Raw genomic sequence first — 57,671 nt, forward strand, 5'->3', positions numbered from 1 at the left:
AAGGTGAGGACGGCCAAGAGCGGATCAGTTACACTGCCGAACCCAGTCCCGACCACTACCTCGGGACGAACAACATCGGCCAGGACGTCTACTCCCGACTGCTCTACGGTGCGCGGACGTCGCTACTCGTCGGGCTCATCGGAACCGGGCTCGCGGCGGCGTTCGGCGTTCCGTTCGGGCTGGTCTCCGGGTACTACGGCGGGCGTGTCGACGACTCGATGATGCGGGTTGCCGACGTCATGCTGGCGTTTCCGTCGCTCGTGCTCGCGATCGCACTGATCGGGGTCTTCGGCCGGAGCGAGCAGTTCATTCCCGATCCGATCGTGATGGCCGGATTCGGCGAGGGAATGCCCGAGTACGCCGTTTTGCCGGGAACTGTCACGCTCGTCGTCGCCCTGGTCAACTGGGTCTGGTTCGCCCGCGTCGCCCGCGGCGAGGCGATCTCGGTTCGCAGTGAGGAGTACGTCAAAGCCGCCAGAAGTCTCGGAGCGGGCAACCCGACGATCCTCTTCAAACACGTCCTGCCGAACAGCCTGACGCCGATCATCGTCCTCGCAACCATTCAGGTCGCCGCGATCATCATCTTAGAGAGCGCGCTGTCGTACCTCGGCTTCTCCGGGACGACGCTCTCGTGGGGCTACGAGATCCAGCAGGGTCAGGACTACCTCGCGACGGCGTGGTGGATCGCGACCGTGCCTGGGATCGGCATCGTCCTCGCCGTGATCAGCATCAACTTACTCGGCGACTGGTTACGGGACTCGCTCGATCCGAACATCGGGGGTGAAGGCGGTGTCTGAGACGACCGAGGATCTGCTCCGGGTGGAAGGGCTCTCGACGCGGTTTTTCACCGAGAACGGCCAGGTCAACGCCGTCTCCGACCTCGATCTGCGGATCGAACGCGGCGAGGTGTACGGCGTCGTCGGCGAGAGCGGAAGCGGCAAGAGCGTCACCGCCCGATCGATCATGGACCTAATCGAGTCTCCCGGTCGGATCACCGGCGGTGAGATCCGGTACCGAAATCCCGACCTCGCGAGCGCCGTCGCCGACGACTACCCCGACGCCGTCGACGGCGAGTTCGTAGACCTCCTCGCGGTTCCCGAACGGATCCGTCGGTCGCTTCGGGGGACGTCGTTCAGCATGATCTTCCAGGACCCCGAGAGCAGTTTCAACCCGAGTATCACGGTCGGCGAACAGCTCGCAGAAGCCGTCGAAGTTCAGCGGCGAGCCAGCGCGAATCCCCGTTCCACGCGGGCTCGAACCCGCTCCTCGGAGTACTCGCTCGGCTCGTACGTGCTCTCGACGATGCTCCCCTCGAAACGGTACGTCACCGAGGAGAGCCGCGAACGCGCGATCGAACTGCTCGAGCTGGTCGGCATCCCCGATCCGATCGAACGGGCCGACGAGTACCCCCACGAGTACTCCGGCGGGATGCTCCAGCGGGCGATGATCGCGCAGGCGCTGGCGGGCGAACCGGACCTGTTGATCGCCGACGAGCCGACGACCGCACTGGACGTCACCATCCAGGCCCAGATTCTCGATCTCCTCTCCGACCTCCAGGCGGAGACGGGAATGACGATCCTGTTGATCACGCACAACCTCGGGGTTATCGCGCGAATGTGCGACCGCGTCGGCGTCATGTACGCCGGCGAGATCGTCGAACGCGGCACGCTCTCCGACGTCTTCGACGACCACGTCCACCCCTACACCGAGGGGTTGCTCGGCTCGAGCCCGGACGTCGACCGCGCCGGCGGTCGACTCGAGCCGATCCCCGGCAACGTCCCGAGCCTGCTCGACCACGAGATGGGTGACCGGTGTCAGTTCGCCGATCGTTGTCCGAAGGCCATGGAGGACTGTCTCGAGCATCCACCGGAGTTCGACGCGGCCGGGAGCGCTCATCACGAAGTCCGTTGTGTCCTGGCACAGACCGAGTACGACGAGTCACGCGCACTCCCGCCCGAGTACTTCGGGGAGGTGGATCGACCAGCCGCGGACCTCCACGCGGGATCCGAATCCGATCTCGACGACGCGTCCGGTTCCGGAGAGCCCCCACAGCCGACGGTCGACGAGGGCGGGGGTGAGCGCTCGTGAGCACCGACGAATCACCGACGGACGCCGCCGGTCCGCTCGTACGCGTCGAGGACCTCCAGAAGTACTTCTGGGAGAACGATTCCGTTTTCGACCGACTACTTGGGGACGAACCGGTCGCCGTCCGTGCGGTCGACGGCGTTAGCTTCGACGTCGATCGGGGGGAGACCCTCGGACTGGTCGGCGAGTCAGGGTGTGGCAAATCGACGACAGGCGAAACGCTCTTGAGACTGCAGGAACCGACGGACGGCCGCGTCGAGTTCGCGGGGCGTGACGTCTACGACCTCGAGTCGGACGATCTCGACGAGTTTCGTCGGGAGGCACAGGTCGTCTTCCAGGACCCCTTCTCGAGTCTCGATCCGCGGATGACGATCGGCGACATCGTTCGACAGCCACTCGATGTCCACGACGTCGGAACCGGCGCCGACAGGCGCGAGCGCGTCCGCGACCTGCTCGAGCGCGTCGGGCTCTCGGCCGACCAACTCGATCGCTATCCACACGAGTTCTCCGGCGGCCAGCGCCAGCGCATCGGGATCGCCCGTGCACTCGCCCTCGAGCCGGAATTTCTCGTTTTAGACGAGCCGACGTCGGCGCTCGACGTCTCCGTGCAAGCACAGGTACTGAACCTGCTCGAGGATCTCCAGACCGAGTTCGACCTGACGTACCTCTTGATCAGCCACGACCTTTCGGTCATCCGCCACATCTGCGACCGGGTTGCCGTCATGTATCTCGGCGAGATCGTCGAGATCGGTCCCGTCGAATCGATCTTCGAGGATCCGAAACATCCCTACACGCAGGCACTCCTCGAGAGCGTGCCGCGGGCGACGACGGACGAGCGCGAGCGCGACCGCGAGACGATTTCGGGGGACGTTCCCTCGCCCCGTGACCCTCCCAGCGGCTGTCGGTTCCGGACCCGGTGTCCGAAGGTGATCCCGCCCGGGGACCTCGAGATCGATCAGGAGGAGTACCGCGCGATTATGGATCTTCGTGAGCGTCTCGAGCGTCACGACGTCTCGCTCGCGTCGGTCGACGGCGCCGATCTCGAGTCCGACGAGGGACCGGTTCCGCCTGAGGAGGTTTCAGCGTTCGTTGCGGAGCTGAAATCTCGATTGCTCGAGACCGAACTGTCCGATCGACACGACGAAAACGTCGAGGCGGCACTTTCGAACCTGGCGTCGTCGGACTGGGAAGCGGCCACGGAACGGCTCGCGTCGGAGTACGAGAGCGTCTGTGAACGACGGAATCCGAAACTCGGCGACGCACACCACCCCGTCGCGTGTCACCTGTTCACCGACGTCGATGCCGCCGACGGCGAACGGAGACGTGGTGGTGGGGGTGAATCTAACTGAGATGGCCGACGCGAGATCCGCCGAGGCACCGGAATCAGTCCACTTACTCGTTCGTTCGAACCACGTGACATGGCGGGTACACCGGTCAACGGCGACGAAAATCGCCACCACCCGACCTATTCATGTTGGCAGTAGGTGTAATACCCCGACGTGCCTGGTGTCTGTATGGACCGGACGAGTGCAACCCGAATGGAAGCCGCCTGTTCCCTGTTAGCCGAGTCCGAGCGCCGATACTTGTTGTATCTCCTCGCCGAAGACCGCGGTGCGAACATCGAGGAGTTCATCTCGCAGGTTGCCGCCTGGGAACTCGACGAGCCGACGGCGGCCATCGGTAAGGAGACCAGACAGCGAATCTACGTGTCCCTGGTCCACAACCACCTCCCACGTCTCGCGGACTACGACATCATCGAGTACGACCTTCGGAGCGGTGACATCGTCCTCGACGAAGGATTCGACGACATCAAACCGTTGCTCGAGCAGTTCCGCCAGACCGAGGAGGTTTCCGAGATCCGCCAGCGACCAGCGCTTTGAACGGCCGCCCGCGCTCGCGCGACAGCCCCAGGGGACCGACCTGTACTCCGTTCTCGAGTAACGTCGTTTCATACCGTTTACTGTCGGTCAGTTCCGGTGAGGCCGCGACCCGAGCGGCGGTCTCACCGGCACATCGCGACAGTAATCCGTATCACGCGTTTCGCGTCAGATGAGGACCGCCGCGAGTCGTGTGTAGTTTCGAATCGAAATATATAGGGCACGACCGAAGCGACCACCGGTGTGAACCGGTTCCGTAATTTCGGGTTATTCGTAGCTCTCGCCGCCCTTTGGGGCACCGCTTTCGTCGCGATCAGCGCGGGGCTTCGACACTTTCCACCGGTCCTCTTCGCCGCCCTTCGGTACGACGTCGCCGGCGTGATCATGCTCGTCTACGCGGTCTACGCCGTCGACCGATGGCGACCGCGCGGACGCGACGAGTGGGCGGTCGTGACCGTCGGAGCGGTCTTGCTCATCGCCGCCTACCACGCGTTCTTGTTCGTTGGCCAGCAAAACACGACCGCGGCCGCCGCGGCGATTCTGGTGAGTCTGTCGCCGGTGTTAACCACCGGCTTTGCCAGGGCATTGATGCCCTCCGATGCGCTCTCCGCGGTCGGCGTCGTAGGCGTCCTCCTGGGTCTCGTCGGCGTCGTCGTCATCGCTCAGCCGGATCCGTCGAACCTGTTTTCGGAGGACGTGATCGCGAAACTGCTGATCTTCTGTGCCGCCGCGTCGTTCGCGCTCGGTGGCGTTCTGACCAGACGGTTCGACTCGGACCTCCCGATCGAGACGATGGAAGCGTGGTCGATGATCGGCGGGGCGCTCCTCATGCACGTCGTCAGCCTCGCGATTCGAGAGCCAATCGATCCATCGGCCTGGACTCACCCCGAAGCCCTCGGCGCGCTGGCGTATCTGGCGATCGTCGCGAGTGCGATCGGATTCTTGCTCTACTTCGACTTGCTCGAGCGCCTCGGTGCGGTCGAGATCAACATGGTTTCTTACGTCGCGCCGGTGTTCGCCGCGGTCGTGGGCTGGCTCTACCTCGGCGAGGTCGTCGACGCGACGACGTTCGTCGGCTTCGGGCTCATCGCAGTCGGGTTCGTCATCGTCAAGCGACGCGCGCTCCGCGAGGAACTCGTTCACCTCGGGCGATGGAGAGAGTAGCGGTCCGCTCTTTGGCCCCGATCACCGGCGGTACGCGTGGCCAACGTAAAGTGCCACCACGTTCACCGAAATCAAGAGGAGAAACGCAAGTGCCTCGAGCCACGTCCCCAGCCCGTTGAACAACACGGGAAGATACAGAAACGGAGCCACGATGGCGGCCCAAAATCCCGTGCGTCGAATCGGTTCGGCCAGCGTCGGGACGGTCCGCTCGAGCGTTCCTCGTCGGTCCTCACTTCCGCTTTCTGCCGGCGGTTCACTCATCGAGGACGATCGCTGGTCGCGTGCCGCCGAGGAATCCGACATCGATACACGCGTTCTCGTGTACAGCCGCATATACGGGTACGACCGTTTACGATCTATTGCGCTCGATTCACTCGAGTCCGATCGTTCAGTTCGCTACGTTTCGTTCCCTCGATTTCTCGAGTCGATCGTACCCCTGGAATTTTCGGTGCCTGCCGGCGAGTACGACGGTACTAGACTGTGAGTATAGCGAGATTACGGAAGAAAGGAGTCGTTACTGGAAGCCGATTCGACTGCCACGACGGCCGGTCGGGTCCGGTCCGCTGGAGCCGCCTTTGAACTCCTCTTCGATGCGCTCGTAGTAGTCCAAGATGTCGTCGGTGATCGTCGGTCGGACGTTCTCCATCGCCTGACGGAAGTGGCGCATTTCGACGATATCGGCCTCGTGATCCTCACGAAGCGCTTCGATCGCCGACTCGCGTGCGATCGACTCGAGGTCGGAGCCGACGTAGCCGTCCGTGATCTCGGCGACCTCGCGGAGGGTAACGTCCGCCGCAAGCGGCGTCTCCTCGGTGTGGATCTCGAGGATGCGTTCGCGTCCGTCGACGTCGGGTTCGCCGATCATGACGAGTCGGTCGAACCGACCCGATCGGAGGAGGGCGGGATCGATCATGTCGGGGCGGTTGGTCGCGCCGATGACCATCACGTTCTCCATCTCCTCTAATCCGTCGAGTTCCGTCAGTAGCTGGTTGACGACTCGTTCGGAGACGTTCGAGCCGACCTCGCCGCCCCGGCCAGGTGCGAGGGCGTCGAGTTCGTCGAAGAAGATGACTGTCGGCGAGACCTGGCGGGCCTTGCGGAACGTCTGGCGGATCGCCTTCTCGGACTCGCCGACCCACTTGCTGAGCAGTTGTGGGCCGCGCACGGAGATGAAGTTCGCGTTGGTTTCGTTGGCGACGGCTTTCGCCATGAGCGTCTTCCCGGTGCCGGGCGGACCGTACAGCAACACGCCCGCCGGCGGGTCGATGCCGAGACGGTCGAACCGCTCCGGATTATTGAGGGGCCACTCGACCGACTCCTTGACCTGGTCTTTGGCGTCGTGGAGTCCGCCGACGTCGTCCCAAGATATCTTCGGCAGTTCGACGAGCACCTCGCGCATCGCCGAGGGCTCGACCTCGTTCAAGGCACCGCGGAAGTCCTCTCGCTTGACGATCATCCGGTCGATGAGACTCGGCGGGATGTCCTCTTCGTCCAGGTCGATCTCCGGGAGGTATCGCCGGAGAGCTTTCATCGCCGCTTCCTTGGTCAGGCTCTCGATGTCCGCGCCGACGAAGCCGTGGGTCTCGTCGGCGAGGTGTGGGAGGTTGACGTCGTCCGAAAGCGGCATGCCCCGCGTGTGGATCTGGAGGATCTCCTCGCGGCCGACCTCGTCCGGAACGCCGATCTCGATCTCGCGATCGAACCGGCCGGGCCGGCGGAGCGCGGGGTCGACGCTGTCGACGCGGTTCGTCGCCGCGATGACGATGACCTGTCCGCGGGCCTCCAGACCGTCCATCATCGTCAACAACTGGGCGACGACGCGTCGCTCGACTTCGCCCGTAACGTCCTCGCGTTTGGGCGCGATCGAGTCGAGCTCGTCGATGAAGATGATCGCCGGCGACTCCTCGCTTGCGTCCTCGAAGATTTCCCGGAGCTGTTGTTCGGATTCGCCGTAGTACTTCGAGATGATCTCCGGGCCGGCGATCGAGAAGAACGAAGCGGAGGTCTCGTTGGCGACCGCTTTCGCGAGCAGGGTCTTCCCGGTACCGGGCGGACCGTGGAGTAAGACGCCCTGTGGCGGCTCGATTCCCAGTTTCTTGAAGATCTGGGGGTGTTTCATCGGGAGTTCGACCATCTCCCGGACTCGCTGAATCTCGCTTTGGAGTCCCCCGATGTCCTCGTAGGTAATTCCGCCGCCGGTCTTCTCGAAGCCGCTAATCGGTTCCTCGCGGAGTTCGACGTCGGTGTCTTCGGTAATGAGTACCACTCCCTCGGGATCCGTTTCGACCGCGATGAGCGGGATCGCCTGACCAGGCGACCGCATAAACGGATGGTTCGTCGAACTCATCACGGGGACGATATCGCGGCCGACGACAGGGCGTTTGAGGATCTGGCGTTTGACCATGCCGGCCGCGTCTGAGCCGAACTGGACCGACGCTTCTTCCGGCGGTGCGAGGACGAGCGTATCAGCTTTGGTCGCTTCCGCCTTTCGGATCGTCACCCGCTCGCCGATTCCCACGTCCGCGTTCTGTCTGGTGAATCCGTCGATCCGAACGGTATCCGTGTTCCAGTCCTGCCGGTCTGCACGCCACACCTTCGCCGCGGTCGTATCCGCACCTTCGATCTCGATGATGTCGCCCGGACTCAGCTTCAGATGCAACAGCGTGTCCGGGTCGAGTCGGGCGATACCACGACCCGAGTCGTTCGGGTACGCCTTCGCAACCTCCAATTGAACTTCGTTCATGATTCGGATTAGACGGGGATGTCAGTCACTCCGATACGTGATCGGATAGGTTTTTTGCTCGCTCAACTTATGCTAGATGCTACCACATCAGAGTTCGACTGGACGATACATAGGAGTGTCGGCTTCGGTGGGTTTCGCAGGCTTTTCACGCCTCGAGTGGATGGCTTTTTGCCCGTTCCCAACGCCTACGTAGTCATGAGAGTTCTCGCCTTCGACGGTCGGATGGGCGCCAGCGGTGACATGGTCCTGGCCGCGTTGCTCGATGCCGGCGCCGATCCCGACGCGCTCGAACCGGTCACGGACGCCCTCGAAGTCGAGTACCGGATCGACGAGACGGTCAAGTGTGGGATCGCGTCGACGTCCGTCGACGTGTTCTTGACCGGCGAAGCGGCGGCCCGAGACGCGTCTGGGGCCGACAACGGCGATGGAACTGGAGGCGGTCACGCCGGTACAGACGGCCACGATCACGGCCCCGATAGCCCACACGGCCACAGCCACGATCACGGCGACTCCTGCCACGAGCACACTCACGCGGATTCCGGTGACCACCACGTCCACGCCGAAGGCCACGGTCCACACCGGAGCTACCTCGAGGTTCGCGAGATCGTCGAGGGAATGGATCTCCCGTCCGCGGTCGAACGGAACGCTCTGGCGACGTTCGAACTCCTCGGGGAGGCCGAAGCGAGCGTCCACGGGACCGATATCACAGAAATTCACTTCCACGAGGTCGGTGCCGACGACGCCATCGCGGACGTCGTCGGGGCGTCGTTGTTGCTCGCTGATCTCGAGGCGGATCGAATCGTCACGACGCCGCTTTCGACCGGGGGCGCCTCGGTGTCGATGAGCCACGGCGAGTACCCCGTGCCGACGCCCGCCGTCGTCGAGATTGCCGAACGGGCGGACTGGTCGCTCCGGGGCGGGCCGGTCGATGCAGAGTTGTTGACGCCGACGGGTGCGGCGATCCTCGGTCACGTCGCCGACGGCGTCGACTCGTTGCCGTCACTGTCCCTCGAGGAGTCGGGATACGGCGCCGGTGGCTACGACCTCGACCCGCACCCGAACGTCCTCCGGGTGTTACTCGGCGACGGGAGCGGCGGGTTGCTCAGAGACGAGATCACGGTCCTCGAGACGAACGTCGACGACGTCACACCCGAGGTTCTCGGCGGACTTCAGGGGACACTCTCGGACGCGGGCGCGAGAGACGTCACGGTGGTACCCACCACGATGAAGAAGTCTCGACCAGGACACCTCGTGAAAGTGATCTGCAAACCCGAGGATAGTAGCCGGGTCGCTCGAGCACTCGCAGCGGAAACGGGAACGCTCGGGATCCGAGAGACGGGGACATCCCACCGCTGGATCGCCCACCGATCGTTCGAGACGGCCACCCTCGAGGTCGACGGAGAGACGTACGACGTTTCGGTGAAGATCGCGAGCGACGATCACGGAATGGTCTACGACGTGAGCGCGGAGTACGACGACGCGGCGGCCGTCGCTGAGGAATGTGGTCTTTCGACACGTGAAGTGATTCGCCGAGCGGAATCGAACCTACGGATGTCGATCGATACCGAATCGATCACTGGTCGTCATAGTCCCAACTGAAACGAGTCACACACTGATCGCACAGCCCCTGTGCGATCGGGGGTGCATCGAATTTCAGTGGTTATAGAGTCGGCGTCGAAGCCGTCGCTACGAAGTATCGAAGAGGCTAACTCGCAAAAATAGATGTCAATTTGACGGATTTGCGCTAGTTATGGGTCGAAGTCGTCGAGGTTGACTTCGATAGCAGCCTGCACGTTGTCGCCGGATTCGGCGGTCGTCGTGACGTTCTCTACGTTCGCTTGGTTAGACTGAGAGACGCTCTGAGACTGGGTCACGTCAGCGGTCGCACCAGCCGCGGCTAACGCGTCAGCGGCGCCACCGTGTTTGGTGTGACCGGAGCCAGCTGCAATCGCATTAGCGTTCGCGTCCGCATCAGCTACCCCGATCTGTGCGTTGTTGTTCTGTTGATTGACGTTGACGTTCGTCGTGGCAGTGGCGTCACCAGTCGTCTGATCGCCGAAGTTGATCTGGTCGCCGTCGTTAATGTTTACGTCCTGTGCCGCCGCTGTTCCTGCGAACCCCATGAACATGAGGCCGCCGAACAACGCTACCGTCAGTGTAATCGCAAGGGTACGCTGCAGTTTCATGGTTTAGTACTCTGATGGCGTCTATCAGGCCACGCATCACACGTCTCCCTGAGCGACAGTTCGTCGCGATCGACCCTAACACAGGGTGAAGACCGCGAACGACCTCAACCAGGGCGCTGACGCTGTGATGCGTTGCCTAGCCCAGCCAGAACACAGTCTCTCACTTATACCCGAAGAACGGTTTCGGGGTAATCAGTAGATTAGCGGGAAAAAACGGCCCACTTGTCCGCATTCCGTGAGTCTCTGGCCATCAATCATACAAAAGTAATAGTATTACGCTGAGAGTACTCCGTGTCCGTTGACCGTTTCGTCGGGACCGCCAAGGCGCTTCCATCCCGGAAATCTTTCGCAACTCGGCACCGTCGAACGGTGACAACTGCCAAGGTCGGTCGAACGATATAGTAACAACTGCAACGGTTTACACTGATCGCCGGTCCGTCTGGCGCTCAGGTGTACAACGACGTTCAGTGGCTACTATAGTACCAACTGTAACGATTGGCACACGGATCCACGATCAATCTGGCGACCCGGTGTACAATGACGTGTAGTGGCTACTATACTCTCGTCTCCTCGTGATTTACGATTGATCGGGCTGTACGACAGCGTCTCGTCCAGACTAAGCTCGCCGATATCCGTGCCCGTGGCACGAGACGGTCTGGCCGGACGGTCCGTTATCAGTCAGTTCCCGATCGACTGCGGAACAACACCCGGTCGCTCCGGGACACGACGGAAACCCGTCTCATACGGTTTACTGTACGTCATTTCCGGCGCAACCGCCGCCCGAGTCGCGGTGACGCCGGTGAATCGGTACAGTAATCCGTATCAGTCATTTGCGAACGGGTCGGACACGCCAGCCTTCGCGACGGTGATGGCCACGAACCCGCCGGTCGTAAACTCTCAGGTACTGCATTCCGACGCCGTCGACTACGCCCTCTCGAGCGTGACAGTCTCACCGTGTTCGACCGCCGCAGGAGAGATGTCCACCGACTGATCGTCGACGGTGTACTCGTTGGCGTACGGAACCGTTATTTCAACCGATCCATCCTCGTCGACGAATTCCGACCGCTCGTAGCGAACCGTCTCACCCGAGACCGTGGTTTCCGTGGTAGCGGTCACAACCGTCCCCGGTTCGCCGGTCGTTTCGATCGTCGCTCCTGGCACGACTGCGAACGCGGTCACATCGTCACTGACGTAGATCGCCTGGTAGTGACTCGGGGACTTTTCACCGTCATCACCACTGCCAAGCTCACTGTGAAGCCGTTCCTGCGTGCTCGAGTCCGGAACCTGCCCATCTACGTCGGACATCACGACGTATCCGACATCGTGCTCTTCGAAGAACTCGTACCAGCCATCCGGATCGTCTCCAGATCGAAACTCGCCGAACTGGTTTTCGGCGAACACGTAGCTATCGGACTCCCCGCTGACGAAGTAGTTGTACATCCGATTGTCACCCCACCAACTCAACACGTAGTTTTCCGGGTGTTCCCGATCGGTCGTCGTGGCGTGTTCGTCGATCGCCATCGCGGCGTCGAACTGCGTCTCAGTGTGGGCGGCCTGCGATTGCATCGTCGGAACGAAAAACAGACTCATACCACAGATCAACAGCAGGATCCAGACGACCGCGACGAACACCTTCGGATTGCGGGGAACGCGGATGCTCGGGGATCGATCACCCCCGTCGACAACGGCTCTGTCGGTGGACGTTCCGTCCTCCTGCCCGCGCTTAGCGCGGCCGCGAATCACCTCCGGAGCCGTAGCGAGGTCGAGCCAGGCGAGAAGCCAAACGAGCCCGAGCCCACCGAGGATCGAGAGTGGGATCGCTAACTGCGCGGCGAACCGCCCCTGTAGGGTAGCCATGGCGAGCCAGAAAACGGCGTAAACGGAGAGGAGTAACCACCCCGGCTCGTACCGACGGGCCGCGATCCAGGACGACCAACAGAGGACGAGAACTGCGAGGTAGAACCCGAGACCGAACTGGGCGAGCGGTCCGAAGACGACCGCGTTCTCGAGTGCGAACAACGATGTCGATTCGGCGACCCCATCCCTGAAAAAGAGATTTCCAATACGGGTTTGGATCCGCATCCAAACCGCTGGCTGAACGTACCACAACCCGACGAGACCGAGACCTACCACCACGATCTCGAGTCCGAGGAGCTCCCAGATCGGCCTCTCGAGGCGTCGCCAGACCCACCCGAATCCGGTGACGACGACGGCTCCACCGACCACGAGAAGGGAGACGAGCGGGGTAAACGTCTGGTGCCAGCCCAGACCAACGTGCAACGACGTACAGAGCGCTCCACCGATTCCCAGTCCGACCAGTACCGGAAGATTGGCGCGTGCTGGTGAGAGGCCGGCGCGGACGTCGATCGCTACTTTCAGTCCGAAATACGCCGCGACAGGGGCGAGAAGCAGAATCGAGCCACCCCACGTGTGTGGCGAGACTCCGAGTGCGATTCCCAGTACCGCGGTGCTCGTCCACGTCCACGGTGACCGGAGGTGACCACGGATTGCCGTTTCCGCCATCCGACTCCTTTCACACCGTTTCCGTAAATCGACGGCGAGCCACGCGAGCGCCAGCAACGTTAGGCCGAGCCAGAAGTACTGGTGAGGTCGATGTTCGAGAAATCCAACCCCCGTGTAGACGGCGTGGACCGGCGTGAGTGCGAGGATCGCGACAGACGCGATACCGACGCGAACGTCGTCGGTAACGACGATCGCGAGCCAGTAGACGACGACCCCGAGGAGGACGGCGGCGACGACGGGTAACCACGCGGCGACGATCTCGGTCGCCCACTGGTCCCCGCCCAACAGCTCGGCGACGAACCAGTTCGTCGCGTGGCTCATCGGGCGTCGCTCGGCCGCCCGTTCCGGAAGGTTCGCGACGACGGCTGGATCCGTCACGCCATCGGATCTCGAGACCAGTTCCTCCATCCAGTACCGGTAGTAGTACGGATCGTTCGCCGGCGAGACGACGTAATCGCCGCGAAAGACCGAACGAAACGCCGTCGTTCGCATCGCAACGACCAGCGCCAGCGCACCGATCAACCCCGCCGCGGCGCGTCCGTCGAACGCGATCGGACTCGAGATGCCAGCGGTCGACTTCGACTCACGTTTTGGAACTGGTTTCCCCTCGAGTCCCGCCCGGACGCCCCGTCGGCTGGCGACGCGATACTCGCCGTCCGCTTTCGTGACGATCCCTCGCGAGACGAGTTCGCCGAACGTCCCCGAGTCGAAGGGAACGTCGTCGAACGTCCACGTCTCGTGGTCGGCGTCGACGGTGAGAACGGTCTCGAGCACTCCCTCGCCGTCGTCGTGGTCCTCGCGGAAGGACGCGGTCGCGTCGGCGACCGCTTCGGGGGTGCCGTCGTCGGCCATTGGGGGGTACGTCCATACTGGTGCTGATAAAGACTCGGTGTGACCCTTCTTTCGAACCCGCCAAAACGTGGAGTTATGGCGTTCTTACTCCCGTGTGGCGGTCCGTGCGGCGTCCGGTAAACGCGGCATGTCAACAGTCACAGTCTGTTTCGGAGGGATCGTCGCACCGAGTGGCCCCCCTCGTACGGACTGCTGTCCGTCATTTCCGGTGCAATCGCGCCTCGTCTCGCGGTCACACCGGTAGATCGGGACAGCAATCCGTCTCAGTCAGCCGTCCGTCGTCGCCTGGTCGCTGGCCTCCGCGGGCGATGCATCCGTCGACTCGGAGAGTTGTAACACCACGACGACCTGCCCGTGTGAGCCGTCGGGCTCGTACGTCCAGGCACCTCCGGTCGCCTCGTAGGGTTCGGCGTCGGCGATCGGATCGACGTCGGTGTCCCACGTCTCGTGAGTCTGCTGGACGTAGCCGACGAGTTCGACGTCGTCCGCGCCGTCGCCGTCGATCCGGGCTTCGCCGTACTCGACCGTCTCGTCTTCCGGCAGGCCGTGCCACTCGAGACAGTGGGAATCGAAGTAGCCGTCCCCCTGTGGGAAGTCGGGGTTCGTCCCGAACTGATCCCCGTCGAACGGGCGGGTGTAGTGGTCGGTCAGGGGATACTCGACGACGAACGGATCGGCGTTCGTATGCCAGGCGATCGACTCGCCCGTCGGGATCGTGACGGTCGTCTCGGGGACGCTTTCGCCGACGATCGGCTCACCCGCTTCGTTGAGGAGGGCGACGCATATCTTGCCCGAGCCCTCGCCGAGATACGGATCGCGATACTCGTCACGCGGGTTCAGGTAGCTGACCCAACTTCCGTCGTCCGCGCGGTCTTCGAAGTACGGATCTCCGGGCTCCGGTACCGGATGTTCGGCCGCCGATTCCGTTACGTCCGTCTCCGCGGTCGCATCTTCCTCGAGCATCGTTCCCGCGGGACCGACGCCGAATGCCACGACGAGTATCGCCGCCGCGAGGAGAACGACTCCCCCAATCGCTCCGATCCAGACCGTAACCGAACGTCCGTTCGGCCCGGTCCCCGACAAACCCGACTCGGACATGGCTACGCCCTCCCGACGGTTTCGGTGGCCCGGACTCCAACCGTCGGCCGGAAGTCAGTACGACGTCGATCGAGAATGGGCGCCCGCTCCCGCCGGCGAGGTCCGGGCTCGAGCGCTCGATCCTCGCCTCGTTTCCTCGGGCAGTACAACTGGCATCGACGTCGGCCGCGTCGGTGATCGGTTGACGAGCGAGTTCGATCCACGGAATTCGCGCCGCCGCCGCCATACTCGGCGCGTGTGAGGTCAGTTCTGGCACCCGTCTGACCGACTGGCGTCGTACGGATCGACATCGATCCAGAATAACTGGCCACGCCACCGTAGCTATGGACCGCGTACAGCTGGCGCCCCCTCGTTTTACTGGCCTCGTGTCGAACGTCGTTCCAGTCGGTAGTCTCCGGGCGATCGGACGACCCCGACTGGACGGGGAATGTTGATGTGACGAGGATTCGCTGTGCTCGTCGTCTCGCATTGTACTCCTGGCATTACGATTAGTCGGCGTCGCGTCAGCACGGATCATGTCGTTGATGGAACGGGTTCCGGGAGCGGTACCCGGCCGTCACATCCGGAACGTCGGTGTCGTGATCGGTTCGGTAATCGCGGGCATTGGGATCCTCGCTCTGTTACCGCTGGTCACCGTCGTCGCCGTGGCGTCGAACTACCGGGACGTGGCGACGCATCTGTCGCGACTTCCTGGCATCGATTCCGGCGGCGGCGTGAAGACGGCAGTTGTTGCCGGCATGTACGCACTCGCAATTTGGTTGATCCTCCTCTCGGTCGGCAGCCTCTCCATCCAGCCTGGAGGCGACGCCGACCCGTCCGAGGCGTCCGCTGGCGACTCCGAACTCTCGGAGGACGAACTGCTTGTCCTGTTCGAGACGATCGCCACCCAGTGGAACGTCGACGTTCGCTCGGCGACGGTCTCCGACGACGTCTTCGCCGTGGAGTACGCCGCGAATACGACGACGGAACAAGAGATCACGTCCGAAATAGGGTCGCTCTCCGGTGCCTACATCGATGTCGTCGAGGAAGGTCTCGAGACGGAGCGGATGGACGTGACCGCGGTCGATCCCGAAGACGGGACACCGCTCGTTCACTGGCACGTCGAGTCTGCGTGGGCCGACGAATACACCGCCGGGACGCTCTCCGAGGAGGAGGTTCTCCAGCGAGTGCTGGGAACCCTCGAGCCAGCCGATGACTAGTTCACTCGACTGAAACTACATTTCTCGTTTCGAGACCCTGTAATGTGGTCGCTACTGCCGTTGCTCACGGTATCGGTTCTCGTCGGGCGACGAACACCCACGGCCTACTCGAGGAAACGTCGGGTTCGAGGCCGTCACAACGGCCCGTTCGTTCCGATTTGAGCCACGAGCGACTGCGACGCGTTCCGGCCCACGTCTCCTGGACCGCCGCGTTCCAGAACGTCCGAAGACACCGATTTCGGCGGGTAATACACACGCTTCGCTCGAGTAGGTCGGATCATATCGCCTTCAGTTTACAGATAACAAAGTCTGTCATCGGGATAGGAAGGTTCGCGCCGTGGAGATGCAGAAACAAAAGACTCTCACGGCTCGAGTCAAACGAATCATGACTAACACGACGACGACACGTTCACAGTGTACGACGGCTCTTATGGCTTGTATCGTCGCCCTATCGATGGTGGCTGTCGGCGCCCCGATGGCCGCCGCCGGCGACGACGCATCCTCCGGAGCGGTCCACGCGCTCGACAATGGTGAGGAACTGTATCTGGTATTCGGTGCTGACCTGGGCGACAAGACGCTCGAGGAGTACATCGAGGACCTCGCGTCCGGTGATCAACTCTCCGACGCGGAAGTTTCGCAGTATCAAGACGTCGATCAGGTCAACATCAACCAACAGGGCAACGCCACCTCGATCGCGATCGACGGCGGTGAAGCGAACGCGATTCAGGAGGCGACCCAGTACAACAGCAACGAGCAGATCGCCGACGCGGCGGCCGCCAACGAACAGGCGACGACGTTCGAGGACGTTGGAACCGTCCACGTCGTTCTCGGTAACGGCGACGGCATGCAGTTCGACGGCTGGGGCGTCGCCGACAAGAAAGGTGACAAAGGCGAGGTCGACGCCGACCAGGAAGCTGACGCCGAGGTCGTCCAGAGCCAGGTCGTCGGCCAGCTCAACTACAACGAGCAGAACACGGCGTTCGCGATCGCCGAGGACGGCAGCGAAGCGATCTCGCTCCAGCAGTCCCAGCAGGCCAACCAGAACCTCCAACAGGGCGTCGCGAACGCGACGAACGTCTACGTCGGCGACGGCGAATTCGAAGATCAGTCCGCGACGGCATCGATCGTTCAAGGACAGGACGTTGATCAGACGAACATCAACGAACAGGACGGAGCCGTTGCCATCGCTGTCGGTGAAGATAGCGTCGCGACGGCGATCCAGATCACCGAACAGACGAACCTCAACGAACAGATCGGCGAAGCCGACGCGACGAACGTCATCTCGTCGCTGGCCGGCATGCACGTCGCAACCAGCGGCGATAGCTCGGTCGTCGATCTCGAGGAGAGCGTCGAGAAGCTCCACGACGACAAGAAAGACGACCACCACAAGAAAGGCGACAAGGTCCAGTCTGCGACCTCCGGCGTCTCCCAGGAACAGAGCGCCGAACAGCTGAACGTCAACCTCCAGAACACCGCGATGGCGATCGCAACCAACGAGAGCGACGCCACCGCTGTCCAGCTCTCAACTCAGCAGAATATCAACGCACAGGTCGGCTACGCCGACGCGATGAACGTCTACGCCGCACCGGGCTACGTCCACGAGGGCGTCGTCCACAGCGAGACCACGAGCGTGACTCTCGGCGGTGCGGACGTCGAGGACGCCCCCGGCGTCTCGTTCGATTACGCGGGTAACGCGATGCAGACCCACGACGGCGAACAGTACGCCACCTCGCAGATCGCACAGAGTCAGTTCATCGTCCAGGAGAACGTCGTCGAACAGCAGGGCGCGATCGCGGTCGCCGAAGATGGCGAGACCGCAAGCGCAGCACAGGTAAGCATGCAGGAGAACGAGAACGTCCAGTTCGCGTCAGTCTCCTCGACCAACGTCTGGGCCGCTTCGTAATCTGAGGGCGTACCTGTTCCCGTTCGATCGACGTATTCGCTTTCGTTTTTCTCGGTTTCCCACTCCGAACGGACAGCTCGGTGCTATCGATTTCTTGTGCGCGCGAAGACCGTTCTTACTGGTCCTCTCTGTGGGAACTTATTTACCGACCGATACTGTGGAGCGTGGCATGCGCGTCGAATCTGAGAGCCTTCGACTCTCCGGCTCGCCGTATCCAATTACCAGTTTGACCAGTCCGCAAACGAAGACGAACTCGAGTGACGTATGCCGCTGATCGACGACGAGGGCAACCTCTTTGGAATCGTCAACGTTGTCGATGCGCTTGTAGTGGTTGTGCTGATTATTATCATTGTTGCGGGAATCGCTCTCGTTTCAGGTATCGACGAGGGTGGCGATGATTCGGCACTCGAGACGGAGACGAGATATGCGACCATCGATCTTGGGCAACAACCAGTACACGTCATCGATCAACTGGAGGCGGGGGACGTTGGGACGATTCACGATTCGGATGAAACTATGACGGTGACGGACGTTCACGTCTCTCCTGCAGTGCAAAATCACACGAGCAACACCAATCTCCCGACCGAAGCCGACGACACTTTTCCGCACGCAACGATCCGTATCGAGGTCGAAGGTGAACCGCTCGAAGAAGGTGCTGATCCGATCCAAGTCTCCGACTGGCCATTTCGGCCGGGCACCGGCGAGTGGGAGTTCGATATTGGTGGATCCGTCCTAAAAGGCGAAATCGTCGCGATCGACGAGGAAGGGCCATCTCTACCGGTCGAAGAAACGCAAGTACTGCTCGAAGGGAACGTTTCTGAGTCGACGGCGACCGAGATAGACGAGGGCGATTCGATGCAGATCGGGAGCCACAGCGTCGCGACGATAACCTCCGTTCAGATAACACCGACGAACCGGAGCGATCACCGCGCCCACGTCGGTGTGGAACTACTCACGCTCGATCGAGACGGAGAGCCGACGTTCGGCGGTCAAACCGTCACCCTCGACCGACAACTTCAGCTAGCGATGGGGTCGTACGATCTCGACGGCAAAGTCGCCGAACGCAGTAACGGTCCGGTAGAGCGTGAAGAAAACACCACCATCGCAGAGGTCACACTCGAAAACGTTTCCCCACACGTGGCTGACACACTCGAGGAAGGGGTGTCGGAGACGTACCGCGACGAAACGCTTGCAACTGTTACAGCTGTCGAACGCGAATCTGCAGAGGTCGTCGTCGAAAGCACCGATGGGAACGTGTATCTCAGAGAACATCCGCAGTACGAAGACGTGACGCTGACTGTAGAACTGCGCACGCACGAAAGGGAAAACGGGACACATTTCCGTGGAGAACGACTGGTTGTCGGTAAACACATTTTTCTCGATTTCGATACCGTGTTTGTCGAAGGTGAGATAACCGAAACCGAGTGAGTGCGCTGTTGAGTGGTCGCCGCATGTACACGTCCTTTCTCTTCTCGGTGTCTTCGAACCGGCGTTACCAGAACAGACCGACGAGTCCGCTCTGTACGAACATCAGCCGAACGATCGAGGCATTCGTGAATAAGACGTGATATCGACGCCCCGTAAGCGTGGATTGCGCTCTTTGCGTGAGGCCTTCGTCTGCCGTTTTTCGATTCGAGTCAACTGATAATTCTCGAATAGTCGGTTCCGTTTTTCACGCCCGCTGGCACTCGAGCGGGGAACTGTTTCAACGAGTACTAGAATCTGTGTTGGAGGATCTCGGTGCGATGGTTCGACAGACCTTAACCCGCGAAGACAGTCGCTATTCCGAGTAATGTGGCAGATAGGAACGCGTTTCCCAGTTACACCGACGACGAGAATTTATATCTGGCTCTGATACGGGTGGAGAGGTCGTCTTCGATCGATCACACCCGACTATGTCCGATCCCGATGATTACACAGCTGATTTGACGTGGCGCGAGAAGGGACGTGCCTTGTATCGAGTCGCGAAATTTCAGCCCAGATTCGCTGCAGCGGTCATCACCTTGAGTATCATCGCGGCGTTGCTCGAAGGGTTTGGGCTGAGTTTCATTATGCCTATCGTTGAGGTTGCACAAGCCGACACACCAGTCGAAGAGGCTGATGGGTTCCTTGGAATATTCCTGACTGCCTATCGCACAGTTGGGGTTCCCTTTACGCTCGGGTATCTAATAGCAGGAGTCGCAGTTATCATGATAATTCGATTCACCACGTCTTTTTTCGTGGGGTGGCTACAAGCTGCGATCGAAACGAAGTATGTGCGTTATCTACAGGAAGAAGCTTTCTATCACTCACTCGAGACCAAGATTTCGTATTTTGATCAAGAAGGATCCGACGACATTCTGAACGCAATTGTGACGCAAGCGGAGTATGCAGGAAATGTGATAAGCTACGCATTACACTCCGTCGAACAGGGTCTCCTCGCTTCCATGTATCTCACGATCGCGCTTATTCTCTCACCCCTGTTAACTGTGTTGACGGCGGTGTTCTTCGGCGGGCTCACACTGATGTTCAGGTACGTTCTCGATCCCGGCTATTCACTCGGTGATGAGGTTGCTGATGCGAAAGAAGGAATTCAATCACAGGCTCAAGCCGGCACTCAGGGAATTAGGGATGTGAAATTGTTCGGGATGATCGACGAGCTTCGATCCGGGTTTGCCGAGTCAGCCAAACGGTTCGAAACGAATCGGATCAGGATTGCTCGAAACGAAGCGGCGATAACGAACTACTACCAGCTCATGACCGCGTTGTCCGTGTTCGCCTTGATCTACCTCGCGTTGACGTTCTCGTCGATGAACCTCGCCGAACTCGGCGTTTTCCTCTTCGCGATGTTCCAGCTCGGTCCCAAAGTTAGCAGTTTGAATAAGTACATCTATCGGGTCGAAAGTGAACTTCCCCACCTCGTTCGAACCCAACAATTCATCGAGGAGCTTCGAGAGAACCGTGATCCGACCGGATCGTCGGAGCGGATTCCCGATTCGATCGACCGGATCGAGTTCGATGGCGTTCAATTTCGCTATGACACGAGCGATGAAACAGTGCTACACGATGTCTCGTTCGGATTCGACCGCACGGAGTTCGTCGCGTTTGTCGGCCCATCAGGTGCAGGGAAGTCGACGGTCGCGTCGTTACTCGCGCGGATGTACGAACCGGAGGGTGGAGAGATCTATGCAAATGATGTGGAAATCGACCGATTCGACGTTCGAGAGTGGCGATCTCGGGTAACTATCGTAAGACAGGATCCGCACGTGTTCAACGATACGCTCCGTCGAAATGTCACCATCGGAAACCGAAATGCAACACAGTCAGAGATCGAGCAAGTATGTGAGATTTCCCAGGTGACGGAGTTCCTCGATGAACTACCTGACGGGTACGAAACTGTACTCGGAGATCAGGGCGTAAAATTATCCGGCGGACAACGCCAACGGGTTGCGATTGCGAGGGCACTGCTCGAGGATGCAGATCTGTTGATTCTGGACGAAGCGACGAGTGATCTGGATACCGCGCTCGAACGTCGTGTTCACGAGGGAATCGAATCGATGAACCGAGATTACGGGATGTTAGTAATCGCCCACCGACTCTCGACAGTAACGAACGCCGATCGAATTTACACGATGGAAGACGGTGAAATCGTCGAATCGGGTTCGCACGAGGAATTAATATCGAACGCAGACACGTACTCGACGCTGTACTCGTTACAGTCACAGTGATCGATGTGGCGACAATGATGATGGCCAGTATCGTCCACAGATTGCACAATTTCTCTGTTCTAAGCATATTATCCACATGTTTGTGGGTGAAGTTATATGGCGCCGAGTGGTGTACTCGCGCACCTGATTAGGCCACTAGACCGGGACACAGCTGGCTACCGCTGGTGAATTGTTCAACCAATTCCGCCACATATAAATATAAAAATGATTAGAAATAAGAATGTACTGTTGACCGGAGGGACAGGCTCTGTCGGACGCGCGTTAATTTCCAGATTTTTAGAACATGATCCGAGTGTATTCCGCATATTTGACAACAATGAGTCCGGACTTGCAACGCTCAAATCCGAGATAGCGGACAGTCGCTGTCGGTATCTCGCCGGCGACGTACGGGATAGAAATCGACTGGTTCGAGCAATGGAAGACATCGACGTCGTCGTTCACACCGCCGCGATGAAACACGTTGACATCTGTGAATACAATCCGTTCGAAGCCGTTAAGACGAACACACTGGGCCTGCAGAACGTCGTCGACGCGGCTATCGATGAAGACGTCAAAAGGGTGATCTTCACGAGCAGTGATAAAGCAGTAAATCCATCGAATACGATGGGAACGACGAAGTTACTTGGAGAGAGACTTATTACCGCCGGGAACAAACACCGTGGTGATCGCGATCTTCGGTTCGCTTCGGTTCGATTTGGAAACATCATTAATTCGTCTCGTTCGGTTATACCGTTGTTCTCCGAACAAATTCGACGTGGCGGTCCCGTCACGCTCACTGATAGACGAATGACTCGGTTTTTCCTCACGTATACCGATGTCTTTGAACTCGTATTCGATGCACTGCGGAAGATGCGAGGAGGTGAAGTGTTCGTATTCGATATGCCGGCGATTCGTATCGAGGATCTGGCCGATGCCATGATCGAAACTCTCGCTCCAAAATTCGATTATTATCCGTCCGATATCGAGATCGAAATCGTCGGACGGAGACCAGGAGAAACGTTCCACGAAGAGATAATGACCCAACGCGAAGCGGACCGAACACAGCGCAGCGGAGATCTGTACGCAATTCTTCCGGAAGCCACCGAGTTTCTCACGGCTGACGGGCCGACGGAGTTCGAAGATGTCTCGGAGGTCGTTCGGTCGTCAAAAGCAGCAGCGACACTTTCGAAAGACGAAATTGTAACCCTTTTGAATGAAAATGGCGCAATGGAGGCGACCGATGAGTGAAACCGTCGTCGTCACCGGGGCGGCTGGATTTATCGGGAGATGGGTCGTCCGGGAGTTATTAGACAGAGGATATAACGTTCGTGGAATCGATGATCTTTCGAACGGGTCACGCCGGAACATCGCCGAGTTCGAGTCGACAGATCGATTCGATCTTACCGTGGGTGACATCCGGGACGCAGAGGTCGTATCGGCCCGTGTTGGCGATGACGTGAAGGCGTGTATTCACCTCGCCGCAGAGATCGATGTCCAAGAGAGTCTCGACCGGCCGAACTCCCACTTCGAGACGAACGTTATCGGAACGCACAACGTACTCGAAGTCTGCCGTCGTACCGAAACTCGGCTCGGCCTCGTCGGAACCTGTATGGTGTACGACGTTGCTGACCAAGAGAGTGCAATCGTGGAGGATCATCCGGTCAAACCAGCATCACCGTACGCCGGATCGAAACTCGCAGCCGAAAACCTCGCAGAAAGTTATTATCGCGGATACGATCTTCCAATCGTAATTTTACGCCCGTTCAACACGTACGGCCCCTATCAAAAAACCGATATGGAAGGCGGCGTCGTCTCGATATTTGCGAGTCGTGATCTAGAGAACGAGCCGCTACTGATTTTCGGTGATGGAACACAGAGTCGAGACTTGCTGTACGTGACGGACTGTGCGAAGTTTATCGTCGAAGGAACGTTCTCGGATGATGCGACCGGTGAGACGCTCAACGCGGGAACGGGAACCGATATTTCGGTAAACGAGTTAGCGACCGTGATCGCGACCGACCGAACACGAATCTCACACGTTGAGCACCACCATCCACAGAGCGAGATCCAGACGCTTCGTTGCGACCCAACCAAGGCCAAGAGCATGCTGGGATGGGAACCGAACGTCGAACTCGAGGACGGCATCGACCGACTCAGGTCGTGGCTTCGCGCGGAACGGAACGACCGTGAGAGCGTATGAAGGGGGATACACCAGCGCGGTACGGAGGGGAACCGGTTCGGTCGGAAACGATTGGCTACGGAAGACAGAGTATCACGGACCACGAAAAAGCGGCAGTGATTTCGGCGCTGGAGGGAGACTACATTACTCGAGGCCCGACCGTTACGGAGTTCGAAGACAAGGTCGCAAAGCGAATCGGCGTCGACCACGCGATTGCGACGACGTCGGGAACGTCAGCATTACATCTCGCCGGGCAAGCGGCTGGTTTCAGTCCGGGTGAGGAGATACTAACGACACCATTGACGTTCGTTTCGACGGCGTTGACAGCAGTTTATACCGGTGCAACACCGGTGTTTGCGGATATCGATCCGCACAGCCGAACACTCGATCCGGAAGCCGTCCGGCGACAGCTAACGGCGAGTTCTGCAGGGTTAGTTCCAATGCACTATGCCGGTCATCCGGCGGATATCGAAGGGTTGCTCTCACTCGCTGATGAACACGATTTGACGGTTATCTGGGATGCGTGTCACGCATTCGGCGGATCCTGGCGGGACGAACCACTCGGTGCTCAGCGTGACGCGGCGGTTTTCAGCTTTCACCCGGTAAAGAACATCACGACGGGCGAAGGGGGAATGGTCGTGACAAACGACGGTGGATTCGCGTCGCGAGTTCGCCGCCTCCGGTCGTTCGATATCGAGTACGAGCCGGATCGACACGTCGACAAACCCTGGTATCAAGTGGCGGATGGAATCGGATACAACTACAATATCACCGATTTCCAGGCGGCTCTCGGCCTGGCCCAACTCGAGCGTCTCGAGGAGTTCAAACGCCAACGGGACAAAATCATCGACCGATACGACGAGGCATTCGGTGAAATCGATGGACTCCGGACGCCACCCACTCCGGTCGATTCAGAGCCGATGTATCACCTCTACGTCCTCGAAGTGAGCGACGAGTTCGGTTGCTCTCGAAAGGAGTTCGTACACGCGATGCACGCAGAAAACATCGGCGTCCAGGTTCATTATGTGCCGCTACATTATCACCCTCTTTTCCAGAAGAAATACGATTACAGCCCCGGGGAGTTCCCCGTTACGGAACGCGTGTACCGGAAAATAGTCAGTCTGCCACTGTTTCCCGGAATGGATGTAGACGACGTTCGAGACGTTGTACGCGCGGTGAAACGAGTAAACAGATATTTTTCCGATTAAGCGCTTCTGTACTCGTAATACAACCAGTCTCCGTTACGATGGGTCCGCTCGAAGCCACACCGTTCGAATAGTCGGATCGACGGGTTGTTTTCTTCGTGAATCTCTGCAATAAACGGTGTTCGTTTCACGAACCGATCACAGAGCCACTCGAGTGTGGCTGTCGCCACGCCGTACCCGTGTGCGGAGAAATCTCCAAGATATACGCTTACTTCTTCGTCGGCACTCAGGCTAACGACTCCGACTCTTCTCTCATCGAACCGGACGATAAAATCGTGACGCCTCTGGGAGCGTGATTCGAACCATTCGACGTGTTCGTCCCAGTCAAGCGGTTCCATCTGGTGACGAAAGTGTCGGTATATTTTTGGGTTCGATCGCCACGCCAAGACGAGTTCCAGATCGGTTCGTGTAAGTGGGGTAATGCGAAGCGACCGATGGTGATGAGCGAGGGACCTGCACGATTTACAACGGCTCATCACGGTCTTAGCATCCACGACGGTGTCTGCTTGAATAGGGCGATCACAATCGTCGCAGGTCACCATATCTGGACTGATTTCGGCGGTCGTAAAATAGCTGTGGCTCGTTCACGTCGTCCCCTAGTGCTTTACTTACGCCCATGGTACGCCAACTATGTCAGTTCTTTGTATTGTAGCTCATCCGGACGACGAGGTCCTCGGCGTGGGCGGCACGCTGGCCTGCCACGTGGCTACCGGCTCTGACGTTCACGTCTGCATTCTTTCGGACGGGGTGACGTCGCGTTACGACGACGAAGGCGCCGCCGATGAGGAAATACATCGGCGGGAGAGTCGCGCTCGCCGATCCTGCTCTATCCTCGGTACAACCGTGAGCCAGTACGATTTCCCGGATAATCGCTTCGACACCGTCCCGTTACTCGACATCGTCCAAACTGTCGAAGCGGAGATCGAAGAACACGACCCAGAGGTAGTTTACACCCATCACTACGGTGACCTCAACGTCGACCACGAACTCACCTGTCGAGCCACGGTGACCGCCACTCGACCGCTACCTGCGAGCGGTGTAAACCGCGTCCTCGCGTTCGAAACACTTTCTGCTTCCGAATGGGCCGTCCCCGACTCGAGCAACAGCTTTCAGCCGACGTCGTTCGTGGACATCGGTGACACCCTCGAGACGAAGCTAGACGCGCTCTCGGTCTACGAGGGGGAACTTCGGGATTCACCCCATCCCCGAACCGCCAAAACTGTCCGAAAGAACGCAACGGTCTGGGGCTCGAAGTCGGGCGTCGAAGCGGCCGAACCGTTCGAGATGCTTCGCGAGATCCGACGCTATAATAGCTCTTGAAACGATTCACACACCGACCACAACACAGTTCTGCGATCGGGTGTGTATCGACTTTCAAGAGCTACCATAGGGATCCGGCGTGTGCCGGACAGGATATTGTTACTTCAACAGAGTTTGCATCGCTGTCGTAACCCGATCTGCTCCCCTTCCGTCTACGAGTGTCTGCCCGATTTCACGACGCTCTCGTCGAAGCGTCTCGTCGGTTGTATATGCCGTAATCGCACGCCTAATAGAGTCGACGTTCGCATCGCGCTCGAGAATAGTGGCAACGTCTCGTTCGGAAAGCGCTGTTGCGATCCGATCCTGGTTGTCTGCGATCGGTTGACACACGATTGGCGTTCCTATCGCGAGTAATTCGTACGTCGTGGTACTGGCCGTACATACCGCAAAGTCGGCCCGGAACATACGGGTTGATAGATCGTCGGGGTCGCGTTCGAGCCGGACATCTGCGGAGACGTTGTTTGCAACGTCACGGAGCTCCCACTCCTGTTCGTTGGAGAATCCCGGGCCGACGATAGCATCGACGCGAATCGAGAGTCCGTCGAAGGCTTGGATCACTGCTGGCGTCCGATTAGTAGTATCACTTCCACCCATCGTCACGAGCGCACGTTCGGGTTCGGTTCTCCACGGTGGATCTCGACCTGCGAGTAACTGAAACGGCTCCCGAAGTAATGCGTACGCCGGCCCTACACACTGTAGCGGTTCGTTCTCTACGAACTCGTACTGGAGGTTTTTCGCGTAAAGATTTCCGTTTATTAGTATATCTGCGTTGACGGCGTGACGCGTGTCGTCAGAAATCACGACTAACGGTACGTACTCCCGGACTGCTTGCTGGTATGGTGTGTCAACAGGGTACGCATCGGAAACGACGATATCCGGCTCCACATCCACGAGCCACTCGACAAACGGATCTGGGTCGCTTCTGGAGTGGAGTTCGACAATTTCGACCTCGGCTGGACAGACCCGTTCTACGGACGACGGCGTGGTAGTCGCATACGTCACTCGGGAATCGTTCCGCCCGAATTTCTCGGCGATCGTGGTGGACCTGAACAGATGGCCAAACCCGATACTCGGTCCCCCATCGGCACGGATTACCAGATGCATCGTTGGTTTGCTAGTTACGTCCCACGACTGAACTGACGAGGGAAATCGTCACCCACCGCATGACTTCCCCCAATAGTCGACCCTTGGGAGGGTACTAGTGCGCATTGTCTCCGTTCTTGGGAGGGTACTAGTGCGCATTGTCTCCGTTCTTGGGAGGGTACTAGTGCGCACCGTCTCCGTTCGAGTGTCACCCCGAAGTCCGTTAGTCCTTCGCTTGGCGGACGTGTACCATTCTGTCCCGAACAGGTCGGGAGGACTCGAGTGGGTACTGTCACTTTTTGCCGACGAGATTCCACGTTGCCCTCACGTAATCGTCTGCCGGATAGTGTTGTTCCGTTCGAGTGTGCTCGAGCGAGATCAGGTCGAAATCGGCAAAGAGATCGATAATGTGCTCGCGATCCCAGAAGTGAATGGTTCCCATCTTTTCGAACTGTCCGCTATCGAACCCCTTTCTGGTGTACTCGTCGGGACCAGATTCGCCGCGCCGAAACTCGGTGTGTTCCGTCGAAACCAGATCAATCGAAATAATTCGTCCGCCAGAAACCAGCTGATCGTATGCGAGCGAAAGTGCCCGTCGAATTCCCGATTCCGAGTTTGCTGTTACGCTTCCGCGATCGAGGACGAGGTCGAACGAACTCGAGAACGGTATTTCTTCGGTGAAATCGGCCGAGACGAGCTGATTTTCGAGGTCGGGATACTGATCGTGGAGTTCGTTTACGATGTACTCGCTTCCTTCGATTCCGTAGTACTCGACGTCTAGGTCGAGGAAAAAGGGAAGGTTCGTGCCAGCACCACAGCCGAGCTCTAGCACCGCAAACTCCTCCGTGTCGTGATCGGTGTGGCGATGAACGGCGCTCACCACGTCCGACCACGGCCACTTCGCGTACGAGTCTCGTTCTTTCCAGAGCCGTTCCCACTCCATCGAGAAGCCGTCCTCGGCCATAGATAGTAGTCGACGAGAATCCCAATAACCGTATGGATAGTCAAACACCCGTTTATTTTTCTAACCGCGTATCCGTCAGTATCCTCTGATACGGACTATTCCAAGTCGTTTGCCGGTGCGACCGCAGTATGGTCGCGATTGCACCAGGAAATCGCTACAACAGATCGTATGATGTACATGAAGTATGACATAATCGCCGATCGCGTTCGGCTATAGTAGCCACTGCAGGTCTTGCACACCTGATCGCCAGACGAAAAGCGCGGTTCGGAGCGAGCGCGGTTCGGAGCGTGCGCGGTTCGGAGCGTGCGCGGTTCGGAGCGAACGGAGTGAGCGAGAACCGCGAGAATGCGAACGGGGAGGAACGACCCGTGAGCGAACGGAGTCGTTCGAACGACCAGCGGTCGTTCGTGATGACGAACATCTTCGATTTTCGGACCATGAGCGAGAACCGCGGGAAAGCGAGCGGGGAATCCAGTAACCTGTGAGCTCGGCGATCAGTGTGTACATCGTTGTAGTTGTTACTATAGTGTAGTCGCTCTTGCAAGCAGATCGAATACACACCTACCACCCCTTAACTGTCCCCAGACCCGATTTCCGCCACTCCGGATCGATCGGTCACACCGGAGTCTTCTGTCCCCGTCCGAAAGAGAAGGTGAAACTCCTTTTGCGGAATGGGTGGGAAATCGTGTTTGAGGACGACATCCCGGCCCAACTCCTGTGCATAGCCGAACGCTTTTTCAGGCGAGTGGTAGTGGACAGATTCTTCCCAGGGCCAGTCTCCCTCGCGGTAACGACTCAACGCGTTCACGAGAACGGCATCGCTCGAGGCACAACAGCTTCTGAGAACTCGCCTGAAGTACACTTCGTTGTCGACGATGTTCAGTTTGTGGTTTAACGCTCCGAAGACGACTGCAATATCGAACTGTCGGTCGTCGAAGGGACGTCGAGTGATGTTGCGACGTTCGAACTCGCAGTCTGGAAATCTTCCTCGTGCGACGTCGAGAACGCTCTCGCTTATGTCGACCCCGTAATACTCCGCGGGCTCGCACTCTGTGTCACACATGTGCTCGTAAAAGTCACCGAACCCACAGCCCACGTCGAGGACACGTTTCCCGGAAAAGTCGTACATGTCGAGTGCGGCGTCGAACCGAATCGCCATACTTTCCGCTGAATCCCAGTACAGCCCTTCTGGCGTCGTTCCCTTCTCCTCGATTCGCCTCTCATACATCTCTTCGATCTCTTCTTCGATGCGTTCGAGGTCGGAATCGGATAACATTGTCATGGGCGTAGCGTCACCTTGCGTACTGTGTCGGGTCGTCGGCTTCGAAGAGAACCTCGAGCGAACAGACGTTCCCGTCGCCCCAGTCGGGCGACCAGTCCTGGATTTCGATGTCGATCTCGCGGTCGACGAACGGCTCTTCGTCCAGATAATTTGTATACGCTCGTTCGCCACAGAGGTACTTGGTCCCGTCTGCCTCTGCGACCAGGTTTGCCAGGTACTCCGAGGGATCGCCGGGATGGGTTGGATCCATCTCACTCGAGCGCCGAACGTCAGTGTCGATATCGAACTGTCCTAACAACTCGAGTAAGGTCGGAATCGTGACGTCGACGAGTCGGACCTCTTCCTGGTCTGCGATTCGGTGGTAGTAGTCGGCGAACAGTTCGGCGTCGTTTCCGAACTTGTGTACGAGCGTCTGGTAGTGTTTCTCCTGCCACCGCTCGGTAGTATCCACTTTGGCGTTCAGTATCGCCGTACTGTCACCAGTGTGCTGAACTGGAATCGTGAGCCATCGTTTCGATCCGACCTGTATCTCGGCACGATGTTGTCTTGACCGACGAGAGAACTCGACGTCATCAAAGATGATAAATACGTCTGCGTCCCGGATTCGAGCGAGATAGTGCAGTTTAGGGAAATAACACGGCTGATATACGACGACTCGACTACTCATCGGTTGATGTGATGATGACATGATTTTCGAGGTGAATCGACAGTCGGCTCACTCGACGTCGTCCCATACGATACCCTCCCCTGGTTCGATATTCCGGCTCGCAGTCTTTCCGAGGAGGTCACCGTAGTATTCGGGCTTCAACCCCCTCTCGTTCTCACCGGGAGCGAGAATGGCGATGTTCTCCGCGGAGAGCCTGGTTCCACGTTCTATCCGGTCGTTCGCTTGCACGAAGCGGCGCGTTTTGTCGTGCAGTTCCTGTTCAGCATCGACGATCCGTTTCTGGCCATCGCCGAGGACTGCTTCTGTTTTTTCGATAGCGTCGACCATCCGCTGTAACTCGCCCGGTTCGAGCGCGAAGTCGTGGTCCGGCCCCTCGAGGGTACGGTCGACCGTCAGGTGTTTTTCGATCACGTCCGCGCCGAGAGCAACCGCAGCGGACGGCGCAACCGTCGGATTCAAGGTGTGGTCCGACAGCCCCGCTGGAACGTCGAACTCATCGCGATACCGTCGTACAACGCGTACGTTGATATCCTCTAGCGGGGTCGGATAAGCGGAGACGCACTGAAGCAGTGCGAACTGGTCGGCGCCGGCGCTTTTCAAGACGTCGACTGCGTCTTCGACTTCTTCGAACGTATGGGCACCTGTCGAGAGGAGTATTGGCTTCCCTTTGTCCACCAGATACTCGAGGAACGGATGGTGGGTTAACATGAACGACTCAACCTTGTACGCAGGGACGTACGGCTCGAGCTCGTCGGCCGCCCGGCTGTCGGCCGGCGTCGACATAAAGCAGATGTTCCGATTGCTGGCGTATTCGTGGAGTGTCGGAATCCACTCGTAGGGCATCTCCATCTCCGCGAGAATGTCGTGGAGGGATCGTTCGTCGTCGAGATACTCCGCGCCACCGCTGTTTTCCACATACACCTGGTCCGCATCGAACGTCTGGAACTTCACCGCATCTGCACCCGCATCCGCTGCGCTGTCGATGAGCGCCTTCGCCACCTCCAGATCACCGTTGTGATTCGACCCCGCTTCGGCGATAACGAAGGGCGGATGGCCCGGCCCGACCGGACGTCCACCGATCTCGATCGCACTCATGCTCACAGACTCACAACCTCTCGTGTAATAACTACGTCCCCCTTTCAACTGCTGGCGACAGTAATTCTCACAGTAATCCAACTCGCTTCTCGGTTCACAGATCACAACCACCGTGAGTCAACTGGCACCGTTCACCGTCGGACTCAGTTAAGCCGTTCAAATTTCGTGTGAGCAACCGGTCCGTCGAGAGAATCGTAGACAGATTCCGTCTTCAAGGCCTCCGCAATCAGGTCGAACACCTGGTCGACGGCCTCGAGATAGCGTTCGACAACGGGAGCGGTGTGTGCGTAGCTGGTGTACACCGAGTTTCCAGCCAGATATCCGTAATCGAGCATTTCCTGAGCGAACAACGTCTTAGCGGCCTGCGCGTCGTCGTGTTCGATTTCGAATGCCGTCAACGGTTTGATCCCTTTCGTTTCGATCGGTAGACCGTGGTCTTCAGCCAAATCTTCCCATCCCTGTGTGATCATGTTCCCGATCGTCACCAGATGATCGCCTACCCCTTCCCGAGAGAATTTCTCGATCGTTGTAAGCGCCGCGCTGGGACCGATACGCTCGGTCCAGAACGTGCTACTGATGAAGCTCTCCTGTGCTTCGTCCATGACGTGCTCTTTCCCAACGACTGCCGAAATCGGATACCCATTCCCGATCGCTTTCCCATAAACGGCGATATCGGGCTCCGCTCCGATTCGCTCGTGGTAGCCACCCGCACGAACGCGAAATCCAGCAGTGATCTCGTCTATGATGAGTGGTACGTCTGTACGCGCTGTGAGGGCCTGGATCCGATCAAAGAAGTCGTCTTCCGGCTGTTCGGAACGAATCGGTTCCATAATGACGGCCGCGAGGTCGTTCTGGCAAGCAATTCGTTCGAGTTCCTCGATATCGTTGTACCTGAAGGGTTTGCTCGTTCCTTCGAGACTGTTCGGAACTCCCGACGGATCGAGACCCGGTAGAAGGTGTTCCTCGAGGTTGGTTTCCGTATCGAGGTTCGCGGCGAGATACCAGTCGTGCCACCCGTGGTATCCACAGAATGCGACCGTTTCGTTGCCCGTATACGCCCGCGCAAGTCGTATCGCCATCGCTACGGCTTCGCCACCGGGTCGCCCCAACCGCACCATATCCGCCCAGTCGTGCATTGCTATCAGGCGTTCAGCCAATTCGACCTCTTCGGGAGGATTTAGTGTACTCATCACCCCGTGTTCGAGCGCGGTACTGGCTGCTTCGTCGACGTCAGCATCGCCGTAGCCGAGAATACACGATCCGACCCCCATGTGGCTCATATCCACGTATTCGTTGCCATCGAGGTCGGTAACTTTGACACCGTTGGCCGAACTGTAGTAGGCTGGCCATTGATCCGGTGCAAACATCTCGGCTCGTTTCGAAAGTAATTGTGTCCCACCCGGTATGAGAGATTTCGCTGTCTCGTACCGAGAGTGCGTCTTCGATCGCCCCTCGTGGGATTCGCCGGCGTCTTCAGTCACGGCCCCACCTACCCCAGGTTCGCTATTAAGTAGTGGCCGTGACAGGGGTTATCGGTCCTCGTTAATCGTTCTCAGTGCGGGTTCGCGCTCGAGTAACTCGAGGACCGATTGTTGATCGAACACCCAGTGTCCGCTCCGCGTCAGCCGAGCGTAAACTTCTCGAACGAAAGTCATATCCTCGGGGTGATCGACCGTCCAGCGAAGGACGGTATCGTCATCTGTGAAATCGTACTGGGATACATCGAGTACGTTTTCGACGTTCTCCGTCGGAATCTCGTCGGAATCTCTCATGTACGGCGTGACGTGTTCTCGCTCCGCCGGTTCGGTCGCCTCGTTCCACGTCGTCTCGAGCGTCGCAAAACCGAATACCTCGACATCGAGTCCGTCTGGATACGTATACTGTATGGTATTCGTCACGTACTCGGCGTCAGAACGGCTGTAGGCCCCGATCACCCGATCTATCACCGGTGGCGAAAGCAGTGGACAGTCTCCCGTTAGCCGAACGATCGAATCAGCACCACGCGAGGACGCTGTCTGATAGTACCGGTCGAGAACATCCGTTTCACTCCCACGATAGCACTCGATTCCGGTAGATTTACAAAATGAGGCAATGGCGTCGTCCGCCGACTCTGTCGACGTCGCAATTACCACGTCATCCACCAGCGATGCGTGTTTTGTACGCTCGTAAACGTGAGATAACATTGGTTCGTTGCCGATATTCATCAACACTTTCTCAGGGAGTCTAGTCGATCCCATTCGTGCCTGAATAATCGCGACTGTGTTGCTCATATCGCGGTCATCATCTACTCGGTAATAAAATTGGGACGGCTGTAGTACCCTCCAAGGCGTCGACTGGCCGATGAAACGGTACTAGTGGATCGAGTATAGTAACAGCTGCAACGATTCACACACTGATCGGGGATCAGTCTGGCGATCTCGCGTGCGATGGCGAGCAGTGGTTAGAATGATCGCTATGGGGGAAACGACTGTGAGGCGAACTGCTCGACCTTTTCGGACCCATCCTCAGAGGCGCGATCAGAATCGTAGTAGCGTACGCCGCGAAAGAGGGGGACGTCGAATCCACCAAACCCTCGTTTGAAATAGCTGATATCCCGTTGTTTCTGTGACGGCTGTACTAGTACCTGTCCTCTCGGCCACTGTATTCCGGATTCGTAGTACTCGTAGTCGTGTTCTTTTAGCCATTTTATCACATGCCAGTGGATTACGTGACCGACGGGGAGGTCAACAGCCGGATCGTTTGCACCAGAGGAGTAGGTGGCTCCGTTTCCAAACACGTTGAAATACGCGGTTCCAGCGACGGTATCATCGTACTCTGCGCGTACGAGAATTCCGTATCCATCTTTCACCCAATCATACATTATCTGAAACGTCCGCTCACTTCTCGTCCGTCTCCCCGCCGCTTTGTAGTGTAGATACTCGTACGTCGCAAAATCTCTACGCGTGATAGAATTCTGATCGAAGACCGTGACAGTGAGGTCAGATTCGGCGTCGCTTACGTTTCGACGGTGGCCTTTCCGCATCTCGTCCCACAGTCTTTGGCGCGGTTTCCCGAGATCAATGATGCGAGTGTTTACCGACGTATCCGTATATCCGAACCGTTGTAGATAATTGTGAGTCCGAGTCGACTCCCGCTCGCTCGGAGAGAGGGGACTAAACATCATTCGCGTTCGCGACACGTCGTGTTCGTCCGCGAGAGTGTCGATCCGTTCGAATATCTTCTTTTGAAGGGTTTTTCGGATACCCCGGTCCGATTCGTTCACAATCGCCGGTCGAACGGCATAGCTCTGTCCGAGCGAAAGCTCGCGTCCTGTCGGGGTCTCGGTAAGAGACAACGGGCAGATGGCTTGGATTTCTTTTGCACTCGTAATTAGAAACGAAACCTCGTCTACGACCGTTTCCGGCGAATGTGCGAGATAGTAGTCGATACAGTCTCGAGTGTGCAAGAACCAGGCTTCGTCACACTCGACACAGAACTCGTTCCAGTCCGATTCCCACTCCGGAGTGTATGCACGAACGTTCATGTTTGATCGAGATCAGGACGGGGTAATGTCGAATTCAGTATCTGCGGGTGGATACCGTTCGACGACGATATCTTCTCGTGTGTGCCCGAACGGGAGGTCGGACGGTTGCGATCGAAGAAACGAATTACAATCTTCCTTTCGTGTCGCCTCGAGAAGCGAAAGGAGAACATCGTCGTCAAACGTTGTCCCTTCCACGCCGTCAAACTGATCGAGTGACTCTCCCGAGTCGGCCATCACTTTATCCCACTCCTCCGAGAATCGCTGGCCGAATTCAGCGTCCAGAAATCGTGATTTTCTGTCCGTATTGGGAAGGTCGCCGATGAGCATACGGCCTCCCGGAGCTAACAGCTTACGTGCCTTCTCGACGAACTCGAAGACCTGTGAACGTGACTCCAGCTCCTGTAAAACGGAGTATATGAGTATGCTATCGAACTCCCGTTCGAAGGATCGCTCGAGAAAATCTCCTCCTATCGTTGTAATTTCGTTCCGTTCGGGAGCCCGTTTTTCTAATCGCGTCACTACCGCTGGATGATCGACCGCAACGACTTCAGCCGTCACAAACGAAAGTGGGATAGTAATATTCCCAGGACCACAGCCGACATCGAGACAGCGATCGGTAGCTTCGATTTGTAATTTTCGGGATACGTCGGAGAGTATCCGTCGCTCGGCGACGTTTTGTATCCCGTACCGGCCAGCGATCTTTGTGTCGTCCGTGAGGTTCTCGGCCATCTCGCCGTGGGTTTCGAAGTAGTCTGTCACGTGGCGGGGGTCAACACGGCCCGCTAAATACTTATCCTGGTACTGTTGGCGTATTGTATAGACTAATGAACGTATCCACGATCAATTTCGAGACCGTATTCTTGGCGCCGTCGGTAAACGCGTCACGGATGGTCGGGTGGGAACACTTTACAACCACCCAACAGCTTTCTCAGCCAAGAGCATAGCGGTATTCTCGACAGAGGAAGAATACACCATCGTCACAACCTTCACCAATTTACCGCTGATCGCACAGCTCAGGGTCGGCCCTTTCCGCTGGACTGTCCGTGTTCGAGTGACGCGAGAACCGCGTTCAGTCCGGCGAGCAGATGTGTAATGACCTGCAATGGCTCCTCTCGTTCACTTAGGAAATCTCGTCGGTCGACACGTGGCGTCCAGTTTGTGCGGAGTGACGGGCGGCTAACGCAACAGCGAGGTCACGACGCCCGGATGAAACTGGACAGACGGTTTCTACTCCAGATTCTACGCACGTAACAAAGTGTTTCAGTTCCTTCACATACATGTCGTTTACTTTCCAGCCGTCTGGTCTCGAATACGAACGCCACTCTTCATCAGACACCTGATACCACTGGACTGATTCGTCGCTCCACGACCAGCGAATTGTCCCCTGTTCACCAATGATATGGCACGAACGACTGTACGGTCGTTGAACGTAATCAAAATGAAACTGACAGGTAATGTCGCTGTTTGTAATCGCTTGAATACTCGCGACGTCGTCGGTTTCGATGTCCAAGTGGGTGCGTTGGCCAGCGATCGCGGAGACCGTATCAAATTCACCGAAAAACCACCGAGCGTAATTAATCTCGTGAATGTAATCGAGTATGACACCACCTCCGAGATCTTCACGTGCGCTATACGACTCGCGATAATCTCGTTTCGGGACCCATTGTGGAAGATAACTCCCGCCCTCAATTCGAGCGGCTACGACATTCCCGATGGCATCTGCCTCGAGGAGTTCTTTCACCTTCTTTAATTCGGGGTGGAACCGAAAATTGCATCCGACCAGAGAAACAAGATTTCGTTCGGAGATAAGCGCTTCGAGCTCCGAGACACCGTTCATTTTGTGCGAAACTGGCTTTTCGATGAAGAGGTGACAGCCCGCTTCGGCGGCTTCCATCGCGACACTCACGTGTGAACTGTTCGGCGTTGCAACGAGACAAAAGTCGGGTGACTGTTCGGAGTGGACTCTCGCGTACGAGCTGTACGTTTGAACGTCGAACGTCGAAGAGACGTCATCTAACACGCGAGGATCTCGATCGAGAACGGCCACTTCGACACCGATCTGCTGGAGGTTTCGAATATGTCGACGACCGATCGATCCACCACCAACGACGAGACCCGACACAGAGACACTCATAGCGTTCTCTACCCAAGTCAAAACGGAGAATATTAAAAATGGGGGTCGTAAAATCAGCGGCGTACGTCGGTCACTCGCTATCGTTCGGTTGAACTCGAGCGTGTTACCACCCTATTTAGCGTCACCTACTGTTGACACCGAGAATTCCGGTTTCCGTTCAATATCGCGGTGCTCACGATCACGATTATTCGCCGGCTACAACCGATCGCCTCGAGAGATAAGCTTTTTAAAATTGTTTGTTCTGTCGCAGTCAACGATTCAAATATTATGGAATTTGGTCAAACACTGTGTCTTTACGCCAATCTCTATACCGACAAGCGTATTATCACAATCGCTAATGGCGACTCTCTCACTACCGATTGAAACGAAATCACGAGAATTCGATGGGAAACTATGGTTGGCAATCAATCTTGCCCAGGAGGGTCACGAAGTCGCGTTTGGCGACAAAGCACATATTCGACCTCATTTGACCAAGAGCCTCAATCCCGACGTACATATCGTCAATAACCATTTTTGGTCATCCAAAAAGCTAGAAATTATGCGCTCACTTTCCGAAGCGAACGCGACCATAGTTGGACTCGATACCGAAGGTGGCGTCTTTCCATCGGAGGAAAGCTTTCTATCGAGGGTCTCTAGCGAGTCATTACAACACACCGATCTGATTTTTGCGTGGGGTGAGCTCCCAGCGGAGCTTATCCGTACTGAAAGGTCGTATCCTCGCGAACAGATACACGTAACGGGTAACCCACGATTCGATCTTTTACACTCTGACCTCCGTGGAATCTACGAAACCCCAGCAGATGAGATTAGCGACGAGCACGGACAATTCGTACTGATTAATACTAACTTCCCCAGTGTGAATTACTACGACGACTCGCTATCCGTACAGGCAGACGAAAATTTCGAATACCAGAGACGATTACTGGACGAATTGCTCGAGTCAATACGGTCATTGTCTACGGAACTTTCAGAACACTCGATTATTATACGCCCACATCCGTCCGAAGATTACGATTTTTATCGGACAGAATTCAAGAATGATCGTTCTATTACAATAGAACATTCTGGAGACGTACGTGGATGGATCTACGCATCCGATTGCGTTATTCACAACAGTTGTACGACTGGTATCGAAAGTACAATGTTGAATGTACCAACAGTGTCATTTGAGCCGAACATCGAAGGGACAGCAGCGAACCGGCCACAGCTTCCAAATGATGTAAGTACTACCGTCACGACCGAAGACGAATTAATCGATCAGGTGAAAACGTACGTCTCTCGATCGACACGCTACGAACTGTCAAAGACGAAGGAGGCAAAACTACGGCAGTACTTCGCCAACGTAAACGAGCAGGCGGCACCGAAAATCGCCTCAGCAGTGAACCAAATCGATGGTGTTGTGGGTGAAACATCGTTTCCAAAGCCCGGTTACTGGCGACGCGTTAAGCAAACAGTGAAAGAACAGCCGATTGCACCCTACATTCAGGAAATCAGGGGTGTTGAACGGTCAGGATACCGCAAGCAAAAATTTCCGGGGTTGTCGATCCACGAGGTTCGATCCCGACTGAGGGATATCGAACAGCAGGTCGGTATAGCTGATCTCGAAGTTAGACGCGTTAATTACACTGATGACGTGTACTGGATTGCAAAACAATGACTCGTCTCGCCTTGGCCAAGTAATCCGATAAATCACCAGGCTTGTCGTCTTGGGAAGAACGTCTTTTAGAAAATGTCGTCCACCATAGAAGGTCAGAAATTCCACTCCCTTGAATGTCGAGGTCGAACACCATGCTATCGAAGTCATTGCACACCCCCCAATGATAGTCGGCCCAACGACCGGTCCGTTCGTCTGATCCCCGGGCGCCATCTGTCAGTGGCGTGTGCGAACCTGTCAGTTTTCCTGGGGCTGTGCGTTAGCCAACTCGTTCGATCGATTATTCTCTGTCGAACGGACGAAGGATTACGTCGCTATACCACGGTACCATAACAAGCCATGCAAACGATCGAGATGATCGGGCCGCCTGGAGCAGGCAAAACAACTATTTCTCAAGAGTTATCAAACAAAGAGGATTTATATTTCTCCCGAACGAAAGCATTTGCTTCTTCGTTGCCTGCCGGATTTATAGTAAAACACGCACCGCCACTTTGGCCAGCAGTCCGGACGCTTTTTTCCCACGTTCGTCCCCGGTACGAGCGGGAATTCATCTCACGATATCCCGGGGTACTCGAAACGATCGCACCGATCATTCGAACCAGTGACGACGCCGAGAATGTGTTGGACTTGATATTCCGTGAAGCTGCTTGGTTTGCATTCTTCTCGGATCATCTGGCTGACAACGAAACGTACGTTATCGACGACGGACTGTACCAATTTCATCTTCGACTGATGTCGATAGACGGCTGGAACGCTACTCGGATACTGGACCGACTACACAAACCGAACAAATTCATCTTTGTTGATGCTCCTGCTGAGACGTGTTTCCATCGCCAAAATTCTCGCCCGAGGGGCCGTGCCTCCAAGCTCGTCGGACTGACCGAATCAGAGGCAATTCGTGAGATCAACGAGATGCGTTCAGGCTCTGAGAAGATTGTCACCGAAGCAAAAGCACGCGACATCGAAGTCGACGTAATAAAAACCAACTCGAATTCGTGAACATATTAATTTTTCAACGGTTAATGAAACGGCCGAGCGAAATACTATTGTTGAAACTGAAAGTCATTTACCCCAACTGGTGTGTACATCGTCTCAGTAGCGACTATATTTCACCAAGCGGTAGGGTTTGCCCCATCTTTTTGTCGGAAAGTATAGGGACAGTCCCTCCTCGTTAGCCGCGGGTACCTTCTCAAGATCAGGTTCTATAGTAACAACTGAAACGATGTACACACCGATCGCCGATCCGTCTGGCGATCGGGGTGGGAAATGACGTGCAGTGGCTACTATCGGTCGTGAAACCGAACTTATCAAATGAAATGATTTTACGGAGAGTGTGAGGCTCACTACTCTTATGAATATGACTTACATAGCCGTCCATAGCGTTAGTTAATAAATGTCGATTCGATCGTCATTACAGAAATTTTCGAGGCGCTGGTGCGAAGAAGGGCCTATTTCAGCCGTTCGAAGCTGTCTGTGGTATATTCTAAGCCAGCCAGGAAAATTCAAATTTAGATATATAAAAAGACAACCATTATATCTTACTGCCGTTAAAATCCGCATTCGCCTGCTTCAACGGTTATCCTCCGATGTAGTTACTGACGCTGACCCTTTCAAAGTGATATGTTGATCCGAGTAATATCCAATACCAATCGAATGCATATTACGGCCATAAATGGGGGGAAGTAATAGACGAATCGTGGAGTACTAAACCGATAACGGACAAAGAGCGCTATCAGTCATTTGAACAACGATTTGTACACGGTGTTTCAAGCGATGAACTGCCAGATTTGAGCAGTTCCAAGGAAAGACTTTTCGAGAAAATCATGAATGAAGGATATAAAGAGGGCGAGTGTAAATCGGTCTCCAGATACATTCCGTTCTACTATTCCGATTTGATGATCGGCGTCAATATCGATGCTGATGGTGAGATTCACTGGGCCGGATGGGGAAGGAACCGACTTTGTATCGCAAAAATACTCAATTTGAACGAGATTCCGGTTCAAGTTCATGTACGTCACAGGGAGTGGCAAATGGTCCGTGACGAAATACGCAACGTTGAGTCCGTCAATGAATTAACTGACGAATCCAGAAGGCATCTAACACATCCTGATTTACTCGACATTATTGACGAAGGAGATCCTCAAAAACCGGAACACAAAACGTCATACGATCACCTTGCGTGATCGCTCATTTCGACTTCTATACGTATATTGATTATTTGTGTCGGCAGTCCGGCTATACTCTCTGTTCGAACTACCAACTCATTTGCACTCATAAATTGCAGACACTATTCGTTCAGCTCGTTTCTTCCACGTGTACCGCTTACTTTCTTGACGTGCTTTCGTACCGAGATTGGTTGCGAGAGCGTTCGACTCGAGAACTCGCTCGATCTGATTTCGCAACGATTCTGCGTTTCCTTTCTCGAACAAAAGCGCGTTTTCCCCATCGACCAGTACCTCTTTGAGGACCTCACGGTCACTCGCAATTATCGGTCGACCAGCGGCCATGTATTCGAATAGTTTGAGCGGAGATACCCACGGTCTCGAAGATTCCGTATACGGAGCAACCAGGACGTCGGCCGCAATCTGGTAGACGGGAATGTCGGCAGGGTCAACGAATCCGGTGAACACTACGTTTTCAGAATAGTTTGTACTTCGTTTTACTCGGTTAATGTCGTCCTCGTATCCGCCAACCACGTATACGGTTGCATCGATCTCCTTTGCGGATTCGATCAAAACTTCGACGCCCTTTCCGGGATACAGATGACCGGTGTACGCGACGATTCGCTCGTTTTCCGGTATAGTGAGTTCCGACCGGGCTTCCGCACGCGTCCGAGAACGATACGGTCTCAAATCTACGCCGTCGGGAGCGACGAGTACGCTCGATCTATCGATCGGATACTGGTCGAGTACGTAGCGTTTTAGTTTGTCTGTGATACAGACGAGTTTATCGACAGCCTGGAAAAATCGTGGTTTCAAATGCGCCGAAATCGGTGTATGCATCTCGAAGACCAGCTTCGGTCGGCGATTGGCCGGCACGGCCTTTCGTATTTCGTTGAAAAGAAACATCCCATAATAGTTTCGTCCGTAAATAATGTCTGAGCTGTCTATTTGTCCAGTAAGTACCCGCGTGACGAGCCACGAACACATGGTACCTGCCATTGAAAGAAGGCCAATCTGGGGGACGGTTTGGAATCGGGACTGAAGCGTTGGGACCGTCTGCACTTCGAACTTCGTTTCTAGGCCATAGAACTCAGCGATGGATTCCCAATCGGTTTGTCCCTGACGCATACCACTACTCGGGTGTAACAAGCACACATCGAGATCGTTGTACTCGAACGACTCACACATCCGAACTTGCTGAATAGCGTGGGCCTTCTTGCTCGGAAAGTCGGCGGTTGAAACATAATATAGCATACTCAGAGGGGGGCCGAATTTAGAGAGGGGGCTGGAAAATCTAATAACAACCGCAACGGTTTGCACACTGATCGCAAAGCGGTCGTACGATCGGGTGTGCGTTGACTTGCGGTGGCTACTATAACATCACACCTACTCAGTGACTGTGTCGTAAAGGACATTCAGTTGACTTATCACTCGAGATAGTTCAAACTGCTCGGCCTGCTCACCGGCCGCAACAGACATTTCAGGTAGTTCGTTCGATTCGACAATGTTCACGATCGTGTCGCAGAAACTCTCAGCAGTGCCGTCTGCCAGCCGGCCCGCCTCTCCAACGATTTCTTCGATACAACCGTAATCAGTCGTCACGATCGGTGTTTCGGTTGCCAAAGCTTCTAAGTATACACGTGCTAACGGTTCTTCCCAAACACTGGGGTGGATAAGACAGTCGTGAGACGCATATACCTCCGGCAGTTCAGCGTTTGAAATGAACCCCGCGAACTGTACGGCGTCTTCGACGTCGTAGTTTTCGACCTGTTCGTGCATTCGACGTTCCAATTCACCAGTTCCAACGACGGTAAGTTCGAACTCCCACTCAGTTTTATTCAACCTCTCCATAATCGGGACAAGTGTCTGTACGCCCTTGTGGCGGGATAACGATCCGACGTACAGTAATTTGTACGGCTCTGAGAAAGTACTTCGATGAGTGAGCGAGAAGTCTTCGTCGATGGGATGTGGAATAGTCGCTATTTTCTCGGAATCGTATCCAAACTGGACGTAATTGTTCCGAACATGAGTGGACGGAGCTCGAAATCCGTCGATGAATTCGAGACGACTCTCACCGCTGTTAATCAAACGAAGTGATAGTAACTGGCTCGCTGTTTCGTACAAGTACCCGTGTTCGTTACTGTGAAACCCCGTACTGGCGATACAGTTGAAACATTTAAATATGGATTTGCTCTGACACTGTTTGTCGTCCTGATAACGGAGGTCGTTCTTTGCGCAGATGCCTCCGTAGGCGTTTAGCGTTACTACGGTTCCTACGTCTGACTGTTTCCCAACTTCCCCGATGGACGGGATCAAACGCATCAAGTAGCTATGAACTAGATCAAACTCAGTCAGCTCATCGACCCTGGATTCGACTTCACGATTCTGTCGAGTGGGTGTATGTGGGTGATTGCTGTATCCGTCAAGATGACGCAACGAAATCCCGTCCCTTTCTGTCCGTTCTGGTGGAGGACGAGTGCAGTATACACAAACCTCGTGACCCACATCAGCCAGTCCGTTCACGATCTGCGTTGCAGAATGAGCGGCTCCCGTTCCCTCTGATGTGGGATATCGCGGATGAATAAAGGCGATACGCATAGTAACGGAGCTACTCGAGCTATTGAGGAATAGATTGCGTCGATATTCAACGATTGGTCCGAAAAAAGAAGAGTAAATACAGGTCATCGCTCAACACAGCGGAATTCTGTTTGTAGTTTCTAATCAGGTGTTCAAATGTCTGAACAGTCGCCGTCTCCTTTCGTAGAATGGCCAGGACTGTGCCCAAACATACTTACCGACGATTACAGTAGGGTCTCCAGATGCGAGACCGATCTCTCATCTTGGTTCAGTTGCTCGTGTTTCTTGCTGTGATCGGCAGTTCAGTCTGGGTGCTTGGTTCCGATTTCGAGGCGAGTTTGCAGTTCATGAGCCTCGTTATTTTGTTCGTTTTCGTCGTCGTGATCACGTGGCCGCTTACGAAACCACTCGAGGAGTAAGCATTCCCACCGGTAGAGAACTGGTGTGGCGAAGACGACGAGGAGGAAATCGAACAGAACGCGATGTCTGACAGTAGCTCCGAAATTTCCACTGAACAGTCCATAGCCCACGATTCCTCCCAGGTATACCGTTATCAACATCGTCAAAGCGGCCGCGTTCGTCTGTTTGCGCCGAAGCGAACGAAAGGCGCTAACGAGTAATACGATCACAGCGACCAGATAGATTCCGGCCGCGAGGTGGAACAGTGATTCGATCTGTAACGGAAACGGTGAAAACTGAAAATAGATAGACGTAGTCGGAATCGAAAACACGACGTCGAGCCACGAGTCGTACCTCAGTTCCTCGAGATAGGCGGCACCGCCGCCTACGCGGCGCTGGCGTTGGTCATTCAAGGTTTCGAGTGGAAAGTATCGACCGAATAGAACGAGTCCGAGGAGACCGGCAGCGGCGAGGATAGCACCGATAGTCGACATGGAAACGTCGCGATCGATCCGTACCGAGATTGCTCGTACGCTGGCACCGACCATTGCTCCGAGGACGAGCAGCAACGCAACTTCGATACGGAGCAAGTAGAGCATACAAACCAGCGGGACGGACAGCGACGCCGACCAAATTGATCGATCGAGGACCGTACGAACGAGGAGTGCAATCGAAACGAACGTCACCAGCAGTACGAACGCATCCCGAATCGGGACCGAAGTGGAGAGGGCTGGCAGCGGAAGAAACAGAATCAAAACTGTAAGACCATTTGCAGATCCCGGCGAGAGATAGAGGCGTCGAGCAATATAGGCTGCCGGAATTGGAATGAGCACTGCAAACAAACTGTTGAAGACAGCGAGTACTCGGACAGAGGGTTCGAACACCGCGTACAGAAACGCCTGAAATGTTGCGAACGCGATGACCTTTTCGGAAGCGTCTGGAGTAGTCCCTTCGAGGAGTTCCAGAGCCGTCGTATGGAAGTAAGCGATGTCCCAGGCGTACGGCAGGGCCGGGACGACGATTAGACCGATACAGAGGTGGGCAACGAAAGCGATCGGTGCGAGCCGTCGGTAGAATGGATCCTCGTAGCCGAACAAAACGATCGCCAAAAGTAACCCCGCTGTGAGTATCGCGGTCGCGAGAACGATCATTCTTTGTTCACCTTTCTTGGGGCCCGAGTGGGTCCGTGGTCATCGTCACCGGTTTTTGGGCTGGGCAGAGGCACAGGTGCGCCGAACGAGGCTCGAACGCTCATCTCGAGGGGCGATGAATCGCTTGTTCGAATTCTTCGACGAGCACACGTTGAGAGTAGTGTTGTTCAACGTACTCCCGTCCGTGGTCGCCAAAGCGCTGACGTTTCGATGGATTGGCGGCTAGTTCTCGGATGGAACGACAAAACCCCTCGATGTCGTCCGGGTCGTGAACGTATCCACACTTCCCGTTTCTCACGTTGTGCCGGATTCCACCGACTGCGCTTCCGACGATCGGTAATCCTGCCGCCATCGCTTCGACGACGGTGATACAGAGCCCTTCGAATCGTGATGGTTGTACGTATATGTCAACAGAATTCAGAAACGTCGGTAGCTCTCTTACGCTACCGAGTAACTCGATGTTCTCGACTCCAATCGTTTCGATCCAACACGCTATCGTTTCTTTCTCCGGTCCGTCGCCCACGATTCGAAATATGACGTCTTCATCCTCGAGTTCGACGGCCATTGAAACGAGATTTCGGAAGTTTTTTTGACCGGAGATGACACCAACGCTTCCAACGGTTATCGGACCGGTATTGTCGTGTTCGCGGGGTTCGAACTCACTCAACGGTATCCCGGCGATCGGGACGCTCTCGACGACGTCGTCGGCCAGTCCGAGTTCGCCACAGAGTATTTTGGCGACAGGTTCTGAATCAGCGAGTACAACGTCGCTCAACGGAGATGTCGTTTTGAACAGCATCTCCCTGAACAGCGTTTTGAAGCGCTCGTTGTGATGCCAGGTCGCGACGGTGGCGTCTCGATTGACGACGCCAGCGACACGAGTGAGAATGGAAGCGTGATAGAGCGAACCGACAATGACGTCTGCGCTGGCTACTGCCGACACGAGTCTCGAGACGTCTCGAGGGGTCCTGACCCGTTTGCAATCGAGTATCGATTCAACCGTTGGAAGCCGTTGTTCGACGAACGTTTTGTCGTAGCCGTCGATCGTTACGACGGTCACGTCGTACCGCTCGTCGTCTAGTCCGTTTAACAATCGAGCCATTCCAACCTGTGCACCACCCATCCGAAGATCGTTGATGACGTACAGCAGGTTACACGCGTTCATCACTCGAAAGCCTCTGAAGTACTCGTTCGTCGCCCCAATAACACGGGGTGCATTCGATTCGGCTGGCATCAAAATCCGTCTCGGTGCTGTTCAATGGCGTTCGACCGAGTGTGTCGCCGGGTTTCAGCCAGAAGAGTTCGTCTCGGGGTGTCAGCATGACACCGGTGATGGTCGACACGCTTCGAGCGGCGTTCCGCTTCGATTCGAGTCGATCGTACGTTCGAACGGTCCGATACCGATCAACAGACGAGGTGTCTTTCTCGATAGTACAGGGCAGGCTTGCATGTGACGACCCCCATTTCGGGCTTCGTTATATATTTACACCCTGCCAGTGCTGAAGGATCGACTCTACGTAAAGTAACTCTGAAATGATCATACACTGATCACACAGCGGTCGTGTGATCGATGTACAAACAGTTTCAGTTGTTACTATCGTCAGCAAACGAACCAAACACTCTTACTTTTGGTTGAAGGACGTGTGCACGACCGAAGACAGAGTAGATTGATGGGGTGTTGATGGCAGTCGAGAGTACAAATGATGGTTATGAAGTTCGTCTACCTGCCTTTACGTGACCAGCGTGTGAATCTTACTCGCTGCGTTCTCGTGTTCTCCGATCGAACGTATGAGTAGGGTTTCATCCGACGTACTGGTGTCTACGCTGATGCAGGCATCGTTGAAGGTTCGAGGACTCATCCTGATTCCGTTATTAACTCTCACGCTCGGCGTCGCAGAGTACGGCGCGTATATGCAGGTGCTCGCGGTTGTCAGCATCCTGGCTAATATTTGTCTCCTCGGAAGCAACTATGGTATCGTAAACTACGCACACAACACGGAGACTCCGAAACGGCTGTTTTCGTCGTTATTTCTTCTCACAACCACGCTTGCCGTTTTCGTCGGCGCTCTCGTGGCAGTAAATGCGGAATTGTTGGCCCGTTTGACCCTCAGGGCCGACCGATTCGCCCCGCTATTCCTCGTTGGTTCCGCCTACATCGTCGTAACCGTCGTCTTTCAACTCGGCCGCGCACACTTTCAGGCTAATCGCCGAGTAAAATTGTTCTCGACGTTTGAAGCCGTTGACGTCTATCTCTCAGTCGGGTCAATTGCCTTCGCGATCATTGTATTCGATACCGGTATTTCCGGCGTGTTAGTTGTCACGCTCCTCAGCCGAATCGTCTCTAACATCCTACTGTACGGAATCATCGTTCGGTCCACGGGCATCGCACGGCCGACGGGAACCGATGTCATCGGTTGCCTTCGATTTTCGATAGGAGCTCTCGGAAACAAACTCTCTCAGAAACTGCTGGATCGGACGGATCGTATCCTGGTCGGTTATTTCTTGGGTGCAGGTGCTGTCGGCATATATTCGGCCGCATACTCTGTATCGTACATACTACTCCTGTACTCGCGCCCACTGAGCGTAACGTTCTTCCCGGAATTCTCCCAGCGATGGGCCAACGACGATCATACGACGATCCAAGAGTACACCGCATCGGGCCTACGCTATCTCGCGGTACTCGGGTTACCGTCGATTGCTGGACTCGCACTGATCGGGCCCGACGTTCTCGAGGTTCTCTCTACGCAGGATGTCGCCCAACTCGGGGGGGTCGTACTAGTGATTCTCGCCGGAGCGATGCTCTCACGAGGCGTCGTCGAAATCTACACGCAATTGTTTTATGCGACGAACAACTCGCGTCCACCGGCACTCATTCAGGGAAGTGCGGCCATCGGTAATGCCCTGTTGAACGTCGTTATGATACCTGTCTGGGGTATCGAGGGCGCGGCAATTGCATCGCTTCTTTCGTTTGCCTGTTCGGCAATTGTCCTCGGAGTTCTGTTCCAGCCGACGCTCCGTACACCTCTCCCATGGAACAAGTTTTGGGTGACGGTTGTCACGACGTTCGTAATGTTTGTAGTTTTTTTAGTAATCGATCTCTCCTGGATCGCGACACTCACTCTCGCTCCAATAGTGTACACGGCAATGCTGTTTACTCTCGGTGGTGTAGACCGATCCGACCTCGAGACGATTGTGGACACGGTCCAGGGGTAACGGGGGACAGGTGGTCCGCTATGACTGTTTGTTGGTCGATCGACCACCGTTCCGTGATCGGCCGGTAACGACTCGCGGCAGTCCGAACGAGTTTCTTGCCGAAAAGTTGGCGACACTGATCGATCCCTTTGAACCAAGGTGGCCATCGTTACGGTAACAATGGAAGGGGTTGACATACTGAACGCACCGCTGTTGCACGATCAGGTGTGCATTGACTTGCAGTGGCTACTATAGTACTAGTACCTGGACAAATATCAAGTGTAAATTAATTTCATATAGGTGTTATACGTTCCACCCATCTATCTCTAAGCAGGAATCCCGCCTTTTAGGGAGGGAATGCGACACGATACTTGTCAACCACTACTCGATGGACGGGTCGGAATTCAACACCCGTTGCGCGTGGAGTAGCATCCCCTTCCACGTCAGTCCGTGACGTTTCTTCGTCTCTTTCAGAGACTTGTACTGTTCTTCGTCTATCTCGAAGTTGATGTGTAGCATTAATTATTATTGTGTCCAAACACACTTAATTTTGTCTACGTTATCCCTACGGGTCTGTCCGAGACGGTGACGAAGACACTACAGGCCACGCTCGCCACACCCACTACGGGCAAAGAGCAACGCCTACAGCGACTCTTGGACACATACCGCGAAGCACTCCACGATGCCTTCGACAACAGGGCGGATACAATGTCCGCCGTCAACGACGTTGTGACGCCCTACGAACTGCCATATCAGGCCAAAGACGCGCTCAAATCCTGCGTCCCGAAACTCCGCGACACGTACAATGCCGAGAGTTAGACGACGAGCATCCGCTTTGGCTCGTCAACCGGGCCGCAAAATTCGACTACTCAGAGGAACGCGAACACGGCTTTTGTGTGGCAGGCTCCGCGACCCGGACGCGGAACGAACTTCTGGATTCCGCTCCGTATCAACCCGGAGCAAGAATCTCTGTGGTTCGATCTGCTTGATTGGGACACGACGGCGGGCGAATTGCGGCTACAGCGAACTGTACATCGTGGGAGTTGCACGTCACCGTCGAATACTCGGTTGAAGAACCGACCGACCCAGGCAATCCGACGTACATCGGTTTCGACGCAGGTGAGAGCGCGTTGATCACGGGCTCTGCCCTCAAACGCGATGTACCACGCAAACCGATTCTCGTCAGCGGCAGTCGAGCGCGACACCTCCACAGAGTAGTGAAAAATGAATTTGTCACTACTGGTGTCGCTCCTAAACGGAGGATACGGTAATTTTTCTATTTCGAGTATTTAACAACGTATTAATCAGTAGACATATGCGCTTCTACAAACGTCAAGAAGAGTAATGGTTGAACTGCGATCAATTCGATGGAGTGGATACGTAATTCTCGTCGGGTTGATAGTCACAGGGGTGCTGTTGGCTCTGTTGACAAACAGTCTTCCACCAATTCTATTGGCAACTTTGGCGGTTTTGGTCGTCGCTCCATGGTATCTGTCAATTCGACAGGGACGTCTGGATTTTTTCGAGCCAGTAATATTCCATTCGATATTTGCTGGGATGCTTCTTATCGCTCTTGCTGAACAGTTTTATCTCGTTGATGGTCCGTTTAAATGGGAGGTGATTCGATATACGAGAGAAACCGGTCTATTGATAGCCGGTACCGCATTCGCCTCTGTGCTTGTTGCCACGTTGATTGGCTACTACGTAGTCGGTCCGATGCTTGCAAATCGAAAGGGGATTCAGCAAAATACGGTCATAAGAGCGATAAATCACACGGATAGCGCTTCAGGACGACTGTTTCGTTTGATCGGAGGTGGATACCTCTTGCTCGGTTTTGCCTTTTTTGCGGTTATCGTCTTTACTGTATTTCCACCTGGCGAGATTTTATACTTATTCTCGTCGACGGAGGCGCGCTCACAACTGTTCGCTGAAGTAGGAATTTTGACCTTTGGGGCCCGTACAGTCTACCTCGGGTACTTCCTCTGGTTGTGTGGTTCTCTGGTTGACGGACGGACCCCCTCGATCGTCGAACTTGCGGTGGTTTTACCTGTGACAGCAGTCCCGTTTCTCTTAGGGAATCGCAGTCAAGCGATGTCTGTAATCATCGTAACTATAATTTTAGTATACTATTCAACTACCAAGGACGTTATTCATGCAAGTGATGGATTTCTTTCGAGATGGTCAGACCGACTTCCGCCGTGGATCATGTACCTTTCTGTACCATTTCTCGGTTTACTAATCGCCCCAGTCATCGTCGTGGCGGGCTCCCTTCGACACGATAGGTCACTTTCAGAAACCATCACTCAAATCGACCCAGTAGCTATTCTCACAGCAGGCGTCCACAACGACGTCTTCGAGAACTTTCTCGCATTAATCACTATCGTCCCTGACCAGCTCGACTTTTATTATGGAACGTTCTATTTCAAACCCATAATCAATTTTATCCCTCGTGCCCTCTGGCCGGAGAAACCCCCTGCGACGACAGGAGGGGTCCTCTACCGAGAGTTAGGTGGGACATCGGGTGGGCGTCCCCCTGGTGCAATGGGTGACTACTTTCTCAACTTCGGTCCAACGGGTCTGCTGGTACTGGGTCTGATCTATGGCACGTTCTTATATTATGTCTATCATGTATTAGTCAGAAACGGTAACACTTCACCGCTAGCCATAGTAATATTTGGAATCTTACTCACGACCGTCGGAATAGATGGATTGACAGTTAATATGCTCATCGAAGTATTTGAGGAACTCCTGTTGATAACACCCGCACTGATTGCACTCGTAGTGATCCCGAGAGATAATCTTCTGCTCAACATTGTACGAGATCAATCAATTTTTATCAGATCAATAATTACTTTGAAAGAACGGCTTCGTGTAGCAGTCAAACACTCTCAGTTTGTACGTCTACGAAAACATGCTCGCGAGAACAACAAATAAAATAAATGATGGTCGTTCATACAAATGATGTTTGTCCGTATACGTCCTAGAATAGGGCGAGTGTCAATCTCACACCCGTGATGATACAAGAATCATTATGATATCTTGGTAAGAAACTCGTCGTAATTGTTCACGTATTGTTCGAACGAGAAGTTATCTATAATTCGCTTTCGGCCCGCAATGCCCATCTCTTTGCGCTTTTTTGGAGAAGTAACCAAGCTTTCAATCGAATTGGACAATTCATACACATTTCCCGGTTCGACGAGCAATCCAGTCTCCCCCTCGACGATGACGTCCGCCGTTGCCCCGACGTCGGTTGCAACGACGGGAAGTTCCATGGCCATCGCTTCGCGGACCGATCCCGGAATACCTTCGTTGTACGACGGAAGAACGAATAGATCCAAACTGCTGTAGAATTGTGGCATGTCATCGACCCATCCGTGGAAAGTAACGGATGTGGTAAGGTTTTCATCGTCGATGATCGTACGGAGTCGATTGAAATACTCGACGTTGTCTGCCCGAGCTGGTTGACCAGCGATGTGCAATTCGACGTTAGAACGGTCTATTTCACTGAAAGCTTTGAGAAGGTCATCGAGTCCCTTTCGTGGATGGATGAGCGCAGCAGTCCCTATACGAACAGAGTCCGTGTCCACTGCTGATGGATGGGGTGAAAACTTCTTCGTATCTACTCCTTTATGGAATACAACAAATTTGTGTTTTGATTCCTGATATTGTTTCACTGTGAATTTACGTTTTGCTTCATCACGTGACTCGATAAACACGTAAGACGTCGTTCGAAGCGCGATATCGTGAAAGAACTTCATGACCCCCGTAGACTCACTCAACAATCCGATATTCCAAATTGTTGTTGGCTGTGCAAACAGTATGTACGGTAGCAGTGTCATGTAGGACCGAATCTCGTCAACCCAGAGAACGTCAGCCTGTGAGAGCACGCGCCGCGCTTCGATGTTAAACTGACAGAGTCGCAGTCCTGCTCGCAGTTTTGTCACTGATGAGCCATCTAGTAATTTTCCATTGTACGTGTCGAGTTTACCACGATATGGTACGATCGTCAATTCTACTCCTTCTCTTTCGGCTTGCCTGGCGGTTTCGTCCGGTTTTTGTGTGAGCATGATGAGTCGGAACTCATCCGTATCGAGGCCAGAAAGCAGTCGAAGAAGCATCTGCGATCCACCGCCCTGAGTTTCATAAGCGGTTCTAAAAAATACGACCGTTGGTCGCTCTGCCGGCATAATTACGTGCTCTTGATGACGCGTTCTGTCGTTGCTGTCGTTTCTTTAACAGTCTTCTGCCAGTTGTACTCGTCTAAAACCACGTCTCGTCCTCGTTTTCCGGCCCGTGATCGATACGTGTCATCGTCAATGAAAGATGCAATTTGATCCGAGAACCCCTTCAGGTCACCCACTTCTGTAGCTCCCCCTAGCTCTTTCAACTCCGCCGCCAGATGTGTCAAATTCGACGTGACATATGGTGTTTCTGCCGCCATTGCTTCTAATAATACGCGAGGCGCTCCCCCTTCTGCTTCGCTCGGTAATACCACGAGATCTGCCGATCGATACACTGCCGGCATCTCATCGTATGAAACCATCCCCAGAAGATGGATGAAATCGTCGAGCCCCTGTGAACGGATGTATCGCTCTAGCTCTTCCCGTAACGGGCCGTCTCCACAAATGTACAGTTCTATCTGTGGATGCTTTTCCTTGAGCCGTTCGGTTGCTTTCACCACGTCGATCGGACGCTTTCCTTCCACCAGTCGTATTGGAGAAACGACCGCGAAGGCACCTTCGGAAATACGCTCAAACGAGGCTCCATCCGGTGTGAATCGCTCGGGATCGATGCCGTTGGAAACGACCTCGATCTCGCTTTTGATCCCAAGGCTACGAGCTCGCTTTTTTCCGCCTGCACTATAACAGAATACCAAGTCCGCTTGGTTGAACGTCCAAGCACCGATCGTACGAAGATATGGTTCAAAAATCCACCGAGAGATGTTCTGTGAGTATATCCCATGGTTTGTGACTAACAGTGGGACATCACCGTTCAGTCGTCGTCTCGCCGCGGCGAGGTTGGAACTAAAATATAGGTGTGAATGTGCGTGAATGACGTCAAAATCTCCGCTATCCATCAGATACTGTGCCAACCCCGGGCTGATCTCGTTGCCCAAGACGTCCACTACCGGTTCGTATCGAATCACGGTGTATCCGCTCTGTTCTTCGGTATGGGGTTGGTCTGGGTTCCTGCGAATCGTCAGTACGGTCACGTCGTGGCCCATGGCTGCCTGGTCGCGACTCATTGCGTGAACGTGATATGCTCCTCCGCCTTTCACCTGAGGATATACCTTCTGTGCAACCCGTAAAATCCGCATGCCGGACCGTCCATTCTTGGACGGTTATGTCATTCGCTTCCCCTCACAAATATAGAATTTCGGCTATCGAATTCTATGGCGATTCATCACACTGGCTACGTTGAAATGATTCTAACCTTTCGAATTCTGAAAACTGTTACGGCGATTATTCGTTTGATGGTGGGATCTGATAAATTCAGATTCATCTTCTCAACTCGTTGCTGTTCTATCTCGAACCCATGAGTAACGAGCATGGTTTGTATCTCAGACGGACTGAAGTGGTGAGGATGTGGCGTATCGATGTAGGAGAGTCGTTTTCGAATTATTCTAGGAATCCTGAACGTATTCACATTGAATATGAACTTCCCACCCGGGCGAAGTACACGACGAATCTCGTCCAGTACAGTACCGGGTTGAACGGTGTGGTCCAACACATTCCGATTGATCACGATGTCGAAGCTATCGTCCTCGAAGGGAAGATTTTCGCCAATGGCCGTGATCAGCTCTCCGGTACTTTCCTCGAGGACATCGCTAAACGCCGACGTAAGCGGATCGACAGCGACGTTGTTACACTGGATCTCAAGACCGTGAATTATGCCCGTGCCTGCGCCGACAGCCAGCACGTTCTTTCCCTCGAGGGTCTTCGGCGTGATTCCATACTGCGAAAGTACGTCTGGGAAAGATGATTCGTGTGACCCGTGTGAACGGTGGCTCGCCTCCGCTGTCTGTGCGGTTTTCCACCGCTCTATGTCAGTGTCCATAGAGACCCCACGGTAGCGATATTATCACTTGTTTCTGTAATGTACCGAACCCCCTTCTCGACGCCGTTGAGATACTGTGTGACTCTCTGGCTCGTATCGTTCTTAAGCGGCGTTACAGCGAGTTCGTGTGGGTCAGTTCGTTCTTCGAAGCGAGATGATTTTGAGTTTGCCCTGCCGTCGACACAATCACATCGTGTCGAATCGTTCCTAGACCGTAACTCTTGGCGTGTGAGTGGGCCGATTTCTCCGTTTTTCATCTGGACGCTGCACTCTAAATATCTACACTTGGCCACATGACCGTCGTACCACTGTCGTGTTGAATCTTTCATATGCTGTTTTTCACGAACGCAGAAGTTCGAGGACGTCTCGCAGTACGTTCCACACCTGGCCCATTATGATCTTCAGATCAAGCCAGAACGATTGTCGACGGACGTACTCGAGGTCGTATCGAAGTTTCTTTTCTGGTTCGTGGCCGGTGACGTCGTTGATTTGAGCGAGTCCTGTCAGTCCTGGCTTGACGAACCATCGTTTGCTCCAGTCAACCCCATTGCTCTGTATCTCCGTATCGAGCTCCGGTCGCTCCGGTCGAGGTCCGACAACACTCATGTTGCCGTAGAGGATCGACCACAGTTGAGGGATCTCGTCGAGGTGCGTCTGCCGGAGAAACCGACCTACGCGGGTCACACGTGGGTCAGTATTGCCGGCGTCTTCCGCACTAATTCTAGCCCCCGTGTCAGCTTCTGCATCGTCGACCATACTCCGGAACTTGTAGACGGAAAACGATTCACCGAAGACTGCTGTCCGTTCTTGTTTGTACAATACTGGGCCGGGACTGTCGATTTTGATCGCGATAACGACAACGGTTATCACCAGCAGAAGGGCGGTTGCGGCCGTGAGCGCAAACACAATATCAAATACGCGTTTGAACAGATGATCGAGCGGATCCCACGGTTCAATGTCGACGTCGACAATCTCTCCGATGTTGTCCGCCGAAACCAGCACGCTGTCGGCGTACTCCCGGTGGACCTTTGCATCCACACCATAGTTGTGACACGTATCCAACGCGCCGAAGAATTCCGCGCGGTCTGCGTGGTGAAAGGCCAGAACCACGGTACCAACATCGTGCTCGAGTAACACGTTCTCGAGGCGTGAGAGCCCACCGAGTCTGGGTAACGCCTCGAGGTGATCTCCCGACTCAGCACTGGTGTCATCGTCTACGATCGTAATCCCACCGTCTGCAGCAGCCTCGACTGATTTCGAAGTCCCTCGGATACTGACGACCGACGGGCACAGATAGCCGAGGACAGGCGACGTCATCGACGCCCGGATTCGTTCTATCTGTTCGAAGTCGTCGCCGACGACGAGCGTTCGTTCGGTCTCGCCGTCCGGGTTGTGGCGGATCCAGACGAACCACAGTGGAAGGACTACCCCTAACGTTGCGATGGTCATCACGAGCGTTGCCCGGGGCAACCGATGTGACCACTTGAAGTACCCGAGGCTCGCGAGTGCAAACCCGGCGACGAGTACTCGTTTCTGGACCAGAAACGTGGTATCGAGGACGCGCCGTGGCTGGGGTTTGTATAGCGGAACGAGACAGCAGCCGACGGCGAGTACGCTCAACGCGAGGGCCCAGTACAGCGACTGCCCGGTCAAGACAGTCGCCTCGAGCCGGTTGAACAGGGGGAGGTACGTCGTAAACAGATGTTGAGAGATCGGATGGTTCGCCACTGCAACGGCGCCAACCGTCAGCACCAGGACGCCAAGCGTGCTCACGAGTCGGTATTGCCACCCGGTGACCATTCACTTCGTTTGGCATCCAGCGCTCTCATAACCTATTTGATGTTTTCTCGAGAGCGTTTACGATCGAAAGCTTATCACTGGAGTTCAACGGCATATTCAACCAGTGAAACAGACCGACACCGAATAACACTGGGCATACACCACTTGCTTGGGGTCGATCGACGCGGTCGAAGTGTGAGCGATAGTAGTCACTGAACGTCAGTACAGTCCGCTTGCGATTGTCCTCACGGGGATCGGCCGAAATGGGCCGATCCGGGTCGTGGTTGCTGGCGGTGTGTGAATCGTTTCAGTTGTACTATAACGGGTTTATACTGCCGAAAACCGTCGGAGTTCGCTCATCAGTCGACGCTGGAAGATACGAGGACGTGGTTGAAAGTGAGTTGGGAGTCGACAGTTACGCAGATGCCGAAGAGACGTTCTGGGACTCGAGAACCAGTGGCTCGTACCAGTCGCGGTTCTCCCGATACCAGTCGACGAACTGTGAAACGCCCTCACGAATTCCCGTCGATGGCTCGTAATCGAGGAGCTCTCTGGCCTTCGAGACGTCTGCATGCGTGTGGCGTGCGTCGGCTTCTTTCGGATCAGCGTACTCGAGTCCGACGTCAGCGCCGGTTTCGTCGATAACGTGGGTAGCGAGTTCTTCGATCGTGATCGTCCGTGTCGAGCCGACGTTGAGGACCTCGCCGTCGCAGTCATCGTCCTCCAGTAACGTCAGATTGGCGTCGACGATGTCGTCGACGTAGGTGAAATCGCGCGACTGCTGGCCGTCGCCGTAGATAACTGGTGGTTCGCCGTTCAGACATCTCGAGGTGAAGTTCGTAATGGCCATGTTCGGCCGCATTCTCGGCCCGTAAACCGTGAAGTATCGAAGGGAGACTGTGGAGACGTCGTAGATCTCCTCCCAGAGTCGGCAGTAGTGTTCCCCGGCGAGTTTGGTGACGCCATACGGGCTCTGTGGAACGGTCTGGTGATCTTCGTCGTAGGGAAGGTAGTCAACTTCACCGTAAACGGACGACGATGATGCGTTGACGAACCGACGGATGCCGAACTCGTCGGCGGCAGTCAACAGCGTGAGCAGTCCGGTCGTGTTGATCCTATGGGGTTTTTTTGGATTTTCGACGCTCGCTCTGACGCCCGCCTGAGCGGCTTGGTTGTATATGACGTCGACGTCACCTTCTGAGAGTAGGTCACACACGAGTTCTTCGTCGGTGACCGATCCCTCGACGAACTGAAACCGATCGCCGCCAGCCGCACGACACTGTTCGAGATTCCGCTCTTTGATCCGGAGGTCGTAGTAGGGGTCGAGGATATCGAGCACCGTGACGGTGTGTCCGCGGTCGAGAAGGCCCGTTGTGATGTGCGACCCGATGAACCCGGCCCCTCCGGTGACGAGAACGTGTGTCATTTATGACCAATCCATTCCGGTTTCCGCCGACTGTTCCGCGTTTGCTATCGGTTCGTCGGTTCGATTCGATTTCGTTTGGAGTTGTTTCTCCGCGCGGTCGCGGTCCTCCGTGTATCCGACGTCGACTCGCCATCCCTCCATTCGGATCGCGTCGATCGTCCGTCCAGATTGAATGAGCAGGTCGATCGCGTCGGGGAGTTCGTACTCGCCGCGGTCGCTCTGTTGGACGAGGTGACAGGCATGGAAGATCGCAGGGGTGAACGTGTAAAAACCGGTCATAACGAGATTCGACGGTGGGTCGTCCGGTTTCTCTATCACTTCGACGATCTCGCCGTACTCGTTGGTGTCGAGGACGCCGTATCGGTTTGCTTCCTGATATGGAACCTGCTCTACGAGAAATGCCGCGTCGGCTCGGTCCTCTTGTTGTCGATTCACGACGTCGGCCAGGTTCGCCCGGAAGACGTTGTCGCCGAGCATCAGGACGAAGTCGTCGTCGACCATCGGCT

The 57,671-nt window shown here is 55.7% G+C and carries 46 protein-coding genes and 1 pseudogene (2 of these 47 only partly in view); 20 read left to right on the forward strand and 27 right to left on the reverse strand.

What is annotated here, in order from left to right; translation table 11 throughout:
• From AB7C87_RS09610 to AB7C87_RS09630, 5 genes are all read left to right on the forward strand, one after another.
• A protein-coding gene (locus tag AB7C87_RS09610; RefSeq protein ID WP_369729210.1) for an ABC transporter permease crosses the window boundary here: on the forward strand, positions 1-797 show its 3' portion. It extends 214 nt beyond the left edge of the window; only the last 797 of its 1,011 coding nucleotides appear in the window; its start codon lies off the left edge, out of view; its stop codon occupies positions 795-797.
• The gene (locus tag AB7C87_RS09615; RefSeq protein WP_369729212.1) at positions 790-2,088 is read left to right on the forward strand and encodes an ABC transporter ATP-binding protein; all 1,299 of its coding nucleotides are present in this window, start codon (positions 790-792) and stop codon (positions 2,086-2,088) included. Before AB7C87_RS09610 ends, AB7C87_RS09615 begins: the two co-directional genes overlap by 8 nt.
• Positions 2,085-3,434 (forward strand): ABC transporter ATP-binding protein, encoded by a 1,350-nt coding sequence (locus AB7C87_RS09620; RefSeq protein ID WP_369729213.1) that lies wholly within the window; start codon positions 2,085-2,087, stop codon positions 3,432-3,434. Before AB7C87_RS09615 ends, AB7C87_RS09620 begins: the two co-directional genes overlap by 4 nt.
• A 165-nt stretch (positions 3,435-3,599) precedes the next feature.
• Positions 3,600-3,965, forward strand: coding sequence for a DUF7344 domain-containing protein (locus AB7C87_RS09625; protein ID WP_369729215.1), 366 nt, complete (start codon positions 3,600-3,602; stop codon positions 3,963-3,965).
• 240 nt (positions 3,966-4,205) lie between these two features.
• Complete coding sequence (locus AB7C87_RS09630) at positions 4,206-5,126, forward strand: DMT family transporter (RefSeq protein WP_369729216.1); 921 nt, start codon at positions 4,206-4,208, stop codon at positions 5,124-5,126.
• Between the two features lie 21 nt (positions 5,127-5,147).
• Here AB7C87_RS09630 and AB7C87_RS09635 read toward each other — a convergent pair whose 3' ends face one another.
• Together AB7C87_RS09635 and AB7C87_RS09640 are read right to left on the reverse strand one after the other, a co-directional pair.
• Entirely contained in the window at positions 5,148-5,429 is a 282-nt protein-coding gene (locus AB7C87_RS09635; protein ID WP_369729217.1) for a DUF8028 family protein, read from the reverse strand.
• 211 nt (positions 5,430-5,640) lie between these two features.
• Positions 5,641-7,869, reverse strand: coding sequence for a CDC48 family AAA ATPase (locus AB7C87_RS09640; protein WP_369729218.1), 2,229 nt, complete (start codon positions 7,867-7,869; stop codon positions 5,641-5,643).
• A gap of 195 nt (positions 7,870-8,064) precedes the next feature.
• Here AB7C87_RS09640 and larC point away from each other — a divergent pair, with 195 nt between their 5' ends.
• Complete coding sequence (gene larC, locus AB7C87_RS09645; protein ID WP_369729219.1) at positions 8,065-9,468, forward strand: nickel pincer cofactor biosynthesis protein LarC; 1,404 nt, start codon at positions 8,065-8,067, stop codon at positions 9,466-9,468.
• 149 nt (positions 9,469-9,617) lie between these two features.
• Here larC and AB7C87_RS09650 read toward each other — a convergent pair whose 3' ends face one another.
• From AB7C87_RS09650 to AB7C87_RS09660, 3 genes are all read right to left on the reverse strand, one after another.
• Positions 9,618-10,055: a hypothetical protein gene (locus AB7C87_RS09650; protein ID WP_369729220.1), complete on the reverse strand. Its 438-nt coding sequence runs from the start codon at positions 10,053-10,055 to the stop codon at positions 9,618-9,620.
• 924 nt (positions 10,056-10,979) lie between these two features.
• A complete protein-coding gene (locus AB7C87_RS09655; RefSeq protein ID WP_369729221.1) occupies positions 10,980-13,430 on the reverse strand; it encodes an MFS transporter in 2,451 nt (816 codons plus the stop codon).
• A gap of 267 nt (positions 13,431-13,697) precedes the next feature.
• Entirely contained in the window at positions 13,698-14,528 is an 831-nt protein-coding gene (locus AB7C87_RS09660; protein WP_369729222.1) for a PGF-CTERM sorting domain-containing protein, read from the reverse strand.
• Between the two features lie 524 nt (positions 14,529-15,052).
• Here AB7C87_RS09660 and AB7C87_RS09665 point away from each other — a divergent pair.
• The 7 genes from AB7C87_RS09665 to AB7C87_RS09695 all read left to right on the forward strand — a co-directional run bounded on the left by AB7C87_RS09665 (position 15,053) and on the right by AB7C87_RS09695 (position 24,703).
• Positions 15,053-15,727, forward strand: a complete 675-nt coding sequence (locus tag AB7C87_RS09665; protein WP_369729223.1) for a DUF8159 domain-containing protein — start codon at positions 15,053-15,055, stop codon at positions 15,725-15,727.
• Between the two features lie 430 nt (positions 15,728-16,157).
• On the forward strand, positions 16,158-17,630 hold the full coding sequence (locus AB7C87_RS09670) for a hypothetical protein (RefSeq protein WP_369729224.1): 1,473 nt from the start codon (positions 16,158-16,160) through the stop codon (positions 17,628-17,630).
• A gap of 264 nt (positions 17,631-17,894) precedes the next feature.
• Positions 17,895-19,058: a DUF4330 family protein gene (locus tag AB7C87_RS09675; RefSeq protein ID WP_369729225.1), complete on the forward strand. Its 1,164-nt coding sequence runs from the start codon at positions 17,895-17,897 to the stop codon at positions 19,056-19,058.
• Between the two features lie 467 nt (positions 19,059-19,525).
• The gene (locus AB7C87_RS09680) at positions 19,526-21,337 is read left to right on the forward strand and encodes an ABC transporter ATP-binding protein (RefSeq protein WP_369729226.1); all 1,812 of its coding nucleotides are present in this window, start codon (positions 19,526-19,528) and stop codon (positions 21,335-21,337) included.
• Between the two features lie 204 nt (positions 21,338-21,541).
• A complete protein-coding gene (locus tag AB7C87_RS09685) occupies positions 21,542-22,564 on the forward strand; it encodes an SDR family NAD(P)-dependent oxidoreductase (protein ID WP_369729227.1) in 1,023 nt (340 codons plus the stop codon).
• A complete protein-coding gene (locus tag AB7C87_RS09690) occupies positions 22,557-23,516 on the forward strand; it encodes a dTDP-glucose 4,6-dehydratase (protein WP_369729228.1) in 960 nt (319 codons plus the stop codon). Before AB7C87_RS09685 ends, AB7C87_RS09690 begins: the two co-directional genes overlap by 8 nt.
• Positions 23,513-24,703 (forward strand): DegT/DnrJ/EryC1/StrS family aminotransferase, encoded by a 1,191-nt coding sequence (locus tag AB7C87_RS09695; protein WP_369729229.1) that lies wholly within the window; start codon positions 23,513-23,515, stop codon positions 24,701-24,703. Before AB7C87_RS09690 ends, AB7C87_RS09695 begins: the two co-directional genes overlap by 4 nt.
• On the opposite strand, the gene AB7C87_RS09700 is transcribed toward AB7C87_RS09695, so the two are convergent.
• Positions 24,700-25,242, reverse strand: a complete 543-nt coding sequence (locus tag AB7C87_RS09700; protein WP_369729231.1) for a GNAT family N-acetyltransferase — start codon at positions 25,240-25,242, stop codon at positions 24,700-24,702. The genes AB7C87_RS09695 and AB7C87_RS09700 overlap by 4 nt on opposite strands.
• Before the next feature lie 88 nt (positions 25,243-25,330).
• On the opposite strand from AB7C87_RS09700, the gene AB7C87_RS09705 reads away from it, so the two are divergent.
• Positions 25,331-26,020 (forward strand): PIG-L deacetylase family protein, encoded by a 690-nt coding sequence (locus AB7C87_RS09705; RefSeq protein ID WP_369729232.1) that lies wholly within the window; start codon positions 25,331-25,333, stop codon positions 26,018-26,020.
• A 99-nt stretch (positions 26,021-26,119) separates the two neighbouring features.
• Here AB7C87_RS09705 and pseG read toward each other — a convergent pair whose 3' ends face one another.
• The 10 genes from pseG to AB7C87_RS09755 form a co-directional block, all read right to left on the reverse strand.
• Positions 26,120-27,124 carry a UDP-2,4-diacetamido-2,4,6-trideoxy-beta-L-altropyranose hydrolase gene (pseG, locus tag AB7C87_RS09710; protein WP_369729234.1) on the reverse strand — a complete coding sequence of 335 codons (1,005 nt, stop codon included), beginning with the start codon at positions 27,122-27,124 and terminating at the stop codon, positions 26,120-26,122.
• 271 nt (positions 27,125-27,395) lie between these two features.
• Entirely contained in the window at positions 27,396-28,067 is a 672-nt protein-coding gene (locus AB7C87_RS09715; protein ID WP_369729236.1) for a class I SAM-dependent methyltransferase, read from the reverse strand.
• A 571-nt stretch (positions 28,068-28,638) separates the two neighbouring features.
• Positions 28,639-29,349: a class I SAM-dependent methyltransferase gene (locus AB7C87_RS09720; protein ID WP_369729237.1), complete on the reverse strand. Its 711-nt coding sequence runs from the start codon at positions 29,347-29,349 to the stop codon at positions 28,639-28,641.
• A gap of 10 nt (positions 29,350-29,359) precedes the next feature.
• On the reverse strand, positions 29,360-30,037 hold the full coding sequence (locus AB7C87_RS09725; protein WP_369729238.1) for a WbqC family protein: 678 nt from the start codon (positions 30,035-30,037) through the stop codon (positions 29,360-29,362).
• Between the two features lie 27 nt (positions 30,038-30,064).
• Positions 30,065-31,111 (reverse strand): N-acetylneuraminate synthase family protein, encoded by a 1,047-nt coding sequence (locus AB7C87_RS09730; protein WP_369729239.1) that lies wholly within the window; start codon positions 31,109-31,111, stop codon positions 30,065-30,067.
• 143 nt (positions 31,112-31,254) lie between these two features.
• Positions 31,255-32,478: an aminotransferase class III-fold pyridoxal phosphate-dependent enzyme gene (locus tag AB7C87_RS09735; protein ID WP_369729241.1), complete on the reverse strand. Its 1,224-nt coding sequence runs from the start codon at positions 32,476-32,478 to the stop codon at positions 31,255-31,257.
• A gap of 162 nt (positions 32,479-32,640) precedes the next feature.
• Positions 32,641-33,381 carry a cytidylyltransferase domain-containing protein gene (locus AB7C87_RS09740; protein WP_369729242.1) on the reverse strand — a complete coding sequence of 247 codons (741 nt, stop codon included), beginning with the start codon at positions 33,379-33,381 and terminating at the stop codon, positions 32,641-32,643.
• A gap of 182 nt (positions 33,382-33,563) precedes the next feature.
• A complete protein-coding gene (locus AB7C87_RS09745; protein ID WP_369729243.1) occupies positions 33,564-34,634 on the reverse strand; it encodes a GNAT family N-acetyltransferase in 1,071 nt (356 codons plus the stop codon).
• A 12-nt stretch (positions 34,635-34,646) separates the two neighbouring features.
• The gene (locus tag AB7C87_RS09750) at positions 34,647-35,393 is read right to left on the reverse strand and encodes a class I SAM-dependent methyltransferase (RefSeq protein ID WP_369729244.1); all 747 of its coding nucleotides are present in this window, start codon (positions 35,391-35,393) and stop codon (positions 34,647-34,649) included.
• Between the two features lie 361 nt (positions 35,394-35,754).
• A complete protein-coding gene (locus tag AB7C87_RS09755) occupies positions 35,755-36,768 on the reverse strand; it encodes a Gfo/Idh/MocA family protein (protein ID WP_369729245.1) in 1,014 nt (337 codons plus the stop codon).
• A 337-nt stretch (positions 36,769-37,105) separates the two neighbouring features.
• On the opposite strand from AB7C87_RS09755, the gene AB7C87_RS09760 reads away from it, so the two are divergent.
• The 3 genes from AB7C87_RS09760 (at position 37,106) to AB7C87_RS09770 (ending at position 40,605) form a co-directional block, all read left to right on the forward strand.
• Positions 37,106-38,425 (forward strand): surface carbohydrate biosynthesis protein, encoded by a 1,320-nt coding sequence (locus AB7C87_RS09760; protein ID WP_369729246.1) that lies wholly within the window; start codon positions 37,106-37,108, stop codon positions 38,423-38,425.
• 336 nt (positions 38,426-38,761) lie between these two features.
• The gene (locus tag AB7C87_RS09765) at positions 38,762-39,421 is read left to right on the forward strand and encodes an AAA family ATPase (protein WP_369729247.1); all 660 of its coding nucleotides are present in this window, start codon (positions 38,762-38,764) and stop codon (positions 39,419-39,421) included.
• 788 nt (positions 39,422-40,209) lie between these two features.
• On the forward strand, positions 40,210-40,605 hold the full coding sequence (locus AB7C87_RS09770; RefSeq protein WP_369729248.1) for a hypothetical protein: 396 nt from the start codon (positions 40,210-40,212) through the stop codon (positions 40,603-40,605).
• 78 nt (positions 40,606-40,683) lie between these two features.
• On the opposite strand, the gene AB7C87_RS09775 is transcribed toward AB7C87_RS09770, so the two are convergent.
• The 4 genes from AB7C87_RS09775 to AB7C87_RS09790 form a co-directional block, all read right to left on the reverse strand.
• Positions 40,684-41,712, reverse strand: a complete 1,029-nt coding sequence (locus AB7C87_RS09775) for a glycosyltransferase family 4 protein (RefSeq protein WP_369729249.1) — start codon at positions 41,710-41,712, stop codon at positions 40,684-40,686.
• A 258-nt stretch (positions 41,713-41,970) separates the two neighbouring features.
• Positions 41,971-43,269: a glycosyltransferase family 4 protein gene (locus AB7C87_RS09780; RefSeq protein ID WP_369729250.1), complete on the reverse strand. Its 1,299-nt coding sequence runs from the start codon at positions 43,267-43,269 to the stop codon at positions 41,971-41,973.
• A 194-nt stretch (positions 43,270-43,463) separates the two neighbouring features.
• Positions 43,464-44,711 (reverse strand): hypothetical protein, encoded by a 1,248-nt coding sequence (locus AB7C87_RS09785; RefSeq protein ID WP_369729251.1) that lies wholly within the window; start codon positions 44,709-44,711, stop codon positions 43,464-43,466.
• 100 nt (positions 44,712-44,811) lie between these two features.
• Entirely contained in the window at positions 44,812-45,945 is a 1,134-nt protein-coding gene (locus AB7C87_RS09790) for a glycosyltransferase family 4 protein (protein WP_369729252.1), read from the reverse strand.
• A gap of 554 nt (positions 45,946-46,499) precedes the next feature.
• Between AB7C87_RS09790 and AB7C87_RS09795 the strand changes: the two genes are divergently transcribed.
• The gene (locus AB7C87_RS09795) at positions 46,500-47,924 is read left to right on the forward strand and encodes an oligosaccharide flippase family protein (RefSeq protein ID WP_369729253.1); all 1,425 of its coding nucleotides are present in this window, start codon (positions 46,500-46,502) and stop codon (positions 47,922-47,924) included.
• Positions 47,925-48,284: 360 nt separating this feature from the next.
• On the opposite strand, the gene AB7C87_RS09800 is transcribed toward AB7C87_RS09795, so the two are convergent.
• Positions 48,285-48,422, reverse strand: a complete 138-nt coding sequence (locus tag AB7C87_RS09800) for a hypothetical protein (protein ID WP_369729254.1) — start codon at positions 48,420-48,422, stop codon at positions 48,285-48,287.
• A gap of 54 nt (positions 48,423-48,476) precedes the next feature.
• On the opposite strand from AB7C87_RS09800, the pseudogene AB7C87_RS09805 reads away from it, so the two are divergent.
• Together AB7C87_RS09805 and AB7C87_RS09810 are read left to right on the forward strand one after the other, a co-directional pair.
• Positions 48,477-49,117 (forward strand): annotated as a pseudogene (locus AB7C87_RS09805) (RNA-guided endonuclease TnpB family protein); the annotation flags it as partial.
• Between the two features lie 130 nt (positions 49,118-49,247).
• Positions 49,248-50,837: an O-antigen polymerase gene (locus AB7C87_RS09810; protein WP_369729255.1), complete on the forward strand. Its 1,590-nt coding sequence runs from the start codon at positions 49,248-49,250 to the stop codon at positions 50,835-50,837.
• Positions 50,838-50,932: 95 nt separating this feature from the next.
• On the opposite strand, the gene AB7C87_RS09815 is transcribed toward AB7C87_RS09810, so the two are convergent.
• The 6 genes from AB7C87_RS09815 to aglF form a co-directional block, all read right to left on the reverse strand.
• Positions 50,933-52,090 carry a glycosyltransferase family 4 protein gene (locus tag AB7C87_RS09815; RefSeq protein WP_369729256.1) on the reverse strand — a complete coding sequence of 386 codons (1,158 nt, stop codon included), beginning with the start codon at positions 52,088-52,090 and terminating at the stop codon, positions 50,933-50,935.
• Positions 52,091-52,092: 2 nt separating this feature from the next.
• Positions 52,093-53,220, reverse strand: a complete 1,128-nt coding sequence (locus tag AB7C87_RS09820; protein ID WP_369729257.1) for a glycosyltransferase family 4 protein — start codon at positions 53,218-53,220, stop codon at positions 52,093-52,095.
• 95 nt (positions 53,221-53,315) lie between these two features.
• Positions 53,316-53,960 (reverse strand): class I SAM-dependent methyltransferase, encoded by a 645-nt coding sequence (locus tag AB7C87_RS09825; protein ID WP_369729258.1) that lies wholly within the window; start codon positions 53,958-53,960, stop codon positions 53,316-53,318.
• Between the two features lie 339 nt (positions 53,961-54,299).
• Complete coding sequence (locus AB7C87_RS09830) at positions 54,300-55,760, reverse strand: sugar transferase (RefSeq protein ID WP_369729259.1); 1,461 nt, start codon at positions 55,758-55,760, stop codon at positions 54,300-54,302.
• Between the two features lie 394 nt (positions 55,761-56,154).
• The gene (locus AB7C87_RS09835; protein WP_369729260.1) at positions 56,155-57,165 is read right to left on the reverse strand and encodes a GDP-mannose 4,6-dehydratase; all 1,011 of its coding nucleotides are present in this window, start codon (positions 57,163-57,165) and stop codon (positions 56,155-56,157) included.
• Positions 57,166-57,671: the 3' portion of a UTP--glucose-1-phosphate uridylyltransferase AglF gene (gene aglF / locus AB7C87_RS09840; protein ID WP_369729261.1), read on the reverse strand. It continues 274 nt past the right edge of the window; 506 of the gene's 780 nt are visible here — the last part of the coding sequence; its start codon lies off the right edge, out of view; it ends in the stop codon at positions 57,166-57,168.

Source organism: Natrarchaeobius versutus (assembly GCF_041205745.1).
GTDB classification, from domain to species: Archaea; Halobacteriota; Halobacteria; order Halobacteriales; family Natrialbaceae; genus Natrarchaeobius; species Natrarchaeobius versutus.

Excerpts from the sequence above, each read along its gene's own strand:
- AB7C87_RS09780 (WP_369729250.1), bottom strand. The coding sequence starts at position 43,269 with ATGACCTGTATTTACTCTTCTTTTTTCGGACCAATCGTTGAATATCGA.
- AB7C87_RS09670 (WP_369729224.1), top strand. The coding sequence starts at position 16,158 with ATGGCTTGTATCGTCGCCCTATCGATGGTGGCTGTCGGCGCCCCGATG.
- AB7C87_RS09830 (WP_369729259.1), bottom strand. The coding sequence starts at position 55,760 with ATGGTCACCGGGTGGCAATACCGACTCGTGAGCACGCTTGGCGTCCTG.
- larC (WP_369729219.1), top strand. The coding sequence starts at position 8,065 with ATGAGAGTTCTCGCCTTCGACGGTCGGATGGGCGCCAGCGGTGACATG.
- AB7C87_RS09640 (WP_369729218.1), bottom strand. The coding sequence starts at position 7,869 with ATGAACGAAGTTCAATTGGAGGTTGCGAAGGCGTACCCGAACGACTCG.
- AB7C87_RS09790 (WP_369729252.1), bottom strand. The coding sequence starts at position 45,945 with ATGCCAGCCGAATCGAATGCACCCCGTGTTATTGGGGCGACGAACGAG.
- pseG (WP_369729234.1), bottom strand. The coding sequence starts at position 27,124 with ATGCATCTGGTAATCCGTGCCGATGGGGGACCGAGTATCGGGTTTGGC.
- AB7C87_RS09680 (WP_369729226.1), top strand. The coding sequence starts at position 19,526 with ATGTCCGATCCCGATGATTACACAGCTGATTTGACGTGGCGCGAGAAG.
- AB7C87_RS09635 (WP_369729217.1), bottom strand. The coding sequence starts at position 5,429 with ATGTCGGATTCCTCGGCGGCACGCGACCAGCGATCGTCCTCGATGAGT.
- AB7C87_RS09665 (WP_369729223.1), top strand. The coding sequence starts at position 15,053 with ATGGAACGGGTTCCGGGAGCGGTACCCGGCCGTCACATCCGGAACGTC.
- AB7C87_RS09685 (WP_369729227.1), top strand. The coding sequence starts at position 21,542 with ATGATTAGAAATAAGAATGTACTGTTGACCGGAGGGACAGGCTCTGTC.
- AB7C87_RS09715 (WP_369729236.1), bottom strand. The coding sequence starts at position 28,067 with ATGGCCGAGGACGGCTTCTCGATGGAGTGGGAACGGCTCTGGAAAGAA.
- AB7C87_RS09820 (WP_369729257.1), bottom strand. The coding sequence starts at position 53,220 with ATGCGGATTTTACGGGTTGCACAGAAGGTATATCCTCAGGTGAAAGGC.
- AB7C87_RS09765 (WP_369729247.1), top strand. The coding sequence starts at position 38,762 with ATGCAAACGATCGAGATGATCGGGCCGCCTGGAGCAGGCAAAACAACT.
- AB7C87_RS09705 (WP_369729232.1), top strand. The coding sequence starts at position 25,331 with ATGTCAGTTCTTTGTATTGTAGCTCATCCGGACGACGAGGTCCTCGGC.
- AB7C87_RS09785 (WP_369729251.1), bottom strand. The coding sequence starts at position 44,711 with ATGATCGTTCTCGCGACCGCGATACTCACAGCGGGGTTACTTTTGGCG.
- AB7C87_RS09775 (WP_369729249.1), bottom strand. The coding sequence starts at position 41,712 with ATGCGTCAGGGACAAACCGATTGGGAATCCATCGCTGAGTTCTATGGC.
- AB7C87_RS09810 (WP_369729255.1), top strand. The coding sequence starts at position 49,248 with ATGGTTGAACTGCGATCAATTCGATGGAGTGGATACGTAATTCTCGTC.
- AB7C87_RS09660 (WP_369729222.1), bottom strand. The coding sequence starts at position 14,528 with ATGTCCGAGTCGGGTTTGTCGGGGACCGGGCCGAACGGACGTTCGGTT.
- AB7C87_RS09815 (WP_369729256.1), bottom strand. The coding sequence starts at position 52,090 with ATGCCGGCAGAGCGACCAACGGTCGTATTTTTTAGAACCGCTTATGAA.
- AB7C87_RS09720 (WP_369729237.1), bottom strand. The coding sequence starts at position 29,349 with ATGACAATGTTATCCGATTCCGACCTCGAACGCATCGAAGAAGAGATC.
- AB7C87_RS09755 (WP_369729245.1), bottom strand. The coding sequence starts at position 36,768 with ATGAGTGTCTCTGTGTCGGGTCTCGTCGTTGGTGGTGGATCGATCGGT.
- AB7C87_RS09690 (WP_369729228.1), top strand. The coding sequence starts at position 22,557 with ATGAGTGAAACCGTCGTCGTCACCGGGGCGGCTGGATTTATCGGGAGA.
- AB7C87_RS09825 (WP_369729258.1), bottom strand. The coding sequence starts at position 53,960 with ATGGACACTGACATAGAGCGGTGGAAAACCGCACAGACAGCGGAGGCG.
- AB7C87_RS09735 (WP_369729241.1), bottom strand. The coding sequence starts at position 32,478 with ATGTTTGCACCGGATCAATGGCCAGCCTACTACAGTTCGGCCAACGGT.
- AB7C87_RS09730 (WP_369729239.1), bottom strand. The coding sequence starts at position 31,111 with ATGAGTGCGATCGAGATCGGTGGACGTCCGGTCGGGCCGGGCCATCCG.
- AB7C87_RS09655 (WP_369729221.1), bottom strand. The coding sequence starts at position 13,430 with ATGGCCGACGACGGCACCCCCGAAGCGGTCGCCGACGCGACCGCGTCC.
- AB7C87_RS09650 (WP_369729220.1), bottom strand. The coding sequence starts at position 10,055 with ATGAAACTGCAGCGTACCCTTGCGATTACACTGACGGTAGCGTTGTTC.
- AB7C87_RS09695 (WP_369729229.1), top strand. The coding sequence starts at position 23,513 with ATGAAGGGGGATACACCAGCGCGGTACGGAGGGGAACCGGTTCGGTCG.
- AB7C87_RS09740 (WP_369729242.1), bottom strand. The coding sequence starts at position 33,381 with ATGAGCAACACAGTCGCGATTATTCAGGCACGAATGGGATCGACTAGA.
- AB7C87_RS09745 (WP_369729243.1), bottom strand. The coding sequence starts at position 34,634 with ATGAACGTTCGTGCATACACTCCGGAGTGGGAATCGGACTGGAACGAG.
- AB7C87_RS09700 (WP_369729231.1), bottom strand. The coding sequence starts at position 25,242 with ATGGTGACCTGCGACGATTGTGATCGCCCTATTCAAGCAGACACCGTC.
- AB7C87_RS09675 (WP_369729225.1), top strand. The coding sequence starts at position 17,895 with ATGCCGCTGATCGACGACGAGGGCAACCTCTTTGGAATCGTCAACGTT.
- AB7C87_RS09800 (WP_369729254.1), bottom strand. The coding sequence starts at position 48,422 with ATGCTACACATCAACTTCGAGATAGACGAAGAACAGTACAAGTCTCTG.
- AB7C87_RS09795 (WP_369729253.1), top strand. The coding sequence starts at position 46,500 with ATGAGTAGGGTTTCATCCGACGTACTGGTGTCTACGCTGATGCAGGCA.
- AB7C87_RS09835 (WP_369729260.1), bottom strand. The coding sequence starts at position 57,165 with ATGACACACGTTCTCGTCACCGGAGGGGCCGGGTTCATCGGGTCGCAC.
- AB7C87_RS09625 (WP_369729215.1), top strand. The coding sequence starts at position 3,600 with ATGGACCGGACGAGTGCAACCCGAATGGAAGCCGCCTGTTCCCTGTTA.
- AB7C87_RS09760 (WP_369729246.1), top strand. The coding sequence starts at position 37,106 with ATGGCGACTCTCTCACTACCGATTGAAACGAAATCACGAGAATTCGAT.
- AB7C87_RS09725 (WP_369729238.1), bottom strand. The coding sequence starts at position 30,037 with ATGTCATCATCACATCAACCGATGAGTAGTCGAGTCGTCGTATATCAG.